The sequence below is a fragment of the Candidatus Viridilinea mediisalina genome (genome assembly GCF_002532535.1).
GTDB classification, from domain to species: Bacteria; Chloroflexota; Chloroflexia; order Chloroflexales; family Chloroflexaceae; genus Viridilinea; species Viridilinea mediisalina.
Genome location: NZ_NQWI01000034.1, coordinates 1 through 44,551, shown reverse-complemented (window position 1 = coordinate 44,551; position 44,551 = coordinate 1). Strand labels below are relative to the sequence as shown.

Below are 44,551 nucleotides of genomic sequence, written 5' to 3'. Positions count from 1 at the left end.
GCTGTCTGAAAAGCTAGTGGGCACGCGTTGGAGTGCCGGCTTTAGCCGGCTGAAGCCGGCACTCCAACGCCAGTTCATAGACGTTTCAGACAGCCTCTGAAACCATCGCTATGCTACAATACCTATGTGAAAGTACTCCCTTGCATTCCAACATCACTGGTCTATGTGACACTCTTGGCATTCGGGCTGGTAGCTTGTGGGTTTGAAGCCTTACCCTCAACCCAAACGAACGACGTGGCGACGCTTGAGCCAACGGTAGGGCAAACAACGGCAACTCCAGCGCCATTGCCCACCCAGCCAGGTACCGCGACGCGCCTCGTAGAGACGGTAGTACCTGAGTTGCGCCGCGAGCGCGTTTGGGGTGATGGGGTGCCAGTCGCACTGGCGTTGAGTCCCAGTGAAACCGATCTCTTTGTGGCGACAACCCTCAGTGTGCAACGGCGCGATGCCCGTGATCTCAAGACCCAAATCTGGTATGTTCCCCTTGAGCAGCCCCCCTCTGCCATGGCCCTTTCACCCGATGGAGCTCATGTGGCGCTCGCGTTGGGCAACCGGGTGGAGTTGCGTGGGGCCGATAATGGCGCACTTCGCACAAATTTGCGCCACAACTCCGCTGTACAGGCGCTCGCGTTTGCCCCTGATCGCACCCTCTTGGCGGTTGGCGTAGGCAGTGAGGCGGTCATTATTTGGGATGTCATCCAAGCAACCGCAGTGGGTGAGCTGCGGATGCACGAGATCCGCGATCCCATGGCCCTGCCCGGTACCCTGACGAGCCTCAGCTTCACGCCCGACGGCAGCCATGTGGCAACTGGTGATCAGAATGGCAACGTGGTGATCTGGCACCTCAATTCAGGCCAACCGCTGCACAACCTTTCGGTGGGCATGCGGGTCATCAGTGATCTTAGTTTCAGCCCCGATGGCCAAGTGGTGGCTGCCGCCTCTGAGGGCTGGCGCACCGAAGCCGGTGCAGTCTGGCTCTGGGATAGGACTGATGGCAGCCTGATCGAACGGCTTACGCTTGATGATGGCGAACGCCTGCTTGAGCCGGTGCTGCGGGTAGCCTTTAGCCGCGAAGGCTCCTCGCTTGTAGCGGGGACCGCCGCTGGGTACCTCTTGCGCTGGACATGGCCTACTGGCGAGCTTGAGCGTGAGGCTCAGGGTCATGGGGCGGCCATCAGCGCCTTGGTACTCGCGGCGGGCGGAGGCATGTTGAGTGCCGGACGTGATGGTGTCATCCGCCGCTGGAGTGGTGACGGCTTTGTCATTGATGAACACGCTGATCTGCCCGCGATTAGTGCCGTGGCGGCTGGAACAGACCAGTTCGCCTTGGGGGGCGAAGATGGCAGCCTCAAACTCTGGAACCTTACAGGTACCTTTGTGCCAAGCATTCCAGCCCATCATGGCAGCGTAAATGCGCTGGCCCTCAGCCCCGATGGGCGCTTGCTCGCCTCGGTGGGCAATGACGGCATGGTGCGCCTTTGGAATTTGCCCACTGGCTCGCTACGCGAGGCGTGGGCGGGGCATCAAGGCCCTGTGTTGGCCGTAGCCTTCAATCACAACGGCACTCAACTCGCCTCGGCAGGCTGGGATGGCACCCTACGCCTCTGGAGTGTCACCAAAGGCATTCCTCTACGCACCCTGACCGTGATTGAACCCGATGGCTTAGGTGCCACAGCAGTACTGGCCGTCAGCTTTCAAGCTCATGGCACCCAAGTCATGGGCAGCGCCTACAATGGCGAAGCGCGCCGCTTTGACCTCAGCGATGGGCGTCCCTTGCCCACCATGCGCACTCCCTCAGGTGGTTGGCTGGTAGCGTTGGTGCATAGCACCGCTGGCCTCAGCGCCGCCCTCGATGATACCGGCAGGCTCTGGAGTTGGGATGCTGAAGGGAGCATGCTGGGCCGTGGTGCCTTGGCCGATGCAACTGATGTCGCCCTGCTTCCCGATGAACGCCTGCTGACAGTCGGGCCCACAGGCGGCCTGCGCTTGTGGAACATGACCGACGCAGGGCCACGTGATCAGTATGGCGCACCATGCCACGGTGATAGCCTCGCAGTTGCGCCTGAGGGCAACGTGGCCCTCGTTGGTTCGCGGCGCGGCTTTGTTGAACTGTGGGAACTGCCCTAACCCCAATTACTGTTGAACATGCTGCATCATCAATCACGTTCAAGCTTATTGGCACGCCATGTTCGGCAATCTGCAATCTACAATCTACAATCTACAATCTACAATCTGAAATGGGATAACTCATGCTACAATAGCACCATGCCACCGTATCGTATGCCCTTCTACAAAGATATCGAACTGGTCTGCCGAGGATGTGGAGTAACATTCTACTTCACAGCAGGCGAACAAGAATTCTATGCTGATAAAGGTTTCCTGAACGAACCAACGCGCTGTCCGCGTTGTCGTTCACGGCGGGAACGTGGCGGGCAGCACGAGAAGAAGCACGAGAAAGCGCAGTAAGCATCTGACGGCCAACTGTAACACACATTTCGGCAAATGCGTGTACAATTGACGCAAGCCCAATGAGCAACGTCACATTCATTGCGGCACTCTGTACCCGGCGAAGAAGTAATCATGTGGCGGTTGAGGCTGATCATTGTGATCATTGGTACGCACCTAGTGCTATAATAGCAAACGATAGTGGCTAGTGGCTCGTAGAGCCCCCGCCACTTTGGTGTCAACCTTGACGAGGCAACGCTGGCTATTTCCACTGTTGGCCCCTCTGGCGACTAGTTGCCGGAGGTGCGAAGATGTAGTAGAATAGGCCCGTGCGGTACGCAAATGAAGCAACCCGCGCTCTCCGCTGGTAAAGGCCGGCGCACTCTTGCCTCTGCCCCACAACTGGCTGACGGCCCAAGGAGGATATGAATGGCAAGCAGAACCGAAGAGATGGTGCGGCATCTGAAGGCCCTGTCCATGAACACGCCCGACATCGAGGCATCGGCCGTCGTGAGTGTTGATGGCCTCATCATGGCTTCGGCGCTGCCCTCTGACGTCGAGGAGGATCGCGTATCCGCGATGAGCGCCGCGATGCTGTCGCTCGGCGAGCGAATTGCAAATGAGCTGCGCCGAGGCCAGCTCGATCAGGTCTTTGTCCGTGGCGAGGACGGCTATGTGATCCTTATGGCTATCGGTGAAGAGGCTGTGCTTACCGCATTAGCCCAAAGCCGCGCCAAGCTGGGCCTCGTCTTCCTTGACATGCGCCGTACCGCCAACGAGCTGATCAATCTTGTCTAGCCACGTTGTGGGTGCGTCGCCAAGACGGTAAAGCGGTAAAGCGGTAGAACGGTAAAGCGGTAGAGCAGTTCAAGCTGTTTGCCGCTCCAACGCTTTACCGCTTCGACGTTTTATCGTTCCAACGCTTTACCGCTTCAACGTTTTATCGTTCCAACGCTTTACCGCTTCAACGTTTTATCGTTCCAACGCTTTACCGCTTCAACGTTTTATCGTTCCAACGCTTTACCGCTCCAACGTTTTATCGTTCCAACGTTTTACCGTTCCATTACGAGCGGCAAGTAGCTCAGATAGCGTTCGGGCTGGGGGGCTGGTTCGTAGATGACATAGGCGCTCATGGAACCAATATTTGAGGTGCCATAGGCGATGCGCATGTAGCCTGCTTCGCCCCATTGCGTGCCCCACGAATTGCGTACAATCCAAACACCTGCTGCGTCGTCCCAGCCAACAATCACGACCCCGTGGTTGATGCGCCCCTCCCCGCAACTGGCGCGTTCATCAGTTGCGAAGATGCCGCCACGGTATTGGGTGAAGGCGTTGCCTACACATACCGTTGAGGCGAGCGGCCATAATGCAAGCGTAAGATCGTCTCGCCCGCTGCAATTGCCTGAAAACGCAACGTTTGGATTGATGACGCACCAAGCTTAGGGGCTGCGTGAAACTCGGCTGGGCCGAACGTCCGCACCAGCGTCGCATCAAGCGCCACCAGCTCCCAGATGAAGCCCGTAGCCGGTTGAGCCTCCAACTGCACCACCAGTGTCTGCTGCCCCCTGAGTACCACATGGTGCCCATTATCAACCTGAGTTAGCATCAGTTCGCCTGTGGATGTCGCATTGACAGCACGTATACATAAGCCAATCGTGACAAACAAGCACATCCATATGTATTCGTAGTTCTACAATCTACAATCTACAATCTGAAATGGTCTTATTCCTACCCATGCTGACGCAATTCGCCAGTGCGTACTTGGGCTTCGTGGAATTCGCGGAGCAGTTGTAGCGCTTCATCGAGGCTGCGGTCGCGGTCGCCTTTGCGGTAGACGGAGATGGCTTGGTTGATGGTTGTGGCAACTTCGCGTGGGCGCGGGATGCGACAAAAGGTAAAATCGCCCCCGGTGCCAGCGGTGGTCATGACAATATCGCCATAGCCAAAGATGTTGCTGATGAAGCTTGTTCGTAGGGTGACTGTCTGGATGTTACCTAAACTGGCGCTACGCCGTCCTTCGGGGCCAAAGGGTTTCTTGTCAATGTCAATCACTGCGGTGGGCGTGAGCATGTAACGCTCGTTGCGGTAGTCTTCCAATTGGTAAAACATCCAGAAGAAGCAGATGATGGAGAGCAAGACGCCAATGCCGATCAGCAAGGGGGGATCGGCCCAGCCAAAGAGCGCCATCGGCACCATAAGCGCTGCGGCGGTAGCGAGAGTGCCTAAAGGCCATGTGAGGTCGCGCACCAGAAAGATCCAGTGAGGATACCAGGTCAAGCTGCGTTGGCTGTGATCCACCAGTGGATTATCATTCAGCATCCAGCGCAAGATGCGGGGAATGACCAGAATACGAAAAGGGTAGCTCCAAGGTGTGGCTTGGGTCTTATCCTCATAGACACGCGTCGCAATCAAGCTGTCAAAGTCACGTTCGGTCTGCTGTTGCAGCAGGCCCTGGCGTTCAGTCATAATGCGTCGTTGCATCTCACGGGCATCATTGGCGGCCCGAAAGAAGAGCGGAGCATCTTGGTTGGCGGTCTGGATTTTGATCGTGCCGTAGCGTAACCAATGTTGCAAATAGGTCTCGGTACGGGAAGCGACATTCTGAATATCCTCAAGCATTACATCGCGCTGTACCTGTTTTTCGATCAGGTAGGGAATCAGCACCGCACCATTGAAATAGATGACGCGCATATTGGTCAAGATAAGTTGATCGTTAATCAGGTCAACCAGAATGTAGAGTGCCTGGGCCGCGATGATTGTGGCAAGCACAAGCAGCAGTACCGCAAAGGGGCCAAAGGGTTGCATGCCAATGGCTGCGGGGGCAAAGAGGCGCCAACCGGCGACACGATAGATCAGAAAGCCAATCAGGAACACAACCATGATGATCATGCTCCAGCGGGTTGCGCGATAGCTGTGGCGCTCAACTGAACCCAAAAAGAGCCAGACCCCGACCAGCATGATGGCTTGGCTCAATACGATCCAGTCAAGCAGATCGAGTTGGCCCGCTGAGAAGGGATCGCGTGAGATAACAAAGCCGCCGCCGAGGGCGATGTAGAGATAGAGGCCCAGCACAATGAGCAGGATGCCCACTGGGAGGATGAGTGCCGCCACGCCGGAAACGGCGTGGTGACCAATGGTATAGAGAATTCGCTCACCCTCCAGCAGTCTCAGCTTGATCCGATATTCACGCTGTGCCTGCATAGTAGCCTCTTTAGATTGGAGATTGGAGATTGGAGATTGGAGATTGGAGATTGGAGATTGGAGATTGCCGAACATGGCGTCTCAATCGGCTTTCGCGTTCTTGATGATGCGGCTTGTTCAAGGGTTCTTGGTATAATTGCTGCTTGTTAGCAACTCCTCGACCAACAAGAGCAGATCGCGTAGCGCCACAGGCTTACTCTGGTAGCGGTCGGCCCCCGCCTCAAGGCAACGCTCGCGGTCGCCGGGCATGGCGAGGGTGGTGAGGGCGATGATGGGGATGTTTTGCAGGGCGACGCTGGCGCGCATCTGTTTGATCAATTCAATCCCGCTCATGCCATGGAGCCGAATGTCGGTGATCACGAGGCCGGGCAGGCTTTCGCGCATACATGCGAGCGCCTCTTCGCCCGATTGAGCGATCAGTACGTTGTAGGCGTAGTGGCTGAAGAGATCGTTGAGCATCTGCGCGGTGGGCTGGTGGTCTTCGATCAGCAGCAGGGGAGCGCTTTGCGCCGCCCTGGCATGCTCCTCGCGGGGGGGCAGAGCAAGCATGGTTTGCTCGTTGCCTGCTTCACTAAATTGCCCATTGTGGGCCTGCTTCTCCTGCTCGTCGCCAAGCCAGGGCAGCGAGATGGTAAATTGGCTGCCTTCACCTACGTTGCTACTGACGCTCAGCCCCCCACCGTGCAGTTCGGTTAGTTGGGCGACGAGGGCTAGGCCTAGCCCGCTACCCTTATGTTGCTGCTGGAATTCGTTTTCGATCTGTACAAAGGGGTGAAAGAGCCGATCTAAATTCTCAGGGCTGATTCCAATCCCAGTATCCCACACCGTAAAGCGGATAGCTTGGGTTGCCTGGTCACCCTCAACCTTTAAGCCCACCTTGCCACCCGTTGGGGTAAACTTGATCGCATTGGAGAGCAGGTTGATCAGCATTTGGCGCATGCGCTGCATATCGGCACGCACAAAGTTTGCCTGTGGATCAAGCTCAAGTTCTACGGTGATGCGCTTCTTAAAACCCAAATCTTTGATGATTCGTAGACTTGAATCACAGAGGAGGCGCACAGGAATCAAGGTTGGCTCAAGCTTAAAGTTGCCCGCTTCGATCTTGGCGAGGTCGAGGAAATCGTTGATCAAGCCTAGCAGGTGGCGGCCACTCTCGTTGATGCGCTGCACCATGTCCAGTTGTTCAGGCGAGAGAGTCCCCACAAGTTGGGCACGCATCAGATCAGCGATGCCCAGGATGGCGGTGAGCGGGGTGCGTACTTCGTGGCTCATGCCTGCAAGGAACTCGTCCTTGAGCCGCGTGGCGCGGTGTAGGTCGGCGTTCATGCGGGCCAGGGCTACATTTTGGCGCAAGACCTGATCTTTGAGCAGTTGCAGTTCGTTGCGCTGCTGCGTGAGCATCTGCTCACGCAGCCCCCGTTCGGTCACGTCGGTGACGATTTGGATGAGCCCTTCAATCGTCCCGTCGGCCCCATGCTTGGGTAGGGTCAAAAGATCGAGGTAGCGCACTCCGGCAGGGCCGCTGCGGTTGATGTCGCTCAACACGAAGCGCTCCTGCGCGCCAGCCAAGACCGCCTCAAGGCTTGCTTCGTTGCCGTAGAGTTCGGGCAGCAGATCGAGCAGCGCTTGGCCAACCGGAGGCTCAGGTATGTCGAGCAGTGCAGCATGGCCCGCCACGTCGCATACCGATAGCGTCTGGTCAACCCTCAGATAGACGCTGGTATTTGCCGCCAAAATCTGAGGTGCGATAGCTGTGAACCAAGTGGTGTGATCAGTCACGGGGGGGGAGACCTTGTGAAGAAGAGAGTTTTTGAAGAGAGTCAGAGAGAATTTTACCACAGAGACACAGAGAACACAGAGAGGGTTGTAGTGAGGCAATCACCATGTTTGGCACTCGCCGCGTTAAGGGAAGCGGATGCTGCTGGGATGCTTAACAATTTCTGCTTCCCTAAAACCTCTGTGTCCTCGGTGCCTCTGTGGTGAAATACTCTGTACCTCTACTACTCAACGGGCACAACCGTAGGCGTCATCAACTCGGCGGGGACTGGGCGCAGTAGGCTGACCCAGCGGGAGGGCACCCAACCAATCAGTTCGACGGCTGGCCCGCTGCTGAGGGAGACGCGCACGCGGTACCAGTCGCCCATCTGGGCTAGAACCTCCACGGGGGCACCGAGCGGGGCGACGATGCTGGTGCGGGTACTCGCTTCGTCGGGGGTGTTGAAGAGGTAGACGTTGCCGATCATAACCCCGTTGAAGGGTGATGGCGTGGGCGTGGGCGTCATGGTTGGCGTAGGTGTATTGGTGGCCGTGGGTGTATTGGTGATCGTGGGCTCTGGCGTATTGGTAGGCGTTGGCGTATTGGTGAGCGTTGGCGTATTGGTGAGCGTTGGCGTGCTGGTGGGGGCATCAGTAGCGGTGGGTGTGGTGATGGGCACCGCTGCGAGGGCCGCGAAGTTGGTTTCGACGCGCCAGACCCAGCCCGCACAGATGAAGATTGGCAGCAGCACCAGCAAGGTCATAAGGGCAAGAATGATGCGTTGCGAAGTTGCGGGCGAAATGCGCGGCGGACTGGCAGGAGGGGCAAGCAGGCGGCTCTGCAGGGTTTTGGCAGCACTCTCGACCAGGGTAATATTGGTGCCATCAAACGAGCGCAGTTCATCGTAACGTTTATCGTGGATGGTCACCAACGCCTGGCGCAGCGTCTCGCGGTAGTTCGGCGGTTCAACCCCGTCAATCACGACCGCAATATAGGCTGCGCCCGCCGCTTCGATCAGAATTTGGCGTGATTCATAGGTGATCGCGCCCAACTCACCGCTCTCCGCCTCACCCAGAGCTTCACGGGCAAAGGCGCGGATCGCGGTGAGCATGCCACTAACGAGATCACGGTCGGCCAGTTCAGGATCGGCGGAGGTATGGCAGATCAGCAGGCCAGTGTCGCGTTGGATGAGAAAGACTTCGTGGACGGTAAAGGGCAGGGCGTTACGCAAGCGATACTCATTGGGCGAAACCCCACGGATGAAGGCTTTCCAGAAATTGGGATCGGAGAAGATCTCGATATTCTGGCGCACCTGGCCATCAACCTTTTGGGCAAAATCGCGCAGTGCCTCATTCACCGCCTTGGCAATCATCGCACCAATAACAGGATAGAGCGCATCAATAATATCCTCACGGGCCTCATAGACTTGGCGGCGGATCGCTTCGCCAATTGCGGGCGCAATCGCACGGGCGATCTCGTCACGCGAGACTTCAATCTGTTCAGAGAGAATATCGGCAATGAGGGGGCTAATGCGATCCGCCAGGACTTCAGGCTTGAGCAGAACGCGACGTAGCTCCTCGATCTGCGCGTTAACTTCTGGCTCATGGGCCATTGTGTGCTATTCCTTGGAACCGGCAAGCCCTTCGAGCAACCCAGTCATCGAGTTGCCTGTCTCAAGGCGGGTAGCGATTTCGATGAGCATACTGGCAAGCGCTTTGCGATCAGTCTTCTGATGATCAAGCCGATCCATCATATGGCGCAACTCGGCGCGCAGGGTGTCTTCGGCATGGCGCAGATCGCGGCGCAGCGCCTGGGTACGCTGTTCAATCTGGTCTTGCATATCGCTCGTGGCGGTACGGGCAGCGCGGATGTCCAACTCACTCGCTCCGTGGGCCTTACGCAGATCGAGTAGCCCCTCACCCACCCCAACAATCGTCTCTTCATGCTGGCGGGTCTGGGCCACCAATTGTTGCACTTGGGCATCGCGGGTGCGCTGGCGTTCCGTCTCGCGGCGCTGATCTTCAGAGAGCTTGCGCAGATTGAGTTCAAGCATTTCAATGCGCCGGGCGGTACTCTTCTCGGAATCGGCAATGCGCTCATGGGCCTCATTCAGATCGCTGGCCATACGTTCAAGATCGCGGCGCAGATCGTCCAACTGGCGCTCATAGGCTTCAATCTGCGGCCCAAAGAGAATTTCGCGCAGGCGATCCACTTCAGCCCCACGGAGGCGCTGGCGTGTCGCATCAGGCCCCAGAATGATCTCACGCACCCGCTCAAGGTCTTCTTGCGAAGCGGGTTCACCCATCATGGTGCGACGGCCCCCTGGATCGGGGCCGGGTTCGTAATCGGTTGCTGGCAATGGCGTGGAAGTCTGGTAGCGCTCACTACTCATAAGATTACCTTGCCCCTTCTTCTGCTGTCTGAAAAGCTCGTGGGCACGCGTTGGAGTGCCGGCTTTAGCCGGCTGAAGCCGGCACTCCAACGCCAATTCAGAGCCTTTTTAGACAGCTTCTTATCGTCTTTCAGTAGGATCGTGGGAGGGACTTTCGGGGAGGGCGAAGCCCTCCCCGCCCCCCTCCCTTACAACAGTTGCGTAGCTAGAACCTGAAAAGCCTGTTCGACATTTTCGCCTGTGCGGGCGCTACTGAGGAAGCAGGGGGCATGGTACTGCTGGGCGGCTTCAGCCAGCATGCTATCGCTGATCTCACGTTGTCCGGCGAGGTCTACCTTATTCCCAACAACAACAAAGGCCATTGAGCGATTCACGGCACTCACTTCGCGCACATACTTCTCGAGGGAGTGCAGGGTATCGGGGCGGGTCAGGTCGCAGACAAGGATGGCTCCGCGCGCCCCTTGGTAGTAGGAGCGCACAACTGCGGTGAAGGGTTCACTGCCAGCGGTATCCCAGACATAGAGGTTAAGTTCAGCAGCCTGCGGTGCTTCAATCGCAACCTTACGCCGACTGATTTGGACGCCAATTGTGCTTAGGTAACTCTCATCAAAGCGGCCCTCAACAAAGCGCCGGATCAGGCTAGTTTTGCCAACAGCAAAGTCTCCGAGCAAGCAGATTTTTCTTGCGGCTGCACTCAAGATTGTATCTCTTAGGGATGGTTACAGGATACAGGATATTGGATACAGGCATAAGGCATCAGGATGTGCTGAATGCCTCCAAACTTTAGCATGTCCTGAAACCATCCCATAGGGTAAAGAAGGGGGTGGTAGGACCCAAGGTGTAGTTGCTTATGGAATATTATACACTACCTTCCGGCACAAAGATCGTCTCCCAACCATCGTAACGGTGCAACGCAAGGGCTTTGATGTCACCACTGCGCTGGCCGTGGCGCTGACAGGCGGTGAGGTAGGCGTTTTGGGCACCGTGATGGATCTTGAAGATGCGTAGGGGCCCAAGTTGGCCCAAGTTGCGGCAGTAGCGGTAGTGGATGTTCTGCTGAAGTTGCTGCTCTAGGGCGTGGGCCAAGCTTGGTTGCAATGCGGGTGCGATTGCGGCCTCGAGGTAGAGCGTATAGGCCGGTGGATGCAGGCTGGTGTTGCAGGCGAGCATGGCAAAACTGGGGGTGATCGCATAGCGGCTGAAGAGCGCTTCTAGGGCCGAGCGTACATGCTGTTCATTGAGCTTCTCGCCAAACCAATCGGCCACAAGGTTATTTTTGCCTTGGAAGCGTAGCAAGGGGCATGCGCCAAGGTGCCCGACCACTTCAACCTGATCGTAGAGCCGGTAGCGATAGAGGCCACCGGCGGTTGAGATGACAACCTCATAGCTTGCTCCGAGGGCCAACTGGTGGGCGAGGCGGGCTTCGCCACCGCAACTAGGCAAAAACTCGAAGAAGTGGGAACGCAGCGCCAGGGCTGCGCCGGGCTGCTTGAGCAGCGGGAACGAGACAAAACCCTCAGTAGCAATCAAGCCCTTGGGTTGTAGGATCGCTTGGGGCAAGTTTCGGGCCAAGCTGTAAGCAGAGCGGGCGGCATAGCCATCGGCCCAACAACTCACGAGGCGCAGACGCGGCCAGAGCATACGGTGCAACTCCGGCGCACTTGGGGCGGCCTTCAGAGCCTGCTGCACCAACGCGGCCCGCTGCGGATCGGGCCGCAACCAACGGCCTAGCCGCGCCGCCAGAGCAGGCGTCAGTGGCTCTGGCGGGCTGAGGGTGCCTTGGGCCAGATCGCGCACCAACTGCTCGCCCCAAGGCGCGAGGCGCTCCAACAGCAGACTCAAGAACGTCGGGTTCCAGACCGAGATGAGACTCAGGTCGGCACAGCGCAATAGGGCTAGTAAGGTGACATAACGTAACGTCTCAAGTGACGCAAGCCGCGCCAAGCCGGGCGGTGTCGCCAGCACCAGGCCACTGAGGGACTGCTGCAAACCACCGAGATAGGCGCTATCCTCAGCGAAGCCAATGGGCAAGCCCCCGCTACTGCGCTGCTCCTGCTGGGCCAGCGGCGTCACCTGCCAATAGGCCCGCCCCCGGCGCACCTGCGGATCGTGCAGCAGCAGATCGGCCAACCAGGGGCTCAGGGCGCGCTGAAACGAAGCCTGTAACCCGGCGGTATAGGGAATCAGCTTGGTTGCAGCACTCGATCCACTGGTTGGCTCAAGCAGCAGCACGCGCTCACTGGTTAGCACCCCCTGCACCCCGGCGGCAATCTGCTCAATTGCGGGACGCAGGTGATCATAATCCACCAGCGGCACGCGGCGCTGATACTCAGCCACCGAGGTAATGCTGGCAAAATCGTATACCCGCCCATAGCGGCTCGTCGCGTTCTGGCGCAACAACTGGCGCAGCACCGCCCACTGCACCCCCGCCACATCACGCAGCGCCCGACGGAAGGCGTAGGAACCAGGTAGGCATGCGCCAAGCCAGAGGTTGTGGGCTAGGTGGGTGAGCATGTTTATTTAGGAAGGAGGAAGGAGGAAGGAGTACGACATTTGCCCTGTGTAGGGGCACGGCTCAGCTTTACCGTCGTAGTGCCGACTTTAGTCGGCATCCAATAGCATCCTACGACCTCAGCCGACTAAAGTCGGCACTACTTAATGGCGCAAACGGTAAAGTAGTCTGAAACCATCCCTAACAAAAACACCCTCTGTGCCCTCTGTGCCTCTGTGGTTCAACCCTCTGTATCTCTACGCTCCCTCTCCCTCCCGCAGCATGCGCCGCCCCGCCGCGCTCAGGTTCGCGTGGCTCAGTTCGGCGAGGCAGACTAGCTCGTCGCCCGCGTGGTGGCCGGGGTTGGCGCGGGCGAAGAAGGCAATATGGGGATCGCGTTGCCGCGCACTGGTCAGGGGTGCTACCTCAGGGCGTAGCGGGGTTGCCCGCTGCAAACGCACGATCCCTTGGTGTGCGCAGTATTCCTCTGGAAACTTGAGGTACGCGAGGCGATCCATCAATGCTTGCATGCTGGGTGGGGTTGGTGCAGCATGATGGGGGTAGAATTCACGAAAGAAGAGCGGGAGAAAGCGGTAGGTTTTATAGCCTGAACAGATCAGAAACCAATAGACACGTTGTGGCTGCATCTGGGCGGCGCGGGCAAAGACATAGCGCCCCCAGAGTTGCGCCAAGCGCGGGCTGCCCCAATGGGCGCGATCAACAATCGTATCGCCCGAAAAGATCGCACTGATCGGCCCATGCTCATCGTAGCTCTCCAGTTGCGTGATGGTCGAAAAGCCCACCAACTGGTTACTGCTAGCCTCACGGAGCAGAATGATGGCAGATTTTTCGGCAAGATCAGCCGCAAAGCCTGCGGGACTCATGGCCAGGAAGTGGCGCTCCATGAGCGCATACATCTCGGCGTGATCGGTGTCACGCAAGGCACTAATTGGCTGCACCATGCCGGTTAGCTGTCCCCCTTCAGATCCAGTGGGCTCAGAGGCTGGCGATTTCGATAGCGGGGATGCGTTGGTCGTAGGCATCATCAGGGATTTCCTTTGTTTGCCAGGCCGCAAGGTAGACGCGGCTGTAGTAGGGAATATGCAGGTAGCGTTGGGCGTAGGGCAGCAGGGGATCACGGTGGGTGAGGCCGAGCATCAGGTAGTTGGCACCGCGCAGGGCGGCCCGCTGCAGGGCGGCCTGCAACAATGCGGCAAAGACCTGCGGCTGGTCGTCGGCAATGCAGAGAAAGCTGGCATAACAGTGGCGCAACTGGGCACCCGGGGCGGGCAGGGGCTGGAGGCCCAGCAGTCGTGCTGCGAGATTGTAGAGCGGGCGCGTAGGGCGCATCCAGCCGTGGTAACCCCGCACCACCGTCTGCTTGTAGGCCGATTGATCCCAAAGCCCCAACAGCCCAATGATAGCACCATGGTGCAAGGCAAGACAGAAGTCACGCGGATCGAAGCCCCGGGTTAGTGGACTACCGGCCAGATCTGTGGCGCTGTAGGCGGGAAAGAACTGGCGGCGTGGGCCATAGTGGGCCAAAAAATCCGCAATCTGAGCCAAACGCTCCCGCCCATCCCAGACAAGCTCGACGCGGGGCAGGCGCAGCGGTGGATAGCGGCGGGCCACAAGGGCCAGGCTCACCAAGCGGCTGTGGGGGTACAAGCGGGGCGCTGTGGCGGGTGGATGGGTCACAAGGACGCGCTGGGCCGCAGTATTGCCCTCAACGATCGTCGTGAGATAGCAGCCCGCTCGCCCATCGTTATGGACTTTGCGTAGCATATGGTAGGCCCGTTCGAGCAAGCCCAAGCCACGAAACGGCCCATCAACCCGCAGTTGGCCCAAATAGCCAAGGGGGGCCACACGGCCCGCCAGGTAGGCATGGCGCACCGCCCGATTTGCCAAGCCCACCACCTCCGCCCCTGGATGGGCGCGGGCCACCATGACCTGCCAGAAGTGTCCCATGGTACTACAACCAGCAAAATAGCTCGGCTCGCGCTCATAGCTCAACGCAACCCTACCGGGCAGCGGATTGGCCACCAACAAGCGCCGCAGCGCCGCATCGTCGGCAGGCGTGGCATGTTCAAAGGTGAAGTGCATGGGGAGGAGATAGGGGATAGGGGATAGGGGATAGGGGATAGGAGATAGGGGATAGGGGAAAGGGGATAGGGGAAGGTATACCAATTACCCTTGAGCATGCCGCATTATCAAGAACGCTAAAGCCCATTGGAACGCCATGTTCGACAATCTACAATCTGCAATCTGCAATCTACAATCGCAACTGGTATTATTGGTATACTAGCTAGACACAAACCTTTATATCACACGGAGGTGCCTCTTGACCAGTATGCTCCAACAACTTGGTGCTGCGCTCCCGCCAGAACTGCTTGGGCAGCTTGGCAGTCGGTTAGGCGTAGATACCAATCAGGTCTCTGAGTGTATGGGCGCGGTAACGCCGGTTGTCTTGGGGAGCCTGAGTAAGCAGGCGAGTACGCCCGGTGGGGCGGAGGCGCTCTTTGCCCAGTTGAGCCAAGCGGGGGGCAATAATCCCTTGGGCAGTTTGATTGGTGCTTTGGGCAATATGGGCGATAGCGGGGGCGGCGGTAATCCACTGGCCGGTATGCTCGGCACCCTGCTGAGTGGTGCGGGCGGGGCAAGTGGGCCGAGTAGCCCGCCACCTGCTGCTGGGGCGAGTGGCGGCAATCCAGTGGCCAGTATGCTCGGTACGCTGCTTGGCGGCGGGGGAGGGGCTGGTTCTGGCAGCACGAGTGCCGGTACAGGTGGTGGTAATCCCATCCTTGGCATGCTCGGCACGCTGCTTGGCGGTGCGGGCAGTGCGCCACCGCAGCGCGATCCTTTGACCATGCTGTTGGGCGATAAGGCCAACACGATCAGCGCCACCCTCTCCGAGCGTCTTGGTTTTGATGTACGCCCGCTGCTTACCCTTGCGGTACCAATGATTGCTGGTGTGATCAATCGGGCGATCAAGAGCGGCAACCTCAATGCCAACAACCTCCAGCAATTCTTGGCCAGTGAATCGTCCGCTGTGATGCAACAGAGCACCAATCCCAAGCAAGAACATCTGGCCAAAGAGGTCTTGGCGGCGTGCGATCAGGCCGATGCGCTGCGGGCACGCTTCAGTGACAGCGAATGGGCACAGGTACAGCAAGCGCCCTTGGCCGCCACCTACATCGTGGCAGATGCCAGTGCCGCGTTGCAAGACGGGGCACCCCGCGAATTGGGAGCGGCCTCGGCGGCGGTCTTGCAGGCTGCCAATCAAGCCCAACCGATCTCGTTGCTCCGTATCGCCTTTGGCGCAGGGCTCAACCAGGCGGACTTTCGTGACTTCACAGCCCAGACAACCGCTGCGGCACAGGCTCTCGCCCAACTCAGAAGCGCCATGGCGCTGGTCGCTCGCCATACCCCCGACGAGCGGGCCGCCTTTGGCACATTGGTGGTGAGTGCAGCAGAGCAAGCTGCCGCCGCTGTGAGCGAAGGGGGCTTTATGGGTATTGGTGGTACACGGGTCAATGCCGCCGAGCAGCAGGCGTTGCAGCAAATCCGGGAGGTTTGCAGAGATGCAGAGGATTGAACCACAGAGGCACAGAGAACACAGAGATAGGGAAAGGAATTATTATGCTGCCCCAACCAGCCCTCGTGCGCTCCCTCATTGTCATTATCTTTTTTGGTAGTATCCTCGCTGCGTGCGGTGGGGGTGAGGATGGTACTCTAGGGGCAGCAGTTGTTGAAACGACGGCGACGGTGGTGGCGCCTGCTTTGTCCAGTGCGACACCACCGCCCAGCGCGACGCCCCTTCCCGTTGCGCCCAGCGCGACCCCAGAGCTCGCCACGCCCACCCCAACACCTGAACCAGTGCTGCCACCCGCCCCCATTGCTCCTATGACCGCGTTTGCTTGGTTTGAAGCCCCGCCAAGCCGCGATAGTGCCGGTAATGAGGTGGTCTATAGTGCCGACCAGACGATTGATGGCCGTATGGATACTGCGTGGCGTGTGCCGGGTGATGGGCAGTTTGCCAGTGTTACCCTCACCTTTAGCCAAGCGGTGCAACTCAGCGCACTGGGTATTGTGCCGGGCTATGCCAAAGTTGATCCGCTGAGTGGCGAGGATCGCTTTCTGCAGAATCGCCGCGTGAGTCGTGTGCGCCTTGATTTTACGGGCGGTATTAGCGTCGAGGCGACCCTCGCCGACCGCCCTGAACTCCAGACGATTGAATTTGATCCGGTGGTGACCTCGCATGTGACGGTGGTGGTGCTGGAGACCACCGCGCCCGGCGCACAGGATGGGCGCGATTTTACGCCTATCAGTGAGTTGGTGCCGGTAGGTTCGTTCTGCCCTCCACAGCAGTGTGAACCGCATGGCGATACGATTAATGAGCTCTTGGCTCAGTTTGGCGGGCCAGAGATGGGCATGCAAGTCCAAGGCATAGCTGGTGATTATGTTCGCCTGCGTGTCCTACCAACTGATCGTATTCTTGATCCACCAACCATGTTTGTTCGCCGCGAAGCAGTGGGGAGATGGGAAGTTCTGGGTGTTGGTACAGGCTTTGATCCTGAAAGCCTGGAGTTGATGGGGGTTCCCTCGGAACTTGGGGATTGGTAGGGCGCGGTGTGGGTAGGGAGTACCAACTGTAATCTGCAATCTACAATCTGCAATCTACAATCTGCAATCTACAATCTACAATCTACAATCTACAATCTACAATCGTACATGGTATTACCCTGAACCCATCCCCACCAAAGGCAAATAAACCCGCCAAGGAGCTTCTGGCTCTGGTGTAGGCGTTGGGCTTGGGCTTGGTTCAGGTTCTCCAGTGCCATGGAGGTCGAGGATGATGCTTGCGCTGCCGAGGTCGCGGGCGCTGCTGTGTTCGTGTAGTGTGAGGAGGCCTAGGTAGCGTTCGTCCTTGGGGCTGGGGGGCAGTTGCCAGGTTACGGTGAGATCGAATGGCACGCCTGCACTCGTGGTGATGGGGCTGCTCACGCTGAGGTTGCTTGGGTTTGGGGGTGTGCTCCGCACGAGCCCGTAGCGTAAGCGGCTGCTGCTTGGCCCCAGTTCGGCCTCAGCCGTCTGTGCGACCCTGATGCGGATCTTTGGGCTCAGCTCGGTAGCCGTGAGTTCGCAAGCGTTCGCCCCACGGGTGCGACAGAGTAGTGTAGTGTTTGTGCTGCTGGGTTGCCCTGGCTGGCTTGTGGCGTAGAGCGAGAGTTCGTGGCTGCCTGCTGCTTCAGCCTCCAGTTCAACCCGCAAGAGGAGGCTATCGGGCGGCAGGCGCAGTTCACGTTCGTAGGTTGCGCCTGGTTCTAGCTGCAATGCCTCACTCAGCATGCGCTGCAACCCGTAGCTCGTGGCCTCAAGCCCGTCTAGGGCTTCGGCATGCAGGCTAATGCGCTGGCTGCCGCTCAACGCAGCAGTCTCTAGCTCTAACGTGGGCGGCAGGTTGACCCCGAAGGTCTGCAAGGCAACGGGTATCTGGGCTGGCGCTGCGAGGTTCTCGGTGTTGCTAAAGCTGACCGCGCCGTAACTGTAGCTGCCTGTCGCACGCCCGTTGACCGTCGCTGTCACAGTGATCCGCACGCTTGCGCCGGGCGCTAGGCTGATGCTGTTGGCTGGGGTTGTGTGTAAGCTGAAGCCGTCCCCGTGGTGCAGTGTGATTGTATAGGTAAGCGGCACGTCAAAGGTACTCCGCAGGGTCCGGGTGAAGCTGCAACTGCGTTCACAATGCTCGCTTGTTATTGCTGCGAGGTTGAGTTGGCTGGGGTCGCCGCCGTGGGCCGGATCGGCCTGGCGAAATGCAGCGGCGGTTTCGGGCAACACAAAGCCCGCAAAGGCCGCCCGCACCCCATGGGCTCGTCCGGCACCCTGGTCGAAGGGGCTAGCAGCCTCACCATCGGCAAGGTTGGCGGGTAGCGCCGTGAGCATCAAGGCGGAAGCGATCTCTGCCGCGCTCCATGTGGGGTGGATGTGGCGCAAGATCGCGGCAAGCCCACTGATCTGCGCGACCGCCATTGAGCTGCCTTGCATGAAGGCGTAGTCGGGCTGCCTCGCTGTGAAATCGCCAAAAGGCCCAAGGGTCACTGCACCGGGTGCCGTCAGGTTGGGCTTGAGTACAGTGGGAACGCGGCTGTTCGGCCCGCGTGAACTGTAGGGCAGGATGCGGTTGGCCAGGGTCGCATCATGCTCGGCGTAGGTCGCACTGAGCGTGGCGCTACAATCGTCACATGTGCCAAGCCACGCCTCTAGCAGTAGCGCATCGCTGTGGGTTAGCGCAATGGCCGGTAGGGGGTAACGCACTGCTTCCTCAAACTGCTCCTCAACTGTCGCATGGTTCACAAAGACCACCCCCACGCCACCACCTGCACGCACATGCTGCACCTGCGCTATGCGCTCAAGCGCTCCGGGCGCACAGACCACGATGGCCCCTTCAATGGCTGCCTGCTGCTCTGCGCTGAAAGGCGCACATGTGGGATTGTCCAGAGCGGCGGCGCTACGGATGGGCACTGGGCCTAATTGTGGTCCCAAGCCAGCGCCTAGCAGCGTAGTAGGACGCAACGCCGCAGTGCCCCCGTCAAACTCGTGGAGTTGCTGCACAAAGCGGCGTCCGTGGCTACTTGCGGTAACCGCCGTCACCCATGGGGCATTGGCTGGGGCACTGATGCTATCGTCGGCATGGCCACGATTGCCCGCTGCCGCAGCCACGAAGATGTCGTGTTCAAAGGCGCGCAACAAACCAAGCGACTCCAGATGATCCCATGGATCGCTCGCCCCTGCGCCAATCGAATAGTTGATCACCTGCACCCCGTCGGCAATTGCCTGATCAATCGCCGCCAGCAGCGCCGAATGGGGGCAGACGAGATCATTCTCAGGTAGCCCACAGACATCATAGACAATCAGGTTGGCCCGTGGTGCGACGCCAGCAATTGGCCCGACCTCGGCAAGCCCGATGCGTACACGCGGGATATAGTTGCCCACCGCAAGGCCCGCAATGTGAGTGCCATGCCCATGGTTGTCACGCGGACTCGGACGGCCCTGCGGGTCGGGGGTTGTGGCGGTGGCATCAAAGGTGTAGGCACCAATCAGTTTGTTGTTGCATGGAAAGGTTGGATCATAGCGCGGATTGTTGGGGTCGCATACGCCCAAAAAGCCTCCCGTAGCATGCGGGTTTTGGTAGACATACCCGTCAGGGGCGGGATTCTGAAAGGCGGGATTGTTAGGATCAATTCCGCTATCAATCACTCCCAGCAGCACCCCCTCACCACGACTAGGCGTAAGGGGTGCGTGCAGCAACACCTGGTCACTACTCAGGTGCAACTCTAGGCCACCAGCCAAGAGCAGCGCCTCAGCCGCTGGCGGGATAGCAATGCTATCAACATAGACCCCGGCGCTGAGCGGCCCAAGGGCGATCCGCTGTGCGCCATAGCGGTCGCGCAGTTCAGCGTTGATACCATTTCCGATTGTAGATTGTAGATTGCAGATTGCCGAACATGGCGTCCCAATGGGCGTTAGCGTTCTTGATAATGCGGTATGTTCAAGAGTTATTGGTGTGATCGGCGCTTCAGCCAAACCATGATAAAAAAGCTGGAGGTAGAGCTTGCGCGTGGTGGCATCATAGTGGGCCAACGCCCGACCACTAGCTTCAGATTCCGCACTGCTCAAGTGGGCATGCAGCAGCGCAGGGCGTAGCGCAGCATCAGTCACCGCGAGGCGCCAGGGGCTTGTATCAGCCTGGAGCGTTGCGTAGCCTTCGGGCTGCACCGCAGCAACAAAGGGCAAACTGCGTAGCGCTTCAGCTTGGTGCGGTGTCAGATCAAAGGCAAAGCCATACAGCGCGTGGCGATAGGTAAAGACCGGCGTCACCGGCTGGCCCAACGCCTGCTGGATTGCCTCAAGGCTCGCGGCCAGTGGAGGGATTGGCTCATGGGCCAAACGCACCATATAGCGCCCCTGCTGCTCGGCCTGCACTGGGGCACGAGCTCCTGCCACCAGCAGGCAGAGCAGCAGCAAGGCAAGGAGGCTAAAGCCAGGTTTTAGAACAAGGATACAGAAACGAGAAAATAGAAAATAGGTTTGCGGCATCAGGATGCGCTGAATACCTCCAAACTGTACAGGAGTATCCATCCCTCCAACAACTCGGTGCCCTCGGTGCCTCTGTGGTTCAATCCTCAGTATCTCTGCTTGTTGATATTGTAGCCCCCTTGTTCAAGCAACTCGCTACAACTCCTCCGCCAGATCAATTGCCCGCAGCAGCGCCGCCGCCTTATTGCAACTCTCCTGGTACTCCGCTTCGGGGTCGCTATCGGCAACCACGCCGCCGCCTGCTTGGACATAGGCGACACCCTTTTGCACCACCATGGTGCGTAAGGCAATACAGGTATCGAGGTCGCCATTAAAGCCAACGTGGCCAACACAGCCGGCATAGATGCCCCGGCGCGAACCCTCCAGTTCGGCAATGATCTCCATTGCGCGAATCTTCGGTGCACCACTAACCGTGCCTGCCGGAAAGCAGGCCCGTAGGGCATCAAGTGCTTGCAGATCAGCGCGCAACCGCCCGGTCACATGGCTGACGAGGTGCATGACATGGCTGTATTTTTCAACAAACATGAATTCCGGCACCGCCACCGTCCCCGGCGCACTCACCCGCCCAATGTCGTTGCGCCCCAGATCAACGAGCATCAGATGTTCGGCCCGCTCCTTCTCATCGTGCAGTAGCTCATCGGCCAACGCCGCATCCTCAGCCAGATCGCGCCCGCGTCGGCGCGTCCCGGCAATCGGGTGGGTCAAGACCTCGCCCTCCTGGACACGCACGAGCAATTCGGGCGAGGCGCCGACTAGATCGCCCTCGCCGGTACGCAATATGAACATATAGGGCGACGGATTGACCGTGCGCAGCGCCCGGTAGATGGTCACCGGATCGGCACTCGTAGGGCGCACAAAGCGTTGTGAAGGCACCACCTGAAAGATGTCGCCTGCGGAGATATACTCCTTCGCCCGCAGCACATTGGCGTGGTACTGCTCGCGGGGGACATTGGAGCTTGGGGCTTGGGGGCTAAACGTGGGCGGTGGAGCAGAGTGAGGCTCATAGTTACGTGCCGCATCGTGAGCGGGTTGCCGCTCATTAGGCGCAAGCGGCTGGCGCAAACGCTCAACCAGCGCCTCAATCCGCCCAATCGCACGCCGATACTCCTCCTCCAGATCGGGCGCATCCAGATGAACATGGGAAAGCACTTTGATCTTGTGGCGCAAATGATCAAAAATCAAGAGCGTATCCACAAACATCCAGAACCCTTCGGGCATCTTGTAGGCGCAAGTTTCAGGCACTGGCAAGCGCTCAAAGTAGCTCACCGTCTCATAGCCACAATAGCCCACCGCGCCCCCCACAAAGCGCGGCAGATCGGGCAAGCGCACCGGGCGATAGGCACTCAGATAGCTGCCAAGCACCACCAACGGATCGCTATAGGGCAGACTCTGCTTATAGCCCCCCTGGGATGCCTGCGCCACCCCCCGATCAAGGCGCAGCACCAGATAGGGATCGCTACCAATAAACGAATAGCGCGCCAAGTGCTGCCCACCCTCAACACTTTCAAGCAGGAAGCTATAAGCGCCCTGGGCCACCTTCAAATAGGCCGAAACAGGCGTCTCCAAATCAGCCAAAATCTCACGGTAGATCGGGCAAAGATTGCCTTGGTCGCGGAGGGCACATACGTCATTGAAACTGGGAGTGTATAGCATTGAGGAACCTTTCCTACGTCTCCAGCAAGCGTCCCACTTCATCCAAGTCAGTAGCACGCAAGATGGCACGCAAGAGCAATTGCAATTCATGCATATCATCAATTTGGCGAATGGCCATAATAAGGCCCAAAGGTGCATCAGGAAAGCGTGAGGCAATGATATCTTCGATAGAGTTTTGCATAGCCTGACGCCACTGAACACGCTCTTGCTCAAAAGCTTCTATCTTATCTTGCATAAGATACGATATGAGATCGGTTTCCATAAGACGCTCCACAGAGAAACCTTTTCGCTATTGAGCTCGTATCCTTAAATCCCTACGCAAAATACCCCATCCCCATTGCTTCCTCCATCATCGCCACGGTTTCTTGGGCGACGGCGCGGGTGCGCTGGTTGCCCGTGTGGATGATTTCGTCTACGAGGGTGGGGGTGGCGGCGTAGCGGGCGCGCCGTTCGCGGATGGGTTCTAGGAAGGCTTCGATGGCGGCAAGCAGTTTCTTTTTGACCTCAACATCGCCGACGCGCCCAGTGCGGTAGCGTTCTTTGAGATCGTTGACCTCTTCGAGGTTGGGGTTGAAGGCGTCGTGGTAGGCAAAGACCGGGTTGCCCTCCACTTTGCCAGGAATATCGGCCCGGATGCGCGCCGGATCGGTATACATGCCGCGTACCTTCTGGGCAACCGTTGGGGCCTCATCGGAGAGATAGATCGCATTATTGGCGCTCTTGCTCATTTTGCCTTGACCATCGGTACCGGGTAGTGTGCCCACATCGGGCACTAAGGCCTCAGGCTCAGGGAAGACTTCGCCATAGAGGTAGTTGAAGCGCCGCGCAATCTCGCGGGTAATCTCAACGTGAGCCTCGTTATCTTTGCCCACCGGCACCAGATTGGCACGCGGCATCAGAATGTCGCCTGCCTGCAACACCGGGTAGCCAAGCAAACCAAAGGGTAACTGCTCTTCATCAATATTGGCATTGCGCGCCATATCCTTAATACTCGGCAGACGCGCAAGGCGCGGCACGGTCACAAGCATCTCAAAGATCAGGTTGATCTGGAAGATCTCCTTCACCGCCGACTGCACATAGAAGGTTACCTTTTCCGGATCGATCCCAACCGCCAGGTGATCGAGTACCAGATCGCGAATATTCTGCGGAATCTGGGCAATATCCTCACGGGTCGGCTTGGTCGTCAGCACATGCAGATCCGCAATAATAAAGAAGCACTCATAGCGATCTTGCAACGCAACCCGGTTGGCCAACGAGCCAACATAGTGCCCTAAGTGCAACTTACCACTGGGCCGATCGCCAGTGAGAATTCGTGGTTTCGTGGGCATGGAGACTCCTTAGAATGGAAGCGAAGTTTTCACCACAGAGGCACAGAGAACACAGAGGGGTTTGTGCTACGACAAGCACCGTAGGTTGACTCTTTTCTATAGAGACTGTCTGAAAAGTCCATGGGCTGGCGTTGGAGTGCCGGCTTTAGCCGGCTAAAGCCGGCACTCCAACATTTCAGACAGCCTCTCAAAACCTCTGTGTCCTCGGTGCCTCTGTGGTGCAATCCTCGGTACCTCTACTCGTTTACGTTGTGGGCTTCTTGGTCTAAAATCTCGCCTACACGAGATCAAGTGCAGCGGCGATGCCATCTTGCAGGCTGGCCTTGGTATCAATGACACTCAGGTCTACGCCGAGGCCGATCAGGGTTTGGGCCACTTCGGGGCGAATGCCGGTGAGCATGACGCGGGCACCGAGCAGGCGTACCGCTTGGGCCGCTTGGATAAGCGTATTGGCCACTTGGGTGTCTACCACGGCGACGCCAGTAATATCAATGATTGCAACGTGAGCATTGCGCTCACCCACACCCTGCAGCAGCGTCTCCATGATCTGTTGGGCGCGGCGTGAATCAATCGAACCAATCAGGGGCAACACCACCGTCCCATCACTAATCGGCATCAGCGGCGTACTCAGTTCATTCAGTGCCATCGCTTGGGCATCAATGATCTCGGCCTGCATGCGCAACTGCTGATCTTGTGCTTCTTTGAGTAATGTAATGTTCTGGAGCATACCAAACATATGCTCCGGTTTGCCAGTGGCATCGGCAATGAAGTAACCATGCTCAAAGATCCAGACATACGAGCCATCTTTATGTTGAAAACGATACTCCACATCATAGCGATCTTGGGCTGCCAGTGCTACTTCAAGCGCCCGCAGGGTTTCAGGGCGATCCTCGGGATGGATGAGTTGTTCCCACTGGGCAATGCCGCCATCAAGTTCTGCATAGGTGCGCCCACAGACACGCTCAGTCTCACCTGACCAACTAATCGTACCGCTAGGGATATGGTAGTCGTAGACCATCAGGCCAATGGCACTCACCAGCATGGTGTAGCGTTCGTTCAGCCTGGCCAACTCGGCGCGGAGCGCCGTTGCGTCTGCATTATCGTTTGGGGGCATATGTGTTCTCTATTTCCTTATGATGGTATACTTGTGGGGCTTTGGCTCATGGTTGCCTAGAGCTACGTTAAACGCTTTGGGGCTGTGCCCCAAACCCCATTTTTTGTTCCGTTGTGGCGGCTTCGCCGCCACAACGGAACGAAAAGAGCTTGTTAGTGCTCAGAAGTTTTGGGCCGCGACGTTGGCTGAGCCTGTCGAAGCCGACGTCGCACGTTGGCTGAGCCTGTCGAAGCCGACGTCGCACGTTGGCTGAGCCTGTCGAAGCCAACCCGCAACGTAAAAGAAAGGAATCTTTGTGCCTCGTCTTCCTCTACTGATTGTACTCCTCCTGATTGCTTTGGCGCTACCCATGTTGCCACGCGAACGGGTGCAAGCCCAAGGGCTTGCTTCCTTCTCGAGTAGCAGTGCGGTGGTTGCGCCACTAGACCCGACCGTGGTGAACGTCAATATTACGGGCTACTCTGGCCCGGCAACGCTGCTCGTCTTTGATCCACGTTCGCGCCTTGTGGGTAGCTTTCCGTTCAATCTGGTGGGCGGCTATGGCGCGGTGGAGGTGCTGCCCCGTGGGACACTTGGTAACCATTGGGCTGCGCTCTTCCTTGCCGATGGGCGTCAGGTTGCCAATGGTACCATCTACCGCCTTGAAGCCCAAACGACGGTGCAAACCGGGGTGCCCGCCTTCGATCAGCTTTATGGGCAGGTGCGCGACTTTATGGCCTCCAAGCGGCTCAGCTATGAACTGGATGGGCGCACCGTTGCGGGCTACCGTTCGCCTGATAGCCCGCTGCTCTGGCTGCGCGACCACTACTACCAGAATCGCGCCTTTCGCTACTTTGAGGGCGATCTGGTGAGCCTGATTGAAGCCAATCAGCGCGCCCAGCGTCCCGATGGCAGCCTGCCCGATTTTGTCGCCCGCCCTGAATTTGGCATCCCGGCGCTCCGCACGCCGGTCGAGGCTGACGTGGAATACCTCTATGTCCAGTTGATCTATGAGACCTGGCAGACCACCGGCGATACCGCGTGGATGCTGCGCTTGCTGCCTTCGGCCCAGCGGGCGATCAATTATACGCTGACTTCGCCAGAGCGCTGGCAGCCCGATTTGGGCTTGGTGATGCGCCCCTTCACGATTGATACCTGGGATTTTGCCTATGGGCCAACCACCCGTGATCCCAATACTGGCCAACCCGCGCCGCGCCACTGGATTGATGAGCATACCAAGTGGGGCATCTTTCATGGTGATAACACTGGGTTGGCTGAGGCGCTCCGGTCGTTGGCGGTCATGGAAGCGGCGGCTGGTCACGCTGAGTTGGCGGCCCAACGGCGTGGTTTGGCCAACGATATTATGGTGCGGCTCAACCGGCTCAGTTGGAACGGCAATTTCTTCACCCACCACGTCAAGCTTGTCCCCTACCAGGTGCCGGGCGTAGACGAAGCGCGCCAGTTGAGCCTCTCCAATGCAATTGCGCTCAACCGGGGAGTCTTGAGCCTAACCCAAGGCCGGGCGATTCTGGCAGAATACCAGCGCCGCCTCAACGATCCAGGGCGTACCGCCTTTGCCGAATGGTTTAGCATTGATCCGCCCTTCCCGCCCGGTGCCTTTGGGCTCGACGGGCGGCTGGGCGAACGGCCCGGCGAGTATGTCAACGGCGGGATTATGCCCCTGGTTGGCGGCGAACTCTCGCGTGGTGCGTTCCGCCACGGCTATGAGAGCTACGGTTTTGACATTCTCTACCGCTACGATGAGCTCATTCGGCGTACCGGCAGTACCTTCCTCTGGTACTACCCGACTGGTGGGGTTGCGGAGGTAGATCACTTCCTGCCGACTGATGGATGGGGTTCGAGTGCCATGCTTGGGGCGCTGATCGAAGGTGCAGCGGGCATTGAAAATCGCGGCCTGAAGTTCAGCGAAGCTACGTTGAGCCCGCGCTGGCTGGCTGCTCCGCGTAACACCATCCAGCATGCCTACGCCGTCGCCCGCTATGCTGCTTCCGATGGCTATGCGGCCTACCGTTGGCAGCACCAGCCTGCCGCCAACCGTGGGGCCGAGGGCCACATCCAGCTTGAGGCTACCAGCAGTGGCGAAACCTTCTTGCTGCGTGTGCTACTGCCCCCCCAAGCCGAGCGGGTCACCCGCGTGGTGATCAACGGCCAACCCGCGCCGCTACGCATCGAAACGCTAGGGTTCAGCCGCTACGCGCTGGTCGAGGCGGCAGGGCCGATTGTTAATGTGCAGGTGACGTATCGGTGAGGAACGGAAGAACGGAAGAACAGGAGAACGGAAGAACAGGAGAACAGGAGAACGGAAGAACAGGAGAACAGGAGAACGGAAGAACAGGAGAACGGAAGAACAGGAGAACGGAAGAACGGAAGAACAAAAGAACAGCTATCTTTAGTTTTATTCTATTCCTTTGTTCATCCGTTTCTCTGTTCCTTTGTTCCTCTGTTCCTTTGTTCCTCTGTTCCTTTGTTCCTCTGTTCCTTTGTTCCTCTGTTCTTCTAAGAAGGCAGACCAGCGAGGGCCATGGCCACCTCTTCAGCCGAATACTCAAAATCTTTGAGCTTACCGGCCTGGAAGTCGGTGTAGGCTTGCAGATCGAAGTGGCCGTGGCCACACAGATTGAAGAGGATGGTCTTGGCCTCGCCCGCCTCTTTGCAGCGTAGCGCCTCATTGATCGCTCCGGCGACGGCGTGGTTTGCTTCGGGGGCGGGGAGGATGCCCTCAGCGCGGGCGAAGGTGAGTCCGGCGGTGAAGGTTTCGAGCTGTTGGACGTTGGTCGCTTCAAACTGGCCCAGTTGTAGCAGATGGCTCACCATTGGGGCCATGCCGTGGTAGCGCAAGCCCCCGGCGTGGATGCCCGAAGGCACGAAGCCGTGGCCCAGGGTGTGCATCTTGACCAAGGGTGTCATGCCGGCGGTATCGCCAAAATCATAAGCATACTGGCCCCGCGTGAGGCTAGGGCAGGCAGCGGGTTCGACGGCAACGACGCGCACATCACGTTCGCCGCGCAGCTTGGCCCCAATGAAGGGGAACGCAATCCCGGCGAAGTTGCTACCACCGCCAGTGCAGCCCACAATAATATCGGGGTAATCGCCCGCCATCTCAAGCTGGGCCAGCGACTCGAGGCCAATCACGGTCTGGTGGAGCAGGACGTGATTGAGCACACTCCCGAGCGCATAGCGCGCATCGGGGTCTTGGGCCGCAATCTCAACCGCCTCGCTAATCGCAATCCCAAGGCTGCCGGTGCTATCGGGGTGTTCAGCCAGAATCGCCCGGCCCGCGTTGGTCTCGGTGCTAGGACTTGCCACCACGCGAGCGCCATAGGCTTCCATCAGCGCACGGCGATAGGGCTTCTGGTTGTAGCTCACTTTCACCATATAGACCAGCACCTCAAGTCCGAAGAGCGCCCCGGCAAAGGCGAGCGACGAACCCCACTGCCCGGCCCCCGTCTCGGTCACAAGGCGCTTGACCCCCTCCTGCTTATTGTAGTACGCCTGAGCGACGGCGGTATTGGGCTTATGGCTCCCCGCCGGGCTCACCCCCTCATACTTATAGTAAATCTTCGCGGGGGTATCGAGCGCCTGTTCGAGGCGGCGGGCGCGATAGAGCGGGCTTGGGCGCCACTGGCGATAGATGGACTGCACCTCATCGGGAATCTCAATCTCCCGCTCGCTACTCACCTCCTGCATAATCAAACCCATCGGGAAGAGCGGGGCAAGATCATCAGGGCCAATCGGCTGCTTAGTACCAGGGTGCAACACCGCAGGCGGCGGTGCAGGCAGATCAGCGGCGATGTTGTACCACGACGTCGGCATACGGTCTTCGTTGAGCAGGTACTTCACTGTCTCCATGGAAACTCCTTTGACTATGCGGAACAGAAGAACAGAGGAACAGGGGAACAGAGGAACAGGGGGGGAAGAAGAACAGAGGAACAGAAGAACAGGGAGGAAGAAGAACAGAAGAACAGAAAATGGGTTCATTGCCGCCAAAGAGCGCAAAGGGATGGTTTCAGAGTATTTTACCGTTTGGAGGCATGCAGATCATCCTGATGCAGCAAACCTATTTCCTCTTTCCCATTTCCCATTTCCTTTTTCCTATTTTCGCCTATCAAAAACGCCCCCCACCCCAACAGGGGCGAGAGGCGAAAGAATCGCGGTGCCACTCTCGTTCGTGGCCGATGGGCCACGCACTCAACGAACAGGAACACGCTCGTGTGCTGTTCAGCGCCATGTAACGGTGGCGCATCCGGCGGCTACTACTCCAAGCTTGTTGTTTCGCTCCGCAGCTCGCGGGCCCATTCAACGCTACCGTACGCATCGGCCTCACACCACCGCCGACTCGCTGGATCGCCGTGCAACGTCTACTCTTCCCGGTCATCGCTATTGGGGTATGTACTTGGCGTGGAGTATAGCACGTCTGCTTGGGGGGTGTCAAATTGATTCCCCCCTTTCGTTTTGGCGACGAAGTCGCCAAAACGAAAGGGGGGGACGAAAATGGGGCAGCTACGCCTTTGCCGATCAGGCAACGTTGCTGGAGCCCTACGCATCTACCCATACACTCTTGGAAGGAATGAGAGGGCAGTCAAATGGCATGTTTTCTGGCTACTGAGTGGTTCACTTTTATACTATAATGGTTTCATGAGAAGAACCCATCTTTTTCGTTGCGCGTTGGCAGCTTCACCAGCAACGCGCAGGTGCGTAGCCTGACCAATTTTTTTTACACTCCGATTCCCATAGGTGGGAGGGCCGACATCAGGGGTGCTTGCGGATAAGGCTTTGGGATGCCCAGGATGGCCCTCACCCCCCTTCCCCTTTCGACAAGCGGTCCCTGAGCTTGTCGAAGGGCAGGGCATCGCCTCTCCCACGTTGTGGGAGAGGGGCGAAGGTAACGCTGTTTTGTTGCATTCCTTTGCGCTCTTTTGCGGCAATGAACACATGTTCTTTCCTGTTTCCTACTTCCTGTTTCCTACCCCTAGCCTATGCAAACTTCCGATGATCAGATCATCCGCGCCTGGGCCGAGCGCCCCGGACGCCATATTGTCAATTTGAGTGGCGGTAAGGATAGTACTGCGCTGGCGATTTTCCTGCGCGGCAAAATCCCGCAGTTGGAGTATCTCTTCTGCGATACCCATAAGGAATTGCCGGAGACCTATGAGTACCTTGATCGCCTCGCGGCCTATTTGCAACGCCCGATTATGCGGCTCAATGCCGAGCGCGGCTTTGACCATTGGCTTGAGATGTATGGCGGGATGCTGCCTTCGGCGCGGGTGCGCTGGTGTACGCGCAAGCTGAAGATTGAACCCTTTGAGTATTTTGTGGGCGATGATCAGGTCTGGAGCTATGTGGGCATCCGTGCCGATGAGGAGCGGAGTGGCTATGTCTCGACTAAGCCCAATATTCAGCCGGTCTTTCCCTTCAAAGAATTTGGCTTGAAACTGGCCGATATTGAGCGTATTTTGGAAGATTCGGGTATTGGTCTGCCCAGTTATTACGAATGGCGGCAGCGGAGTGGCTGCTGGTTCTGCTTCTACCAGCGCTCTGGCGAGTGGGTGGGGCTCAAGGAGCGCCATCCTGAGCTGTATGAGCAGGCCAAAGCCTATGAGTCGAAGCGTGACGGTGAGCAGTTCTTCTGGCGGCAACGCGAGAGCCTGGCCGAACTTGAGCGCCCGGAGCGCATCGCGCAGATCAAGGCCCAACACGCCCAACGGCTCGAACAGGAGCGCCGCCAGCGCCCCGATCAGCCGTTGATTGAGTTGATCGGCGCGGCCCTGGATGCTGAGGATGATGAGCGGGGCTGTGATATTTGCCATTTGTAGTTTAAGACATGGTTCAAACGCACTTGACAGTTTGGTCCGACGGAGTGCCGATTGTAGTTTAAGACATGGTTCAAACGCACTTGACAGTTTGGTCCGACGGAGTGCCGACTTTAGTCGGCTTCCAGTGGCCTCAGCCGACTAAAGTCGGCACTCCAACTGTCAAGCTGGAATGGCCAACTGTGAAACATGCCTAAGGAGAACGATGCGTACACTCTGTTTCAATCAGAAATTTCCCCTTGATCGTGAGCTGATGAAGGGCTTGTTGCAGTGCATCAAGGCGGGTGAGGCGAGCTCAAAGGCTTCTATTGGTGCCTATCTTGGCATTAATCCCTATAAGATCGAGGGTCTGCGCGGCTGGTTTTGTAAGCTGGGTTTAGGCTCATTCAACCGGCAGGGTTACTATCTCTCCGAATTTGGGGCGCTGGCTGCTGAGTATGATCCCGACCTCGTGCGCCCTGGTACGCTCTGGCTGCTGCACTACTTCTTGGTGAGTGAACACGATGAACGGGCTGAGGTCTGGTATCGCTGCTTCAATGAGTTTGTCTTTCCGGGCAAAAGCTTTACGCCCGAAGAGTTGCGGGAGTATGTCGAACGGGTATTGCCTGAGCAGCCAGAGAATCGTGATGCGGTGAAGGAAGATGCGAAAGCGTTGGTAAAGACCTATACCAATACGAACGGATTAGGTGAGCTTGCCATGCTCAGCAAACAACCGCAGCGGCGCTTCCGTGCAGCCTTGGCGAAGCTGCCAGAAAACCTGATTGCCGCCTACGCCCTCTTTGACACCTGGCAGCGCCGCTACCCGGGGCTCGATACGATTCGGCTCTCGCAGATTGCCGACGAACCCGAATTTCTGGGGCGTGTCTTTGTGGCGACGCCAAGCCAGGTGCGTGACATGGTGCTACACCTACAGGCCGTTGGGTTGCTCAGTTTTGCCGATACCCAGCACGAGCCGGTGACGCGCCGCTACCACGAGCCGGTCGTTACGTTGTTGCAGCGGTACTATGCTCCTGCGGATGGTGCCTCTGGAACGTAGGGATTGGTTGGGTCTGTGCCCCAAACCCTCACCGGAGGTGACTTGGATTATGAATAATCTTCTTCCACAAGCCGCCGCCCTCTTTCAGACATGGTGCAACCAGCCGCGCTACCGCACGGCTTGGCTGATTGGCGGGCCTCTAGCGGGCAAGACGACTCTGGCCAAGCGGCTCTGCGCCCATGCCACTTGGCGCTACCTGAACTATACGCTGGACGCGGACTATTTCGCGCAGTTGCATGATCGGATCGAGACCTACCAGGTGGCTGATCTGCTGAACGATCTGCGTGGCTGGTGTCGTGCAACGACCCAGCCAGTGTTGCTCGTGGATGAACTTGATGCCCTCTTCGCCTGTTGGTCTGACGGGCAGCGGCGTCTCTTTGCCCACCAAGCGAGCCGCCTGTCCGATCTGCCGTGCGGCCTGATTCTGGTCAGTAATTTCTTTGAGCCTGTACAGCTTGCTTCGCTCTTGCCGCAGAGTGATCAGTTGGCCTATTTTCACTTAGGGATGAGGGATGAGGGATGAGGGATGAGGGATGAGGGATGAGGGACAAACAGAACGCATAGCATTGCTTGTTCGTCGTAGGCGCTTGAGCGCCATTCACGGATTCATTAGGGCGTTAAGACAAGGTTTCAGAAACGGCCTTTCAACTTTACAGTTGGAGTGCCGACTTTAGTCGGCATCTAATGGCAACCTACGACCTCAGCCGACTAAAGTCGGCACTCCGTCGGAGACCAAACTGCAATGTACCCTAAAACCTTGTCTAAAGCGCCTACTACCAGCGGGTTTTGGGTCTTCCCGAAGCTTAGGAGTACCACAATGAACGATGCTGCCCTCCGACTCGATAGGCTCGTGACGGTTGACGCCAGCTTTAAGCCGGCGGTTGCGTTGCCCGACCACTTTAATGATCCTGAGCAGAATGCCCAGTTGGTCAACTCCTATATTCCTACCAGTCAGACGATTGAATTCTTTGCCGAAGTTGCCCAGAGTATGCGTGCTTCAAGCGATGAGCGTGCGCGGATGTTGCATGGCACCTTTGGTACCGGCAAGTCCGATCTGCTGCTGATGCTCTGCAACTACGTTTCGCGCTCGGTGGATGATCCGCTGATGCAGCCCTTCTATGCGAAGCTGAAGCGGCTTCATGAGGCGCAATACACGACGATCTACCAGCAGCGTGCCAACAAGAAGCCCTTTCTGGTGGTCTTGCTACAGGCCAATGCGGTGACGCCATTTGCCGGCTTTATTCTGCATGGTCTTGAACAGGCGTTGAAGCAGGCCGGGCTTGATGATCTGATGCTGCCGACGCGCTATTCGGCGGCGCGCCAGAAGATTGAGGCTTGGCAGGATGAAGGCCATGCCGTATTGCCGCGCTTTATTGAGGCGCTGCGCAACAATGAGGCAATGGAATTGTCGCGCTTGCTGCAGGAGCTGGCCGGGCCGAGTGCTGGTACGGTCTTTCCCGCCTTTCAGCGTGCCTTCCGTGAAGCAACCGGTACCGCTTTTGACATCTATAGCTATGCCCATCCCCACGAAACCTATCGGCGTGTGGCCCAAGCCCTCTGTGAGCGGGGTAGTCACAGTGGGATTGTGGTGGTTTGTGATGAGTTTACCGAGGTGCTGCGCCGCCTTGCTCGTGCGGGCGATCAGCAGTCAGTGGAGGTAGAGGTTGAAGCGTTAGGGGTGCAAGATTTGGCCAATGCGAGTGTCGCTTCGGGTGTGAATCAACTCCACTTTGTGGTTGCTACGCTTGTGGGCTTCGCAGGTGTCACAAGAGAAGAGAGTACATCGGGATCGGTGAAGCAAACAATTGAGAAGGCTGGCGGGCGTTTTAAGGCGTTTGCCCTTGATACACAGGATAGCGCTGAGTTGCTACGCGGCGCTCTCTTGCGTCTTGACAAGGATGCTGTGGCCCTGCCGAACCGCCAGCGCGATGAACTTATTGATCTCGCCCGTACCCTCTGGCCCAACAAGCCAAAGACGTGGCTCAGTGAGATGGTGGTTGAAGGCTGCTTTCCATTGCATCCCATTGTCACTTTTGCACTTCCGCAGATCAACAATCGTGTTGCCCAGACCAATCGCACCATGTTCCTATTCCTCAAGGATCAGGAGGGCTTGAGCGGTTTTCTGGCGCAGACCACTCTGGCCAGTTCGTATCCCGATTGGCACAACCTCTTGACTCTCGATTGGCTCTTTGACTACTTTTTCCAGAGCATTCAGGTGCGTCGGCAGGAGGTTATTGATGCTTACAACCACGCGCTGCAACAACTCGCTAATGTCCAATTTGATACCACCTTGGCCCGCCGTGCCCTCAAGGTAATCGCCTTCTGCGAGGTGGTTGCGCCGAGCCTCAGTCCGACGCGCCATCTGTTGCGCCAGGCGCTCAACCTGCCGCCAGGGGCCGAGCAGGCGTTGCGTGACGCACTCCAGGTGCTTGAGCAGATCGAGGCGGTCTATCCGCCCAACGATGCCGATGGGGCCGCCTTGGGTGCCTATAGCTTGCCCATGCCGGGGCGGGTGAATCCAATGAATCTGCGTCAGCGCGTGATCAACAAGGCGCAGAGTATGCCGGAGGTGAGTGTCTCGTTTTTGCAAGCGGCCCATCCTGCTGAACGCATCAGAGCTGAGGAGTACAACCGCGAACGGGGCAGTGCCCGCGAGTTGAGAGCCAAATATATCAGTCTGGTGGAACTCAATAGCGCCGCACGGCTCAAGGACGATCTGAACAATGCTCGCGATGGCTTACTCTGGTATGTGATCGTTAGCAGCGAAGAGAAGCGTACTGAGGCGCAGAGTAAAGCCCGTGAATTGACCCGCCGCAACCCACGTCTCGTCGTCGCTGTCCCGACGGTGCCGCTGGATGTCTTGGAGCGCTTCAAGAGCTACCGGGCGCTACAGGCGGTGCAGGGCGATGAGAGCCTTGATAGTGCCGCGAAGAGTTTCCTGCAAGAGCATGGCAAGGTGGGGAGTGGCTTTGCCAAGCCCTTTCACGAAGCTGTTGCACAACTTCGTGAAGAGAAGTTATGGGAATGGTTCTACAACGGTGCCAGTCAGCCCAACATGAATCTGCGTGCCGATGCTCAAAAGTTGGCCTCCCGCGTTATGGATGCCGTCTATCCTGCTACGCCTAAACATTCCCTAGAGCAGCACTTGAAGGCTGAGAGCTATACCCCCAACCTTGGGCGTGCGGTTGCCGAGATCTTAAAGCCTGAAATTCGAATCAGCAAGAAGGGCAACAAAGAGGAGGTAGTGATTCGCAAGGCGTTCACGGAATTGGGGCTGGTGAAAGCGCTTCGCTCCGATAGTGTCCATGAGATCTTTGAGCTTACGGAACCCTCGAGCGCACACTTCAACAGCCAGAAGGTCTGGGAACTCTACAAGAGCCATTTGCGCGACGGGAAGCCTTGGAGCAAGTTGGTTGATCTGCTGCGTGCGCCACCCTTTGGCCTCTACAATTCGCTGATCTTTGCCTTTAGCGGCGCTTTCTTCACCTTCTATGTTGATGCGCTTGAACTGAGCAAGCTCAAGGGCAACCAAGCCCAAGATGTGGCACTTGATGAGAAGGTGCTCAAGGAGTTGATCGAAAAACCGCACGATTATCAGGTGCGCTTCCAGCCGCTGAGTGAGCTTGAGCGGCGTTGGCTCTACGAGTTGGTGCGCGTGGGCTTGCAGCAGCCCTTTGATCCGAGTGGTGGTCACGGTAAGACGCTGCGCTCACGGGTGGCCGAGCAACTCAAGCAGTGGCTGAAAGGCTTGCGGCTGCCCCTGTTGGCCGAAAAGTTACAGGCCGAGCGGCTTGCGGCGCTCATGCCCGATTACCCCGCGCCGGTTATCGCAGCGGCTATACTGCTGCTGCACAATCTACGCAACGAAGACGCACTCGCCTACACTCTGCTCAAGAGTCTGCCTGAGACCTTAGGTGCCCCTGCCGATCATGCGGCATGGGATGATGCGCTTGTAGCCGATCTGCTTGATGCTTGGGCTGAAACCTGCCGTCTGCTTGAGCAGTTGCCCAATGGACTTGAAGGCTATGCCACCCGTGCGGTGGCTGCGGTCTTTAACTGTGCCGACCGTCCGCCTGATGAGATGTGGGCCACGATCTACCGTTGGCGTTCGCACCGGCAGGTGCTTCAGGGCCAAGCTACGACGCAACTCAATAGCCAAGCGCGCCAATTCTTCTTGGTTACCAACCGCTCGACGAGTAGTATTCGCGCAGCGATCCTTGATGAATTTGCGCGTACCATTGTGGGCATCAACACCACCTATCACACCTGGTCAACCATCGATCATGTTGAGCGTCTGGTCAAGGAGGTGCAGCGGGCGCGTGACGAGATTGATGCGCGGTGGTGCGATGTTGCGAATGCTGAGGAGGTTTGGCACGCTGGCCTCGCAACGGCGGCGGCGGGACGCCCTATGGTTGGGGTTAAGATCGAACAGGTTGGCCAAGAACTGGCTACGTGGGCCCAAGGGTTGCAGTGGCCCGCTTGCACAACGACTCTCCAGGCCAATCAGTTGCAGCAACTGTATCCCGGCTTGACGCAGCAAGCCTACGCGGATCTGAGTGCGCTGCTCAGGCGTACACCGCTGCCACTACAGGAGTGGCAGCGTGAGGTGAATGAGGGGCTGCCGCGCCAGTTTGGGCTTGAGGGCTGGAGTAAGGCTGAGGTGGAGCAGGCGGTTGCCCGCTTTACGCAGGCGCTGAAACATGCCGCGCAGCTTGATCAGCGCCTGCGTAGGCATACGCTTGAGCGCCTCGTGGCGCTCTTTCCTGCTGATGACGCTGTTGCGACGCAAACGCCTGCGGATCGGCTGCGTGCATGGCGGTGCCGTTACCCCATTCCGCCCGAACATGATCTTGATGAGACGGCCCAGATCCTCTTGACCCACCTTGATGCCTTGGATGATGGCGAGACGACGCTGCTGATTACTTTGCCCCGCGCCATCACCCCAAGCGCCCAGAGCTACCAACAGTGGCCAAGCTACGCTGAACTTGAGCACTACGTCAAGCTTGTCGCAAGTGCCGCTGAGACGATTGCCAACTACCAGCCCCTGAGTGCCGCCGAACAGCAGTGGTTGCACGCCTTTGTCACCGATGCGCTGCGGCGGCCACTGGCCAACCCGCCCCGCGAGAAGCGGCGCCTCTGCCATGCGGTGGCGACCCACTACCAGCAGTGGCTGCGCGAGTTGCGGCTGCCCGCTTTTGCCACCACGCTCACCAGCGCTGATCTGCACGAACTCTTTGCTGAGGAAGCTGCACCAAGCATTGCGCTGATGCAGGCGCTGCTCACGCCCGACCAGTGGCTCACGCCCGATCCGGCTGCCGGGCTGCTGAACAGGTTGCCCACGCTGCTCACCGTCGCAACACCGAGTACAGATTGGGATGCGACGGTTGTAGACCACCTGCTCGCCGAGGCGGGCAGTGCATGCACATGCCTCGCCAAGCTGCACGACGTTGCCTCGGCATGGCTCTTTACCCAGATCGCGCCGCTCTTTGGTGCCGATGGCCATAATGGGAGCGCCAGTAGCTTAGTGACGAAACTGCGGGCGTGGCGGCAAGAGCATGTGCTTTTAGCCAATGAGCACCTTTCGCCCAATGCGAAGTTCTTGGCGCAACAGTTGGTTCACACAGCGGACGATCCGGCTAATCTGCTGCTCACCACGCTGCCCAGTAGGTTGCAGCCGGTCAAGACGCCCTACAGCAGTTGGCCTACATGGCAGCAGCGCCACACCTATATCGAGGCGCTGGCTACGGCTGCCAAGGAGATTGCCCAGCATGGCCAGGTGCAAGAGGCGACCACCGAGGTGCAGGCGCTCTGGGATGAGCTACAGCACCGCATGGCCGCGCTCTCACGCGCTGAGCAGCGCTGGTTGATCAAAGCCTTCAACGAGGAGTTTCGGATGTGATCACCATCATTGCCGACCGCTTTGCTGCTGCTGCGGCGCCTGCGGGGGCGCTGCTTGCCCGTTGCCCCGCCGATTATGTTGAAGTGCGCTGCCAGATCAAAGCGGCGCTCGTCAACTTCACATCGTTGACCGTCTATGTCACTGATCCGGTGGTACTCTGCTGGCTGAGTGACCTACAACGCTACCCGGCGAGCCACCTGTGTTGGCATGAGGTTGATCCGTGTGAGCAGTTCAGGAGCATCTTCCACGTCGCGCCCACCGAACCCTTTACACGCGAACTGATCGCGCAACTCCGGCTCGACACGCTCGCCCCGCCCCCACCCGGCCTCGCGCTCACGCCGCTCAGTTGGCTGCTCGGCCAGCGTCTGGATTTGCTCTGGCAGCATGATCAGCCGCCGCCCAACCACGCGGCTGCGGTGGCCGCGTGGGCGCTTACGGCGAACATTGTGCTTGCCGCGCCACTCTTGACGCTGGTGCAAGCGCAACTAGAGCGTTGGGAACACGACGCCCCCTGCTTTATTGCGTTGCGGGCGGCGAGCCTAGAGGCTGACAGTCGCCATTTGCTGCTGCGTTGGGCCTTGCGCCACTACAACCACACGTGGCAAGCCGAGCAGCCCTGGGCTGGGTTGCCGCTGCTCAAGGAGGCACCGCCGAGCGCCGCTGTGGAGCAGGCGCTGAGTACCCAGAGCACACTGCTCCACAACTACTGGCAGCGCTTCATCACCCAGCAGAGCGCCGATCCCGCCTGCATCAACACCGCCCTCGGCCAAATGTCCGGCTTGAGTAGCGTGGAGCTAGAGGTGCTGAGTGAACTGCTCAACCACCATCCCGAACTGCTCGATCAGGCGCTGTTGACGCGCATCAAGCGCCATTTTGCCCATCTCAGTAGCAGCGACGCAATCCTAGCGCAACTGGCCAACCGCATCGTGCCCGCGACGCCGAACATGCCCGACGCGGCATGGCCCGTGGAGCGTTGGCTCACCTGGGCCACCCAAGAGTATTTGCCCTTCTACCGCTGGGTCGTACAGACGGGTTGCCAGCGTGAACACCAGCAGGCGTGTGCGCTCCACTACAGCGACTGGCTCTACCAGCACTACCAGAGCCTGATCAACGATGATCGCTCGCCCATCCTGACGCGCCAATACCAAGAGGTCTTGAGCCGCATCCATGACGAACCGGAAACCGTGGTCTTCTGGCTGGTGGTTGATGGCATGACCTGGTGGCAAGGGGCGCTGATGCGCAAAGCGTGCGAGCAGCGCGACCTGCACACCGTCGCACTCCGCCCCGGCCTCGCAGCGCTCCCCTCGCTCACCAGCGTCTCCAAATGGGCACTCGTCACCGGCCAGACCCCGCGCGCAACCGAAGAGCCAACGCTGGCGGCGGCGGCGCGGGCCAAATTGGCACGCAGCAGCATCCCCGCCTGCGTTAGCTACGATGCGCATGAAGCCCTTGCGGCCCTACGCAAAGAGCCTGAGCTGCGCGTCGTCTTGCTGCTCGACACCATGCTCGACACGATAGCCCACCAGTGTCACGGCTTCACCGACCATGGCAGCGTTCGCGGCCATCTGGATGAATTGGCCCAAACCCTGGCCCAAGCGCAGCAGATCTGCACACAGCATGGCCGTCGCCTGCTGATCTTCATCGGCAGCGACCACGGGGCCACCCTGTTGCCCCCCACAGCAGCGAGTACCCCCTTGCCCAAAATGGTCCGCGAGGTGAGCGAAAGCTGGGAGAGCGGGCAACCCGCGCCCGTGCAAGCGAAGCCGAGCAGCCGTGCGGCGGTGAGTCAACTGGAAGCCATGCCCGCCATTGACGAAACGCGCTGGTACCCCCTTGATCGTGAGCGCTTCCAACTGGATCGCCACTACCTCGTACCGCGTGGCTACCACTACATCAAACGGCGACCAAGTGGCTGGACCCACGGCGGCCTCACGCCCGAAGAGACCATCGTGCCACTGATGCAACTCAGCGGCAGCGCCGTCGCCATGCTCCCACTGGAACTCGTGGTACAGGGCGAACTGCGCGCCAGACGGGCGGGCACCCTCACCATGCTCATCCAAAACCACAACCCCTTCCCCATCGAAAACCTACACTGGCAGATCAGCGGCGGCCCGCCCCCAGGCCAGATCGCCATACTTGGCCCCAACGCCAGCCAGACGATCAGCATCAGCTTCCCCCCGATTAACCCTGCTGGCGACACCTTCACCATCAACTACACCCTCGACTTCAGCCACTTCGGCAAGCCGGAACAGAACAGCGGAATGTGCAAGATCAGAGTGCAACACCTCTATATCCAAGACGAAGGCCTTGAAGACATGTTTGATTAGAGGCTGTCTGAAAAGGGTTTCAGTGCCATACGATGCTACGTGGCACGCGGTGGAGTGCCGGCTTTAGCCGGCTAAAGCCGGCACTCCACCGCGTAGCGACCGACTTTTCAGACAGCCTCTTAGGGGATGCGCGGGAACCAGGTTCCCGCGCACACCCCGGTAGCCCCAAGGAGCGAACGCATACCCATGCTCCCCTACGAAACAAAAGCCCAAGAAATCTTCGGCGAAGTCTGCGTCAACAAAGGTCTCGTGCAGCAGGCCGGTTTTGGCACACGCAGCATCCCCGCCTTCGTAAGCGAATGGATCGTCACGCGCAACGCGCCCTCGGGCGTCCTTGACGACGCAGCTCAGGAACGGATTCGCACCTTTTTGAACAAACACCTACCCACCCGCGACCAGAAGGAGCAACTTAAGGCGCAGTTGCAGAATGGCGAAACCCTAACAATTCTTGATCATTTCAGCGTAGAAATTGATCTCAAAAAAGACGACGCCTATCTACGCATCCCCTGCCTAGACGAACACAAAGCGGGGATCGAACGTCACCTCACCGAGAGCTACCCGCTCCTCTTGGGCGCTGGGGTGTGGGGCGTGGGCAAATTACGCTACGCGAGGCCCGACACTACGGAGCGCAAAGATGGGCATATTCGCATGAGCGAATTCCGCCCCATGCAGAATGCGCGGCTCGATCTCGATCTCTACTGCGAATACCGGGCGCACTTCAGCCTCGACGAGTGGCGCGACCTCCTGATTGCCAGTATGGGCTACAACCCCGCCGCCTACAGTACCGCCCAACAGATGCACCTGCTGACGCGGCTCGTGCCACTAGTGCAAGAGCGCGTCAACATGATCGAACTCGCGCCCAAAGGCACTGGCAAATCCTTCGTCTTTCTCAACCTCTCGCGCTACGCCCGCCTCGTCTCCGGTGGCAAAGTGAGCGCAGCGGTACTCTTCTACAACAACGCCAAAAATCAACCCGGGCTACTCAGCCACTACGACCTAGTCATCTTCGACGAGGCCCAGTCGCTCAGCTTCGACAACCCCGGCGAAGTGATTGGTGTGCTGAAGGACTACCTTGAGTCGGGCAGCTTCGCCCGTGGCGGGAAGCAGAAGATCGAAACGAGCGCGGGGCTCATGCTCCTGGCCAACATCCCACTCGACGAATATCGCCAGCCGCGCCACAAGAAACTTTTCAACGAACTACCCAGCTTTCTGAGCGAAACCGCCTTCATTGACCGTATCCACGCCATTCTGCCCGGCTGGGAACTGCCGCGCATCGAAGAGGGCTTGATCGGGCGCGGCATCGGCTTCAAAGCGGACTACTTTGGCGACGTATTGCACCACCTCCGCAACCGCGCCGGGTATGAACAGATCTTCCAGCGCTACAACAGCATCAGCGGCACCAGCGACCGGCGCGACATGATCGCCATCAGCCGTCTCGCGGCGGGCTTTTGCAAACTGCTCTTCCCCCACGGCGAAGTGAGCAGAGGCGATTTTACGGCCTACTGCATCAAACCCGCCGTTGAGCTACGCCAACGGGTACGCGACCAACTCAGCCTCCTTGATCCAGAGTATGCCGAGGTGCAGATCGGGTGGGAGTAGTGAGATTTATACCAAATCCGATAGCCGATAGCCGATAGCTGATAGCCGGACATGGCGTCTCAATGCGCTTGAATGTCATGAGGCATGTTCAATGGTAATTGGTATTATGTGTATTACGTTAGCTCCCGGAGGGAGGTGTAAATGGCGGCTATAACCAACCCCTTTGTTGACTACCTCGCCCGCTATACCACCGCGTCGCCCGATCACGAGGCCGCCTTTGATGAGTTTTTGGCCCAGACAGCGCCGCCGCCCGGTGGTAAGTTGCGGCTTACTACCCGCGTTGAGCAGTTTCTGCACGCTTGCTTCAACCGCGCTGCGCCGCCTTCGATCATTCTGACCGGCAATGCGGGCGATGGCAAAACCTACCTCTGCCGCCAGGTTATTACGGCTTTTACGGGCAGTGCGGTTGAGGATTGGCAACAGGTGGCACAACAGCCCCTTGTGCATCGCGGCATGCGCCTGCACATCGTCAAAGATCTCTCAGAATTGGGTGAAGCGCCTGGATTGCAGGTGTTGCACGGTTTGGCCAAAGCTTGTCAGGATGGCAGCCATGAACGCTACCTCATTCCAACAGCGAAATGCTCTATGTGACGACGCAATATTTGCATAGTGCAGAACAGCCACGCCCACTGGTACGCCTCAGCATCCCAGCGGATGCACTCACCATCAAACCGAGCGCACCGACCAATGCGCTCTACGACTGCGAATGGCCTAAGCTCTACCTCGTCATCACCGCGCCACCCGCACTGCTACACACCGATCCCGATGCAGCCAAGCGACCTGTCTCATGGCCACTCAATCTGCTGCTCTTTGAATACATCATGCGCCTCGCCCGTGGCGGCACCTACAACGTTCTCGCCGCTGAATGTGCGCTCAGCCTGCGTAACCTGAAGGATCACCTACTGAGCACCTTTGCCACCACACCAACCCAGCGCGAAAGCGTCGAATTCTTTGTCACCGAACGGCACAGCTATGTCCTGAAGAAACTCCGCTTTGACGAGGATGGATGCATTACTCTTTTTTGAGGGAAGTAGAAATTTTGTTAGCGCGAAAAAGTTCTGGGCCGCGCCGCTTGGCTTCGACAGGCTCAACCACCGAGCCAGCGGCGCGGTGGCTGCCAACCCAAGGCTTCTTCGCGCTAACGAAATTTCTAAGTGTCCCAGCAGCCTTTCATGCTGAGTAGTACATGGTTCACATGCATCGTAGTGCCGACTTTAGTCGGCTTCCCATCGCTTCCAAAGACCTCAGCCGACTATCGTAGTGCCGACTTTAGTCGGCTTCCCATCGCTTCCAAAGACCTCAGCCGACTAAAGTCGGCACTACCTACGACCTCTCAGGATGGCAAAGCAACAGGGCAATCAACAACATCCACTTACCTAACTGCTCTCTCCTACTTCCTACAGCATGAGGTAACCCAATGGTATCCCACTACGGCAACTACAACGAAAACAAGAAACTCCCCTTGGCGGCGCACATTTGGGGCCACCGCTTGCGGATTGGTCAGCACTGGATCGAGTATATGCTCGAGTTCCTTGGCGTACTCTCCGGTTTTGGGTATCGTTTGGGCCAAGGCTTGCCCAGTAATGGTGAGGAGCCGCACTACAAGACGCAGTACAAAATCCCTAATCGTCTTGGGCTGCGTCGCTTTGTCTTTTACGACGAGCGTGAACGCACCCGCGACAGCCGCGACAGCCGGGCGGTTGCTGAACTACGCCGTCATCTGGCCCAGATCATGCCCAACGCCAGCGGTATGGCGGATGAAGCGTTGGTTGAACAGGTGCGCTCACTGCTACGCTCCTTCTCGGCGATTGAGGACGAACGCGCCTGGTATGCCAAGACGCTCTTTCCGGTCAACGAGCATTTTCTGCTTTGGGAGGCGATGCGTAAAGGGGCAACACTCAACAAATATGCGCTCAATGCGGAAGAGCTATCCTTGGATGAATTGGACAAGGATATTGAGTTTCGCTCACGCAACTTCTTCGCCCGTGGCGGCGAACTCTACTACTTGATGCTCTCGGCGGGCAGTGAGCATGATCCTGCACTGCGCGAACGGATTGGCCAACGGCTCAAATATCTACTATGCGAACATAACCAAGCTTTGGGCAACATCGCGGCGAAGATTGATCATGTATGGACACAACTGCTAACCAATAGCGATACCATCATTTCAGGTACATTGGGCTGGCTTCCCGACCCCACATGTCCACTCTACCGCCAAATGGCGCATGATCTGGACACCTTCCTGCACAACGATCTCGATTCGTTGGAATGTCTAGAGTTATTGGCCCACCTGATCGGCTTTCACATTATCCTCTACATTTACCACCGCGCCCATCCGGCCAGTGATCCCGAAGGGCATGCATCGGGGAGTTGTCTTGAGGCATGCCGTCCCAGGCTCCTAGTTGATCTGCTTGGCCCCCAAGATGGCGGCGTGCTGCGCGATCAATCGATGGCACTGCTGCGTGAGCAAGAGGATTTGCAGTTGCGCCAAGGGCGTCAGTTTATCCTACACAAGTTTGCCACATGGTTTGAAGAGATCAGCGATCCTAAAGAACTCCATGCCCACCTGATTGCCCAAGCCCACCACCACTTCAACCCAGGCCGTGCTCAAAACAAGCAGAGCTACGAACAGGCACTCAATGCGATCCAAGGGCAGGCCGCAGCCCAAAGCATGGGCCGCGATGAACTGATCCAACGCTACAGCGACGCCGTCTTTAGCGCGCTACAGCAAGAGTTTCGCCAGCACTTCCTGGGTGTTCACCGCAAAATCGGGCGCGCCATCGGCTTCATCGCGCCGCAACGCGGCCCCTTTATGCGCTTTGTCCTCAACGACACCCTGCTCAAGACCTTGGTGATGGCCATACTACCCAACAAAGAAAGCCTGCTCTTCGGCAAATTCCTCGAACGCCTCTACGAACGCTACGGCATCATCGTCGGCCCCGGCGAGGCTCATAGCTCCGACCTCATGGAGCGGCTCCGCATCAACCAAGGGTATTACGCCGACAACCGCATGGCCCTACTGGAACGCATGCAGCGCGCCGGACTGCTGACCCAATACTCCGACGCGACCGCGCTGGTACGGAGGGGGGAAGCGTAGTTTGGTATCAGCAGCCCTGTGCTACAATGACGCGAGGAAGGGCGTGTGCGGGAACAGAGTTCCCGGTAGCATCCTGCAATCCGGCGGGGTGTGAGGCGTACATCTACTACTGTAATGAATGAAACGAAGATAAAAAAAGATGAGAATACTCCTCATCTTGCCTCTGAAACATACTCCATCGTCTCAATGTTTTCGGGCTGTGGTGGTATGGATTTAGGCTTTCGGGGCGATTTTACATTTCTGGGCAAGCATTATGCTCGTTTGCCCTTTGCTATTGTATGGGCCAATGAAATAAACGTTGCTGCG

At 58.2% G+C, this 44,551-nt stretch carries 31 protein-coding genes, 1 pseudogene and 1 other annotated feature; of the genes and pseudogenes, 16 read left to right on the top strand and 16 right to left on the bottom strand.

Translation table 11 applies throughout. The features are described 5' to 3' along the window. Positions 1 to 126: 126 nt before the first annotated feature. The 3 genes from CJ255_RS09665 to CJ255_RS09655 all read left to right on the top strand — a co-directional run bounded on the left by CJ255_RS09665 (position 127) and on the right by CJ255_RS09655 (position 3,243). The gene (locus CJ255_RS09665) at positions 127 to 2,127 is read left to right on the top strand and encodes a WD40 repeat domain-containing protein (RefSeq protein WP_124681891.1); all 2,001 of its coding nucleotides are present in this window, start codon (positions 127 to 129) and stop codon (positions 2,125 to 2,127) included. An 18-nt stretch (positions 2,128 to 2,145) separates the two neighbouring features. Next, a complete protein-coding gene (locus CJ255_RS24420) occupies positions 2,146 to 2,466 on the top strand; it encodes a zinc-ribbon domain-containing protein (RefSeq protein WP_245863301.1) in 321 nt (106 codons plus the stop codon). Between the two features lie 408 nt (positions 2,467 to 2,874). Further along, the gene (locus CJ255_RS09655) at positions 2,875 to 3,243 is read left to right on the top strand and encodes a roadblock/LC7 domain-containing protein (protein ID WP_097643897.1); all 369 of its coding nucleotides are present in this window, start codon (positions 2,875 to 2,877) and stop codon (positions 3,241 to 3,243) included. Between the two features lie 383 nt (positions 3,244 to 3,626). Here CJ255_RS09655 and CJ255_RS24860 read toward each other — a convergent pair. The 10 genes and pseudogenes from CJ255_RS24860 to CJ255_RS09605 form a co-directional block, all read right to left on the bottom strand. After that, positions 3,627 to 3,752: pseudogene (locus CJ255_RS24860) on the bottom strand (C1 family peptidase); the annotation flags it as partial. A 29-nt stretch (positions 3,753 to 3,781) separates the two neighbouring features. Further along, a complete protein-coding gene (locus CJ255_RS09645; protein WP_165774647.1) occupies positions 3,782 to 4,051 on the bottom strand; it encodes a protease inhibitor I42 family protein in 270 nt (89 codons plus the stop codon). A 122-nt stretch (positions 4,052 to 4,173) separates the two neighbouring features. After that, a complete protein-coding gene (locus CJ255_RS09640) occupies positions 4,174 to 5,721 on the bottom strand; it encodes a PH domain-containing protein (RefSeq protein WP_097643894.1) in 1,548 nt (515 codons plus the stop codon). Between the two features lie 42 nt (positions 5,722 to 5,763). Beyond that, positions 5,764 to 7,425 carry an ATP-binding response regulator gene (locus CJ255_RS09635; RefSeq protein ID WP_124681890.1) on the bottom strand — a complete coding sequence of 554 codons (1,662 nt, stop codon included), beginning with the start codon at positions 7,423 to 7,425 and terminating at the stop codon, positions 5,764 to 5,766. Between the two features lie 221 nt (positions 7,426 to 7,646). Further along, positions 7,647 to 9,014, bottom strand: coding sequence for a roadblock/LC7 domain-containing protein (locus CJ255_RS09630; protein ID WP_097643892.1), 1,368 nt, complete (start codon positions 9,012 to 9,014; stop codon positions 7,647 to 7,649). 6 nt (positions 9,015 to 9,020) lie between these two features. Continuing rightward, entirely contained in the window at positions 9,021 to 9,794 is a 774-nt protein-coding gene (locus tag CJ255_RS09625; protein WP_245863299.1) for a hypothetical protein, read from the bottom strand. A 188-nt stretch (positions 9,795 to 9,982) separates the two neighbouring features. Then, on the bottom strand, positions 9,983 to 10,492 hold the full coding sequence (locus tag CJ255_RS09620; RefSeq protein WP_097643891.1) for a Rab family GTPase: 510 nt from the start codon (positions 10,490 to 10,492) through the stop codon (positions 9,983 to 9,985). A gap of 160 nt (positions 10,493 to 10,652) precedes the next feature. Continuing rightward, a complete protein-coding gene (locus CJ255_RS09615) occupies positions 10,653 to 12,308 on the bottom strand; it encodes a GH3 auxin-responsive promoter family protein (RefSeq protein ID WP_097643890.1) in 1,656 nt (551 codons plus the stop codon). A 234-nt stretch (positions 12,309 to 12,542) separates the two neighbouring features. Further along, a complete protein-coding gene (locus CJ255_RS09610) occupies positions 12,543 to 13,247 on the bottom strand; it encodes a hypothetical protein (RefSeq protein WP_097643889.1) in 705 nt (234 codons plus the stop codon). 34 nt (positions 13,248 to 13,281) lie between these two features. Continuing rightward, positions 13,282 to 14,388 (bottom strand): hypothetical protein, encoded by a 1,107-nt coding sequence (locus tag CJ255_RS09605; RefSeq protein WP_097643888.1) that lies wholly within the window; start codon positions 14,386 to 14,388, stop codon positions 13,282 to 13,284. A 247-nt stretch (positions 14,389 to 14,635) separates the two neighbouring features. Here CJ255_RS09605 and CJ255_RS09600 point away from each other — a divergent pair, with 247 nt between their 5' ends. Continuing rightward, positions 14,636 to 15,880 carry a DUF937 domain-containing protein gene (locus CJ255_RS09600; RefSeq protein WP_097643887.1) on the top strand — a complete coding sequence of 415 codons (1,245 nt, stop codon included), beginning with the start codon at positions 14,636 to 14,638 and terminating at the stop codon, positions 15,878 to 15,880. A gap of 44 nt (positions 15,881 to 15,924) precedes the next feature. Further along, complete coding sequence (locus CJ255_RS09595) at positions 15,925 to 16,908, top strand: NADase-type glycan-binding domain-containing protein (RefSeq protein WP_097643886.1); 984 nt, start codon at positions 15,925 to 15,927, stop codon at positions 16,906 to 16,908. A 114-nt stretch (positions 16,909 to 17,022) separates the two neighbouring features. On the opposite strand, the gene CJ255_RS09590 is transcribed toward CJ255_RS09595, so the two are convergent. The 5 genes from CJ255_RS09590 to CJ255_RS09570 all read right to left on the bottom strand — a co-directional run bounded on the left by CJ255_RS09590 (position 17,023) and on the right by CJ255_RS09570 (position 24,477). After that, on the bottom strand, positions 17,023 to 20,424 hold the full coding sequence (locus CJ255_RS09590; RefSeq protein ID WP_097643885.1) for a S8 family serine peptidase: 3,402 nt from the start codon (positions 20,422 to 20,424) through the stop codon (positions 17,023 to 17,025). Positions 20,425 to 20,517: 93 nt separating this feature from the next. Then, the gene (gene trpE / locus CJ255_RS09585; protein WP_097643884.1) at positions 20,518 to 22,035 is read right to left on the bottom strand and encodes an anthranilate synthase component I; all 1,518 of its coding nucleotides are present in this window, start codon (positions 22,033 to 22,035) and stop codon (positions 20,518 to 20,520) included. 13 nt (positions 22,036 to 22,048) lie between these two features. Beyond that, entirely contained in the window at positions 22,049 to 22,297 is a 249-nt protein-coding gene (locus CJ255_RS09580; protein ID WP_097643883.1) for a hypothetical protein, read from the bottom strand. Between the two features lie 52 nt (positions 22,298 to 22,349). Further along, entirely contained in the window at positions 22,350 to 23,363 is a 1,014-nt protein-coding gene (trpS, locus tag CJ255_RS09575; RefSeq protein ID WP_097643882.1) for a tryptophan--tRNA ligase, read from the bottom strand. 277 nt (positions 23,364 to 23,640) lie between these two features. Then, positions 23,641 to 24,477: a PAS domain-containing protein gene (locus CJ255_RS09570; protein ID WP_097643881.1), complete on the bottom strand. Its 837-nt coding sequence runs from the start codon at positions 24,475 to 24,477 to the stop codon at positions 23,641 to 23,643. A 295-nt stretch (positions 24,478 to 24,772) separates the two neighbouring features. On the opposite strand from CJ255_RS09570, the gene CJ255_RS09565 reads away from it, so the two are divergent. Continuing rightward, positions 24,773 to 26,725, top strand: coding sequence for a glucosidase family protein (locus tag CJ255_RS09565; protein WP_097643880.1), 1,953 nt, complete (start codon positions 24,773 to 24,775; stop codon positions 26,723 to 26,725). 248 nt (positions 26,726 to 26,973) lie between these two features. On the opposite strand, the gene CJ255_RS09560 is transcribed toward CJ255_RS09565, so the two are convergent. Then, positions 26,974 to 28,326: a TrpB-like pyridoxal phosphate-dependent enzyme gene (locus tag CJ255_RS09560; RefSeq protein ID WP_097643879.1), complete on the bottom strand. Its 1,353-nt coding sequence runs from the start codon at positions 28,324 to 28,326 to the stop codon at positions 26,974 to 26,976. Positions 28,327 to 28,609: 283 nt separating this feature from the next. Continuing rightward, positions 28,610 to 28,861, bottom strand: a binding site (T-box leader). Positions 28,862 to 29,453: 592 nt separating this feature from the next. Between CJ255_RS09560 and CJ255_RS09550 the strand changes: the two genes are divergently transcribed. The 10 genes from CJ255_RS09550 to CJ255_RS24085 form a co-directional block, all read left to right on the top strand. Continuing rightward, complete coding sequence (locus CJ255_RS09550; protein ID WP_097643877.1) at positions 29,454 to 30,290, top strand: phosphoadenosine phosphosulfate reductase family protein; 837 nt, start codon at positions 29,454 to 29,456, stop codon at positions 30,288 to 30,290. A gap of 202 nt (positions 30,291 to 30,492) precedes the next feature. Further along, on the top strand, positions 30,493 to 31,323 hold the full coding sequence (locus tag CJ255_RS09545; RefSeq protein WP_165774646.1) for a DUF4007 family protein: 831 nt from the start codon (positions 30,493 to 30,495) through the stop codon (positions 31,321 to 31,323). A gap of 49 nt (positions 31,324 to 31,372) precedes the next feature. Further along, a complete protein-coding gene (locus tag CJ255_RS09540; RefSeq protein ID WP_097643875.1) occupies positions 31,373 to 31,846 on the top strand; it encodes an AAA family ATPase in 474 nt (157 codons plus the stop codon). A gap of 294 nt (positions 31,847 to 32,140) precedes the next feature. Then, positions 32,141 to 37,222, top strand: coding sequence for a DUF6079 family protein (locus CJ255_RS09535; protein ID WP_097643874.1), 5,082 nt, complete (start codon positions 32,141 to 32,143; stop codon positions 37,220 to 37,222). Beyond that, positions 37,219 to 39,549, top strand: coding sequence for a PglZ domain-containing protein (locus CJ255_RS09530; protein WP_097643873.1), 2,331 nt, complete (start codon positions 37,219 to 37,221; stop codon positions 39,547 to 39,549). The genes CJ255_RS09535 and CJ255_RS09530 overlap by 4 nt, the downstream gene beginning before the upstream one ends. Before the next feature lie 186 nt (positions 39,550 to 39,735). After that, complete coding sequence (brxL, locus tag CJ255_RS09525; protein ID WP_165774645.1) at positions 39,736 to 41,148, top strand: BREX system Lon protease-like protein BrxL; 1,413 nt, start codon at positions 39,736 to 39,738, stop codon at positions 41,146 to 41,148. Positions 41,149 to 41,289: 141 nt separating this feature from the next. After that, a complete protein-coding gene (locus CJ255_RS09520; RefSeq protein WP_097643871.1) occupies positions 41,290 to 41,739 on the top strand; it encodes a PH domain-containing protein in 450 nt (149 codons plus the stop codon). After that, a complete protein-coding gene (locus CJ255_RS09515; protein ID WP_124681887.1) occupies positions 41,736 to 42,173 on the top strand; it encodes a hypothetical protein in 438 nt (145 codons plus the stop codon). Before CJ255_RS09520 ends, CJ255_RS09515 begins: the two co-directional genes overlap by 4 nt. A gap of 392 nt (positions 42,174 to 42,565) precedes the next feature. Continuing rightward, on the top strand, positions 42,566 to 44,245 hold the full coding sequence (locus CJ255_RS09510) for a hypothetical protein (RefSeq protein WP_097643869.1): 1,680 nt from the start codon (positions 42,566 to 42,568) through the stop codon (positions 44,243 to 44,245). 114 nt (positions 44,246 to 44,359) lie between these two features. Continuing rightward, positions 44,360 to 44,551: DNA cytosine methyltransferase (locus CJ255_RS24085; protein ID WP_133117004.1), on the top strand; the 192-nt coding region annotated here is incomplete at its 3' end.

What these genes read in the sequence shown, in the direction of transcription:
- CJ255_RS09570 (WP_097643881.1), bottom strand. Translation starts at nt 24,477, where the DNA reads ATGCCCCCAAACGATAATGCAGACGCAACGGCGCTCCGCGCCGAGTTG.
- brxL (WP_165774645.1), top strand. Translation starts at nt 39,736, where the DNA reads ATGCTCCCCTACGAAACAAAAGCCCAAGAAATCTTCGGCGAAGTCTGC.
- CJ255_RS09595 (WP_097643886.1), top strand. Translation starts at nt 15,925, where the DNA reads ATGCTGCCCCAACCAGCCCTCGTGCGCTCCCTCATTGTCATTATCTTT.
- CJ255_RS09545 (WP_165774646.1), top strand. Translation starts at nt 30,493, where the DNA reads ATGCGTACACTCTGTTTCAATCAGAAATTTCCCCTTGATCGTGAGCTG.
- CJ255_RS24420 (WP_245863301.1), top strand. Translation starts at nt 2,146, where the DNA reads ATGCTGCATCATCAATCACGTTCAAGCTTATTGGCACGCCATGTTCGG.
- trpS (WP_097643882.1), bottom strand. Translation starts at nt 23,363, where the DNA reads ATGCCCACGAAACCACGAATTCTCACTGGCGATCGGCCCAGTGGTAAG.
- CJ255_RS09590 (WP_097643885.1), bottom strand. Translation starts at nt 20,424, where the DNA reads ATGGATACTCCTGTACAGTTTGGAGGTATTCAGCGCATCCTGATGCCG.
- CJ255_RS09630 (WP_097643892.1), bottom strand. Translation starts at nt 9,014, where the DNA reads ATGGCCCATGAGCCAGAAGTTAACGCGCAGATCGAGGAGCTACGTCGC.
- CJ255_RS09655 (WP_097643897.1), top strand. Translation starts at nt 2,875, where the DNA reads ATGGCAAGCAGAACCGAAGAGATGGTGCGGCATCTGAAGGCCCTGTCC.
- CJ255_RS09520 (WP_097643871.1), top strand. Translation starts at nt 41,290, where the DNA reads ATGGCGGCTATAACCAACCCCTTTGTTGACTACCTCGCCCGCTATACC.
- CJ255_RS09605 (WP_097643888.1), bottom strand. Translation starts at nt 14,388, where the DNA reads ATGCACTTCACCTTTGAACATGCCACGCCTGCCGACGATGCGGCGCTG.
- CJ255_RS09550 (WP_097643877.1), top strand. Translation starts at nt 29,454, where the DNA reads ATGCAAACTTCCGATGATCAGATCATCCGCGCCTGGGCCGAGCGCCCC.
- CJ255_RS09610 (WP_097643889.1), bottom strand. Translation starts at nt 13,247, where the DNA reads ATGGTGCAGCCAATTAGTGCCTTGCGTGACACCGATCACGCCGAGATG.
- CJ255_RS09560 (WP_097643879.1), bottom strand. Translation starts at nt 28,326, where the DNA reads ATGGAGACAGTGAAGTACCTGCTCAACGAAGACCGTATGCCGACGTCG.
- CJ255_RS09640 (WP_097643894.1), bottom strand. Translation starts at nt 5,721, where the DNA reads ATGTTCGGCAATCTCCAATCTCCAATCTCCAATCTCCAATCTCCAATC.
- CJ255_RS09535 (WP_097643874.1), top strand. Translation starts at nt 32,141, where the DNA reads ATGAACGATGCTGCCCTCCGACTCGATAGGCTCGTGACGGTTGACGCC.
- CJ255_RS09615 (WP_097643890.1), bottom strand. Translation starts at nt 12,308, where the DNA reads ATGCTCACCCACCTAGCCCACAACCTCTGGCTTGGCGCATGCCTACCT.
- CJ255_RS09645 (WP_165774647.1), bottom strand. Translation starts at nt 4,051, where the DNA reads ATGCTAACTCAGGTTGATAATGGGCACCATGTGGTACTCAGGGGGCAG.
- CJ255_RS09510 (WP_097643869.1), top strand. Translation starts at nt 42,566, where the DNA reads ATGGTATCCCACTACGGCAACTACAACGAAAACAAGAAACTCCCCTTG.
- CJ255_RS09540 (WP_097643875.1), top strand. Translation starts at nt 31,373, where the DNA reads ATGAATAATCTTCTTCCACAAGCCGCCGCCCTCTTTCAGACATGGTGC.
- CJ255_RS09625 (WP_245863299.1), bottom strand. Translation starts at nt 9,794, where the DNA reads ATGAGTAGTGAGCGCTACCAGACTTCCACGCCATTGCCAGCAACCGAT.
- CJ255_RS09580 (WP_097643883.1), bottom strand. Translation starts at nt 22,297, where the DNA reads ATGGAAACCGATCTCATATCGTATCTTATGCAAGATAAGATAGAAGCT.
- trpE (WP_097643884.1), bottom strand. Translation starts at nt 22,035, where the DNA reads ATGCTATACACTCCCAGTTTCAATGACGTATGTGCCCTCCGCGACCAA.
- CJ255_RS09600 (WP_097643887.1), top strand. Translation starts at nt 14,636, where the DNA reads ATGCTCCAACAACTTGGTGCTGCGCTCCCGCCAGAACTGCTTGGGCAG.